57 protein-coding genes (2 of these 57 running past the window's edge) are annotated in these 53970 nt (G+C 62.7%); 24 read left to right on the top strand and 33 right to left on the bottom strand.

Translation table 11 applies throughout. The features are described from left to right. On the bottom strand, positions 1-590 hold the 5' portion of the coding sequence (locus ACZ9A3_RS24350) for a BON domain-containing protein (protein ID WP_045200645.1). 247 nt of this gene lie to the left of the window's left edge; only the first 590 of its 837 coding nucleotides appear in the window; its start codon is at positions 588-590; its stop codon lies beyond the left edge, outside the window. A 207-nt stretch (positions 591-797) separates the two neighbouring features. On the opposite strand from ACZ9A3_RS24350, the gene algB reads away from it, so the two are divergent. Then, complete coding sequence (gene algB / locus ACZ9A3_RS24345; RefSeq protein WP_045200647.1) at positions 798-2144, top strand: sigma-54-dependent response regulator transcription factor AlgB; 1347 nt, start codon at positions 798-800, stop codon at positions 2142-2144. Next, the gene (locus tag ACZ9A3_RS24340) at positions 2141-3928 is read left to right on the top strand and encodes a KinB sensor domain-containing domain (RefSeq protein ID WP_476253209.1); all 1788 of its coding nucleotides are present in this window, start codon (positions 2141-2143) and stop codon (positions 3926-3928) included. Before algB ends, ACZ9A3_RS24340 begins: the two co-directional genes overlap by 4 nt. Before the next feature lie 12 nt (positions 3929-3940). On the opposite strand, the gene ACZ9A3_RS24335 is transcribed toward ACZ9A3_RS24340, so the two are convergent. From ACZ9A3_RS24335 to ACZ9A3_RS24305, 7 genes are all read right to left on the bottom strand, one after another. Further along, positions 3941-5560: an EAL domain-containing protein gene (locus tag ACZ9A3_RS24335; RefSeq protein WP_045200651.1), complete on the bottom strand. Its 1620-nt coding sequence runs from the start codon at positions 5558-5560 to the stop codon at positions 3941-3943. Positions 5561-5636: 76 nt separating this feature from the next. After that, complete coding sequence (locus ACZ9A3_RS24330) at positions 5637-6413, bottom strand: N-acetylmuramoyl-L-alanine amidase (RefSeq protein ID WP_476253208.1); 777 nt, start codon at positions 6411-6413, stop codon at positions 5637-5639. 62 nt (positions 6414-6475) lie between these two features. Beyond that, positions 6476-8473, bottom strand: coding sequence for a GGDEF domain-containing protein (locus tag ACZ9A3_RS24325; protein WP_213602804.1), 1998 nt, complete (start codon positions 8471-8473; stop codon positions 6476-6478). 27 nt (positions 8474-8500) lie between these two features. Beyond that, a complete protein-coding gene (locus ACZ9A3_RS24320; RefSeq protein WP_045200657.1) occupies positions 8501-9355 on the bottom strand; it encodes an endonuclease/exonuclease/phosphatase family protein in 855 nt (284 codons plus the stop codon). A gap of 12 nt (positions 9356-9367) precedes the next feature. Continuing rightward, positions 9368-9997 carry a thiol:disulfide interchange protein DsbA gene (gene dsbA / locus ACZ9A3_RS24315; protein WP_093377597.1) on the bottom strand — a complete coding sequence of 210 codons (630 nt, stop codon included), beginning with the start codon at positions 9995-9997 and terminating at the stop codon, positions 9368-9370. A 167-nt stretch (positions 9998-10164) separates the two neighbouring features. Continuing rightward, the gene (locus ACZ9A3_RS24310) at positions 10165-10782 is read right to left on the bottom strand and encodes a c-type cytochrome (RefSeq protein WP_045200661.1); all 618 of its coding nucleotides are present in this window, start codon (positions 10780-10782) and stop codon (positions 10165-10167) included. A 33-nt stretch (positions 10783-10815) separates the two neighbouring features. Continuing rightward, positions 10816-11118, bottom strand: coding sequence for a c-type cytochrome (locus ACZ9A3_RS24305; protein ID WP_045200664.1), 303 nt, complete (start codon positions 11116-11118; stop codon positions 10816-10818). Between the two features lie 193 nt (positions 11119-11311). On the opposite strand from ACZ9A3_RS24305, the gene yihA reads away from it, so the two are divergent. Beyond that, positions 11312-11944 carry a ribosome biogenesis GTP-binding protein YihA/YsxC gene (yihA, locus tag ACZ9A3_RS24300; RefSeq protein WP_045200667.1) on the top strand — a complete coding sequence of 211 codons (633 nt, stop codon included), beginning with the start codon at positions 11312-11314 and terminating at the stop codon, positions 11942-11944. A gap of 302 nt (positions 11945-12246) precedes the next feature. On the opposite strand, the gene polA is transcribed toward yihA, so the two are convergent. Next, complete coding sequence (polA, locus tag ACZ9A3_RS24295) at positions 12247-15009, bottom strand: DNA polymerase I (protein WP_476253207.1); 2763 nt, start codon at positions 15007-15009, stop codon at positions 12247-12249. Positions 15010-15083: 74 nt separating this feature from the next. On the opposite strand from polA, the gene ACZ9A3_RS24290 reads away from it, so the two are divergent. Beyond that, positions 15084-15374, top strand: coding sequence for a DUF2782 domain-containing protein (locus ACZ9A3_RS24290; protein WP_045200671.1), 291 nt, complete (start codon positions 15084-15086; stop codon positions 15372-15374). A 64-nt stretch (positions 15375-15438) separates the two neighbouring features. Beyond that, positions 15439-16389 carry a homoserine kinase gene (locus tag ACZ9A3_RS24285; protein ID WP_045200673.1) on the top strand — a complete coding sequence of 317 codons (951 nt, stop codon included), beginning with the start codon at positions 15439-15441 and terminating at the stop codon, positions 16387-16389. Between the two features lie 64 nt (positions 16390-16453). Here the strand turns inward: ACZ9A3_RS24285 and ACZ9A3_RS24280 are convergent, their stop codons facing one another. Further along, complete coding sequence (locus ACZ9A3_RS24280) at positions 16454-17371, bottom strand: zinc ABC transporter substrate-binding protein (protein ID WP_045200771.1); 918 nt, start codon at positions 17369-17371, stop codon at positions 16454-16456. A gap of 66 nt (positions 17372-17437) precedes the next feature. On the opposite strand from ACZ9A3_RS24280, the gene zur reads away from it, so the two are divergent. The 4 genes from zur to ACZ9A3_RS24260 all read left to right on the top strand — a co-directional run bounded on the left by zur (position 17438) and on the right by ACZ9A3_RS24260 (position 20320). Then, positions 17438-17920, top strand: coding sequence for a zinc uptake transcriptional repressor Zur (zur, locus tag ACZ9A3_RS24275; protein WP_476253206.1), 483 nt, complete (start codon positions 17438-17440; stop codon positions 17918-17920). Next, positions 17920-18699: a zinc ABC transporter ATP-binding protein ZnuC gene (gene znuC / locus ACZ9A3_RS24270; RefSeq protein WP_045200677.1), complete on the top strand. Its 780-nt coding sequence runs from the start codon at positions 17920-17922 to the stop codon at positions 18697-18699. Before zur ends, znuC begins: the two co-directional genes overlap by 1 nt. Continuing rightward, positions 18692-19474, top strand: coding sequence for a zinc ABC transporter permease subunit ZnuB (znuB, locus tag ACZ9A3_RS24265; RefSeq protein ID WP_476253205.1), 783 nt, complete (start codon positions 18692-18694; stop codon positions 19472-19474). The genes znuC and znuB overlap by 8 nt, the downstream gene beginning before the upstream one ends. Before the next feature lie 132 nt (positions 19475-19606). Continuing rightward, positions 19607-20320, top strand: a complete 714-nt coding sequence (locus ACZ9A3_RS24260; RefSeq protein ID WP_045200680.1) for a PA5502 family lipoprotein — start codon at positions 19607-19609, stop codon at positions 20318-20320. Between the two features lie 37 nt (positions 20321-20357). Here ACZ9A3_RS24260 and katE read toward each other — a convergent pair whose 3' ends face one another. After that, positions 20358-22496 (bottom strand): catalase HPII, encoded by a 2139-nt coding sequence (gene katE / locus ACZ9A3_RS24255; RefSeq protein WP_476253204.1) that lies wholly within the window; start codon positions 22494-22496, stop codon positions 20358-20360. A gap of 231 nt (positions 22497-22727) precedes the next feature. Between katE and ACZ9A3_RS24250 the strand changes: the two genes are divergently transcribed. The 3 genes from ACZ9A3_RS24250 to ACZ9A3_RS24240 all read left to right on the top strand — a co-directional run bounded on the left by ACZ9A3_RS24250 (position 22728) and on the right by ACZ9A3_RS24240 (position 25239). Beyond that, on the top strand, positions 22728-23735 hold the full coding sequence (locus ACZ9A3_RS24250) for a methionine ABC transporter ATP-binding protein (RefSeq protein ID WP_045200684.1): 1008 nt from the start codon (positions 22728-22730) through the stop codon (positions 23733-23735). Next, the gene (locus ACZ9A3_RS24245) at positions 23735-24406 is read left to right on the top strand and encodes a methionine ABC transporter permease (protein WP_045200686.1); all 672 of its coding nucleotides are present in this window, start codon (positions 23735-23737) and stop codon (positions 24404-24406) included. The genes ACZ9A3_RS24250 and ACZ9A3_RS24245 overlap by 1 nt, the downstream gene beginning before the upstream one ends. A 62-nt stretch (positions 24407-24468) precedes the next feature. After that, entirely contained in the window at positions 24469-25239 is a 771-nt protein-coding gene (locus ACZ9A3_RS24240) for a MetQ/NlpA family ABC transporter substrate-binding protein (RefSeq protein WP_258595694.1), read from the top strand. A gap of 79 nt (positions 25240-25318) precedes the next feature. Here the strand turns inward: ACZ9A3_RS24240 and ACZ9A3_RS24235 are convergent, their stop codons facing one another. Genes ACZ9A3_RS24235 through ACZ9A3_RS24215 form a run of 5 tightly spaced genes read right to left on the bottom strand, consistent with a single transcriptional unit; the run spans position 25319 to position 29223 of the window. Next, on the bottom strand, positions 25319-25951 hold the full coding sequence (locus ACZ9A3_RS24235) for an SCO family protein (RefSeq protein WP_093377622.1): 633 nt from the start codon (positions 25949-25951) through the stop codon (positions 25319-25321). Beyond that, positions 25948-26847 (bottom strand): heme o synthase, encoded by a 900-nt coding sequence (cyoE, locus tag ACZ9A3_RS24230; protein ID WP_195885379.1) that lies wholly within the window; start codon positions 26845-26847, stop codon positions 25948-25950. The genes ACZ9A3_RS24235 and cyoE overlap by 4 nt, the downstream gene beginning before the upstream one ends. Further along, positions 26832-27914 (bottom strand): COX15/CtaA family protein, encoded by a 1083-nt coding sequence (locus ACZ9A3_RS24225; RefSeq protein ID WP_045200695.1) that lies wholly within the window; start codon positions 27912-27914, stop codon positions 26832-26834. The genes cyoE and ACZ9A3_RS24225 overlap by 16 nt, the downstream gene beginning before the upstream one ends. 9 nt (positions 27915-27923) lie before the next feature. Then, complete coding sequence (locus ACZ9A3_RS24220; RefSeq protein ID WP_093377627.1) at positions 27924-28517, bottom strand: hypothetical protein; 594 nt, start codon at positions 28515-28517, stop codon at positions 27924-27926. Beyond that, entirely contained in the window at positions 28483-29223 is a 741-nt protein-coding gene (locus tag ACZ9A3_RS24215) for an SURF1 family protein (RefSeq protein ID WP_093377631.1), read from the bottom strand. The genes ACZ9A3_RS24220 and ACZ9A3_RS24215 overlap by 35 nt, the downstream gene beginning before the upstream one ends. A 63-nt stretch (positions 29224-29286) precedes the next feature. Here ACZ9A3_RS24215 and ACZ9A3_RS24210 point away from each other — a divergent pair, with 63 nt between their 5' ends. Beyond that, on the top strand, positions 29287-29490 hold the full coding sequence (locus ACZ9A3_RS24210; RefSeq protein ID WP_045200700.1) for a twin transmembrane helix small protein: 204 nt from the start codon (positions 29287-29289) through the stop codon (positions 29488-29490). A gap of 6 nt (positions 29491-29496) precedes the next feature. Here the strand turns inward: ACZ9A3_RS24210 and ACZ9A3_RS24205 are convergent, their stop codons facing one another. From ACZ9A3_RS24205 to coxB, 4 genes are read right to left on the bottom strand one after another with little or no spacing between them, the layout of a single operon-like run. After that, a complete protein-coding gene (locus tag ACZ9A3_RS24205) occupies positions 29497-30384 on the bottom strand; it encodes a cytochrome c oxidase subunit 3 (RefSeq protein ID WP_045200702.1) in 888 nt (295 codons plus the stop codon). Between the two features lie 13 nt (positions 30385-30397). Beyond that, entirely contained in the window at positions 30398-30967 is a 570-nt protein-coding gene (locus ACZ9A3_RS24200; RefSeq protein WP_038997842.1) for a cytochrome c oxidase assembly protein, read from the bottom strand. A gap of 25 nt (positions 30968-30992) precedes the next feature. After that, positions 30993-32582, bottom strand: coding sequence for a cytochrome c oxidase subunit I (gene ctaD, locus ACZ9A3_RS24195; RefSeq protein ID WP_045200704.1), 1590 nt, complete (start codon positions 32580-32582; stop codon positions 30993-30995). Between the two features lie 52 nt (positions 32583-32634). Then, positions 32635-33762, bottom strand: coding sequence for a cytochrome c oxidase subunit II (gene coxB, locus ACZ9A3_RS24190; protein WP_045200706.1), 1128 nt, complete (start codon positions 33760-33762; stop codon positions 32635-32637). Between the two features lie 368 nt (positions 33763-34130). On the opposite strand from coxB, the gene ACZ9A3_RS24185 reads away from it, so the two are divergent. Next, entirely contained in the window at positions 34131-34778 is a 648-nt protein-coding gene (locus ACZ9A3_RS24185; RefSeq protein WP_093377637.1) for a hypothetical protein, read from the top strand. Between the two features lie 12 nt (positions 34779-34790). Here ACZ9A3_RS24185 and ACZ9A3_RS24180 read toward each other — a convergent pair whose 3' ends face one another. From ACZ9A3_RS24180 to prlC, 5 genes are all read right to left on the bottom strand, one after another. Further along, positions 34791-36350 carry a SulP family inorganic anion transporter gene (locus ACZ9A3_RS24180; protein WP_213602814.1) on the bottom strand — a complete coding sequence of 520 codons (1560 nt, stop codon included), beginning with the start codon at positions 36348-36350 and terminating at the stop codon, positions 34791-34793. 162 nt (positions 36351-36512) lie between these two features. Next, the gene (locus ACZ9A3_RS24175; protein WP_045200712.1) at positions 36513-37232 is read right to left on the bottom strand and encodes a carbonic anhydrase; all 720 of its coding nucleotides are present in this window, start codon (positions 37230-37232) and stop codon (positions 36513-36515) included. A gap of 245 nt (positions 37233-37477) precedes the next feature. Then, on the bottom strand, positions 37478-38539 hold the full coding sequence (locus ACZ9A3_RS24170) for a PA0069 family radical SAM protein (RefSeq protein WP_258608730.1): 1062 nt from the start codon (positions 38537-38539) through the stop codon (positions 37478-37480). A gap of 97 nt (positions 38540-38636) precedes the next feature. After that, positions 38637-38915 carry a YheV family putative zinc ribbon protein gene (locus ACZ9A3_RS24165; protein ID WP_476253203.1) on the bottom strand — a complete coding sequence of 93 codons (279 nt, stop codon included), beginning with the start codon at positions 38913-38915 and terminating at the stop codon, positions 38637-38639. After that, positions 38912-40963: an oligopeptidase A gene (gene prlC, locus ACZ9A3_RS24160; RefSeq protein WP_476253202.1), complete on the bottom strand. Its 2052-nt coding sequence runs from the start codon at positions 40961-40963 to the stop codon at positions 38912-38914. Before prlC ends, ACZ9A3_RS24165 begins: the two co-directional genes overlap by 4 nt. 91 nt (positions 40964-41054) lie before the next feature. Here prlC and ACZ9A3_RS24155 point away from each other — a divergent pair, with 91 nt between their 5' ends. Beyond that, positions 41055-41603 (top strand): gamma carbonic anhydrase family protein, encoded by a 549-nt coding sequence (locus tag ACZ9A3_RS24155; RefSeq protein WP_045200720.1) that lies wholly within the window; start codon positions 41055-41057, stop codon positions 41601-41603. A gap of 29 nt (positions 41604-41632) precedes the next feature. Beyond that, positions 41633-42283, top strand: a complete 651-nt coding sequence (locus ACZ9A3_RS24150) for an HAD family hydrolase (RefSeq protein ID WP_093387231.1) — start codon at positions 41633-41635, stop codon at positions 42281-42283. Between the two features lie 4 nt (positions 42284-42287). Here ACZ9A3_RS24150 and ACZ9A3_RS24145 read toward each other — a convergent pair whose 3' ends face one another. Then, positions 42288-43424, bottom strand: a complete 1137-nt coding sequence (locus ACZ9A3_RS24145) for an aminopeptidase (RefSeq protein ID WP_258597851.1) — start codon at positions 43422-43424, stop codon at positions 42288-42290. 84 nt (positions 43425-43508) lie between these two features. On the opposite strand from ACZ9A3_RS24145, the gene ACZ9A3_RS24140 reads away from it, so the two are divergent. After that, on the top strand, positions 43509-43922 hold the full coding sequence (locus tag ACZ9A3_RS24140; RefSeq protein ID WP_476253201.1) for a PA0061/PA0062 family lipoprotein: 414 nt from the start codon (positions 43509-43511) through the stop codon (positions 43920-43922). A gap of 53 nt (positions 43923-43975) precedes the next feature. Further along, entirely contained in the window at positions 43976-44389 is a 414-nt protein-coding gene (locus tag ACZ9A3_RS24135; protein WP_045200724.1) for a PA0061/PA0062 family lipoprotein, read from the top strand. Between the two features lie 3 nt (positions 44390-44392). On the opposite strand, the gene ACZ9A3_RS24130 is transcribed toward ACZ9A3_RS24135, so the two are convergent. Together ACZ9A3_RS24130 and ACZ9A3_RS24125 are read right to left on the bottom strand one after the other, a co-directional pair. After that, complete coding sequence (locus ACZ9A3_RS24130) at positions 44393-44626, bottom strand: DUF1161 domain-containing protein (protein WP_045200726.1); 234 nt, start codon at positions 44624-44626, stop codon at positions 44393-44395. A gap of 73 nt (positions 44627-44699) precedes the next feature. After that, a complete protein-coding gene (locus tag ACZ9A3_RS24125; protein ID WP_258595682.1) occupies positions 44700-45125 on the bottom strand; it encodes an OsmC family protein in 426 nt (141 codons plus the stop codon). Between the two features lie 186 nt (positions 45126-45311). Here ACZ9A3_RS24125 and ACZ9A3_RS24120 point away from each other — a divergent pair, with 186 nt between their 5' ends. Next, on the top strand, positions 45312-46316 hold the full coding sequence (locus ACZ9A3_RS24120) for an LLM class flavin-dependent oxidoreductase (RefSeq protein WP_093377667.1): 1005 nt from the start codon (positions 45312-45314) through the stop codon (positions 46314-46316). A 101-nt stretch (positions 46317-46417) separates the two neighbouring features. Here ACZ9A3_RS24120 and ACZ9A3_RS24115 read toward each other — a convergent pair whose 3' ends face one another. Together ACZ9A3_RS24115 and ACZ9A3_RS24110 are read right to left on the bottom strand one after the other, a co-directional pair. Continuing rightward, on the bottom strand, positions 46418-46642 hold the full coding sequence (locus ACZ9A3_RS24115; RefSeq protein WP_093377672.1) for a DUF1161 domain-containing protein: 225 nt from the start codon (positions 46640-46642) through the stop codon (positions 46418-46420). Between the two features lie 104 nt (positions 46643-46746). Further along, complete coding sequence (locus ACZ9A3_RS24110) at positions 46747-46962, bottom strand: dodecin (protein ID WP_010222667.1); 216 nt, start codon at positions 46960-46962, stop codon at positions 46747-46749. 153 nt (positions 46963-47115) lie between these two features. Here ACZ9A3_RS24110 and ACZ9A3_RS24105 point away from each other — a divergent pair, with 153 nt between their 5' ends. Continuing rightward, positions 47116-47442 (top strand): ElaB/YgaM/YqjD family protein, encoded by a 327-nt coding sequence (locus ACZ9A3_RS24105; protein ID WP_045200734.1) that lies wholly within the window; start codon positions 47116-47118, stop codon positions 47440-47442. On the opposite strand, the gene ACZ9A3_RS24100 is transcribed toward ACZ9A3_RS24105, so the two are convergent. After that, entirely contained in the window at positions 47439-48335 is an 897-nt protein-coding gene (locus ACZ9A3_RS24100) for a LysR family transcriptional regulator (protein WP_176794201.1), read from the bottom strand. The two genes, ACZ9A3_RS24105 and ACZ9A3_RS24100, sit on opposite strands and share 4 nt — an antisense overlap. Positions 48336-48444: 109 nt before the next feature. Here ACZ9A3_RS24100 and trpB point away from each other — a divergent pair, with 109 nt between their 5' ends. Next, positions 48445-49662: a tryptophan synthase subunit beta gene (trpB, locus tag ACZ9A3_RS24095; RefSeq protein WP_476253200.1), complete on the top strand. Its 1218-nt coding sequence runs from the start codon at positions 48445-48447 to the stop codon at positions 49660-49662. Continuing rightward, entirely contained in the window at positions 49659-50471 is an 813-nt protein-coding gene (trpA, locus tag ACZ9A3_RS24090) for a tryptophan synthase subunit alpha (RefSeq protein WP_258595678.1), read from the top strand. Before trpB ends, trpA begins: the two co-directional genes overlap by 4 nt. A gap of 105 nt (positions 50472-50576) precedes the next feature. On the opposite strand, the gene ACZ9A3_RS24085 is transcribed toward trpA, so the two are convergent. After that, the gene (locus tag ACZ9A3_RS24085) at positions 50577-50906 is read right to left on the bottom strand and encodes a DOPA 4,5-dioxygenase family protein (protein ID WP_093377686.1); all 330 of its coding nucleotides are present in this window, start codon (positions 50904-50906) and stop codon (positions 50577-50579) included. A gap of 77 nt (positions 50907-50983) precedes the next feature. Here ACZ9A3_RS24085 and ACZ9A3_RS24080 point away from each other — a divergent pair, with 77 nt between their 5' ends. Both ACZ9A3_RS24080 and ACZ9A3_RS24075 read left to right on the top strand, forming a co-directional pair. Next, complete coding sequence (locus tag ACZ9A3_RS24080; protein WP_258595676.1) at positions 50984-51601, top strand: NAD(P)H-binding protein; 618 nt, start codon at positions 50984-50986, stop codon at positions 51599-51601. A 66-nt stretch (positions 51602-51667) separates the two neighbouring features. Next, positions 51668-53239, top strand: coding sequence for a SulP family inorganic anion transporter (locus tag ACZ9A3_RS24075; RefSeq protein WP_258595674.1), 1572 nt, complete (start codon positions 51668-51670; stop codon positions 53237-53239). On the opposite strand, the gene aroE is transcribed toward ACZ9A3_RS24075, so the two are convergent. Next, on the bottom strand, positions 53236-53970 hold the 3' portion of the coding sequence (aroE, locus tag ACZ9A3_RS24070; RefSeq protein WP_258595672.1) for a shikimate dehydrogenase. Its footprint extends 90 nt past the window's final position; only the last 735 of its 825 coding nucleotides appear in the window; its start codon lies off the right edge, out of view — the gene reads right to left on this strand; it ends in the stop codon at positions 53236-53238. The genes ACZ9A3_RS24075 and aroE overlap by 4 nt on opposite strands.

The following is a 53970-nucleotide window of genomic DNA, read 5'->3' as shown; positions in this document are numbered from 1 at the left end:
TGCTGGCGCTCTTCACGCTGCCTGGCCAGATCGGCCGCACTCAGGCTGATGAGGTTGTTGACCAGGTAAACGCCCTCGGTGGAGCTGGCCAGTACCCCCGCCAGCTCTTTGGCTTCGGCGCTACTGACCTGGCCGCGCAGGGTCACCACGCCCTCACGGCTGTCGACTTCTATAGGTGCTGCCTGGGTGTGGGTGCTCCACAGCAGACGCGCGCGAATGATCGAGGCGAGGGTCGCGTCTTCCAGGCGCTGGGCATAGGCGCGCCGCTCCAAAGGTTGCTCGACCAGTTCGGCATTGACCTTGAGGTCGTTCTGCACCGCTTCGATGCCGCGGGTGGCCAGAGCAACGGCTTCGGCCAGCTGGCGCTCGACCTGGTTTTCGACCTCGCCGCGCAAATGCGCCGTACTGCCCTCGACCCTGACCTCGATCTTGTATGGGTTGAGCAAGCGGTTGAGCGCCAGGGCGGTTTGCAAGGCGCCTTCCTGGCGCGCCTGCTGCACGCTGGAAGCCGGTGATTCGGCGGCGCTGCTGGCCATCGGCAGCAGCAGGAACAGGGCAGTGGCGACTGCCAACGGATAGGGCGCGAACATGAGAAAACCTCCGAGGGCTCAGAGTCTTTTGTCTTCGCAGTACTCGTGCCAGTTCCTTTCGGATAAACAACCGCTGATTTTTCAGTGAGTTAGATAAGTTTTGGGCGAACGGCTACCATGCAGGCAACGGAATGAATCAGAATGAACCATGCAACTTGCCCGATTTTTCCGACACTAACCTAGATCATTCTCAAAGGAGCGTAGGAAATGGAGTCAGCCCAGGAACATCAAGGCCGTATTCTGCTGGTCGACGATGAGTCCGCCATCCTGCGAACCTTTCGTTACTGTCTTGAAGATGAAGGCTACAGCGTTGCCACCGCCAACAGCGCGGCGCAGGCCGAAACCCTGCTGCAACGGCAAGTCTTCGACTTGTGTTTCCTCGACCTGCGCCTGGGCGAAGACAACGGCCTGGATGTTCTGGCGCAGATGCGTATCCAGGCGCCATGGATGCGCGTGGTGATCGTCACCGCGCATTCGGCGGTCGACACGGCGGTGGATGCGATCCAGGCCGGCGCCGCCGATTACCTGGTCAAGCCCTGCAGCCCGGACCAGTTGCGCCTGGCCACGGCCAAGCAACTGGAAGTCCGTCAGCTGTCGGCGCGCCTCGAAGCGCTGGAAGGCGAAGTGCGTAAGCCCAAGGACGGCCTCGACTCACACAGCCCGGCCATGATGGTGGTGCTGGAAACCGCCCGCCAGGTCGCCACCACCGACGCCAACATCCTCATTCTCGGTGAGTCCGGCACCGGTAAGGGCGAACTGGCCCGCGCCATTCACGGCTGGAGCAAACGCGCGCGCAAAGCCTGCGTGACCATCAACTGCCCGTCGCTGACTGCCGAGCTGATGGAAAGCGAGCTGTTCGGCCACAGCCGCGGGGCCTTTACCGGTGCCAGCGAAAGCACCCTGGGGCGGGTCAACCAGGCTGACGGCGGGACCTTGTTCCTCGATGAAATCGGCGATTTCCCGCTGACCCTGCAGCCCAAGCTGCTGCGTTTTATCCAGGACAAGGAATACGAGCGCGTCGGCGACCCGGTGACCCGCCGCGCCGATGTGCGGATTCTGGCCGCGACCAACCTCAACCTCGAGGACATGGTCCGCGAAGGGCGCTTTCGCGAAGACCTGCTGTACCGCCTGAACGTCATCACCCTGCACCTGCCGCCCCTGCGCGAGCGCAGTGAAGATATCCTCACCCTGGCCGATCGCTTCCTTGCCCGCTTCGTCAAGGAATACTCGCGCCCGGCCCGCGCCTTCAGCGAGGAGGCCCGCGCCGCGCTGCTCAACTACCGCTGGCCGGGCAACATCCGCGAACTGCGCAACGTGGTCGAGCGGGCGAGCATCATCTGTGCCCAGGAGCGCGTCGAGATCAGCCACCTGGGCATGGCCGAACAACCGGCCAGCAATGCCCCGCGCATTGGCGCGGCGCTGAGCCTGGATGAGCTGGAACGCGCCCACATCGGTGCGGTGCTGGCCACCAGCGAAACCCTCGACCAGGCCGCCAAGACCCTCGGAATCGACGCCTCGACCCTGTACCGCAAGCGCAAGCAGTACAACTTATGAAACTGGCGATGAAGCTGCGCACGCGGCTTTTCCTCAGCATTTCGGCGCTGATCACCGTCGCCCTGTTCGGCTTGCTGCTGGGCCTGGTCAGCGTGCTGCAGATGGCCAGCGCGCAACAGGCGCTGGTGCGGGAAAACTCGGTAACCCTCGACCTGGGCCTGAAGCTGCGGCAGAACCTGGGCGAGCAGTTGACCCTGCTGCTGGATGACGCCCCGGACAGGCCAGCCCTCGAAACCTTGCAACGCCAGTTCCAGCAACTACTGGACGAAGGCATCAACCATGACGACGAAAGCCCGGGCGACCAGGGTTTTGCCAAGGCCAACCTCGACTACCAGGCCTTTTTGCAGGCTTACCGCAACAGCGCTGAAACCTCGAAAAGCCTGGGCGCCGACCAGCCCCTGGGCCATGCCTTCAACCTGTTGCGCAGCGACCTGGTCGAATCGCACAAGCGCGCCTTGCAGCACATTAATGAAAGCGAGCAGAAAGCCCATGACCGCGCCCTGCTGATTGGCGGTTTGCTCGGCCTGGTGGGCCTGACAGTATTGATTCTCGGTTTTGTCACCGCCCATGGTATCGCCCGCCGGGTCGGCCAGCCGATCGAAGCATTGGCCAAGGCGGCCGACCAGATAGGCCAAGGTAACTTCGAGGTCACCCTGCCGGTGTCCCACGCCCTGGAGCTGAACCAGCTGACCCGCCGCTTTGGCCTGATGGCCGAGGCTTTGCGCAAGCATCAGGCAACCAACATCGACGAAGTGCTGGCCGGCCAGCAGCGCTTGCAGGCGGTGCTCGACAGTATCGACGACGGCCTGCTGATCATCGATCGCCAGGGTCATCTGGAGCATCTCAACCCGGTCGCCCAGCGCCAACTGGGCTGGGAAGATGCGCGTCTGGGCACAGGCCTTGGCGATGCCCTGCAACGCCCGGAGCTGGACGAGCAACTGCGCCTGGTACTGCGCGGCGGCACCCTCGACCGCGTGCCTGACGACCTCAGCCTGGAAATAGATGAAGAAACCCGGCTGCTTTCCTACAGCCTGACGCCGGTATGCCACCCACAAGGGCAAATCCTCGGCGCGGTGATGGTGCTGCACGATGTCACCGAGCAACGTGCCTTCGAACGGGTACGCAGCGAGTTCGTCCTGCGCGCGTCTCATGAACTGCGCACGCCAGTGACCGGCATGCACATGGCCTTCGGCCTGCTGCGCGAACGTCTGAAGTTTGCCCCCGGCTCGCGGGAAGCCGATCTGTCCGACACCATCGGCGAAGAGATGCAGCGCCTGAACCAGCTGATCAACGACCTGCTGAACTTCTCTCGTTACCAGAGCGGCCTGCAAAAACTCGACCTGACCCCCTGCGCCATCGACGAACTGCTCGGCCGGGCCTGCGAACGCTTTGCCGCCGCGGCCAACGACAAACAGATCGAGCTGCAGGTCGAGCTGACTGCGCCGCTACCGCGTATCCAGGCCGATCCGGCGCAATTGGACCGGGTCATGGACAACCTGCTCGACAACGCCGTGCGCCATACGCCAACCGCCGGGCGCATCCGCTTGCATGCACGCCGCCACGCCGAGCGGGTGATTATCAGCATCGAAGACAACGGCGAGGGCATTGCCTACGGCCAGCAGGGCAGAATCTTCGAACCTTTCGTCCAGGTCGGACGCAAAAAGGGCGGTGCCGGCCTGGGCCTGGCGCTGTGCAAGGAGATTGTCCAGTTGCACGGCGGGCGCATGGGTGTGTACTCGCGGCCCGGGCAAGGCACTCAGTTCTATATGGCCTTGCCAGTCTGAATCGCCTGCGGCTCAGGCTTCGTCGTCGATGCGCCGGGGCCCGAGCCGCCGGCCGCGGGTGATCAGCTCGATGAACTGGCGTGCATTGAGCGGATGGGCGAACAACCAGCCCTGGCCATAATTGACCCCTTCGCTATTGAGCAGCAGGGCCTGGTCTTCGTACTCGATGCCTTCGGCAATCACCCTTAGCTGCAGGGCATGGGCCATGCGGATGATGTGCGGGGCCACGCCGCTGCTGGCTGCGTCATGGCCCAGGGCATCGATAAAGGCCTTGTCGATCTTCAGGCAGTCGACCGGCAAGGTTTGCAGGTAGGCCAGGCTGCAGTAGCCAGTACCAAAATCATCGATCAACACCTGGTGCCCGACCGCGCGCAAGGCTTGCAGGTTGTCCCGGGCCACCACCACATCGATCAACCCACGCTCGGTAACCTCGAAGGCAATCTGGCTGGCCGCCACGTGGTGCATGGCCAGCAGGCGTGCCGCCACCCGGCCGATTCTCGGCACCATCACATCGCAAGCGGCAAGGTTGACCGAGATGTACAGCTGGCGGTTGGCGCGCAGCAACTGGCCGAGTTGCTCGAGCACCCGCTGCAGGACGAAATCGGTGATCTGGCGGATCTGCCCGGTGTTCTCCGCCAACGGGATGAACAGGTCCGGGCTGGTTAGCGTGCCATCCGAGCGACGCCAGCGCACCAGTGCTTCGGCTCCGACACAGCGGCGGCTGTTGAGCTCGAAAATAGGCTGGTAAAGCACCTGCAATTCGCCCCGGCGCAGCGCGCCCTGCAGCTCCGAACTCATCGAGCGACGTTGGCGAATCAGCTGTAACACCAGCCAGCCAATGCACCAGGCCAGTACCAGGCTACCGGGGAACAGCAGCCAGAGAATGCCGTTCATCTTCAGCGGCATGCTGGCCCTGGGCGCGATCAGCACCAGTTGATAGTCCGGTGACTTGGTCGGCATGCGGTAGATCAGCCGATCCGGGAGCTCCAGCAGCGAACCACTTGAGGCCGGCGGCCAATCGGCGGACGGCGGCCAGACCTGCGGCGGGCCCAGCACCGGTACCGCCCGTGTGCCGTTGTCGAGCACCACCAGCAGGCTGCCTTCGGGCGGCAGGTCAACCACGTCGGTGATGTGCCCGCGTGAGGTGGCGACCAGGAACTTGCCCCGGCCCAGCATCAGCGCCGCCAGGTTGTCATCCGGCTCGGTGGTAGTGTTAAGCCAGTAGCTATAGGTCGGGCCCTGGATATCCGCAGGCCGCAGCGGGTTGATGGTGCGCTCGCCAACCCGGTTGGAACAGGCAACATTACCATCGACGTAAGCGGCTTCGTAGACGAAACGATAATTGAAGGCGACCTGCTGCAAAGCCGTCAGCATGCTGGCATCGCACCCGCGCACGGGTTGCGACTGCAGTTGATCGACGCCTTCGCGCAGCTGACCGAAGATCTGCTCCAGGCGCACCAGAAAGCGCTCGCCCTTGGCGTTCATCTGCTCGATTTCGCTTTGCTGCATCTGGTGCATGGCCACACCGACGCTGGCCATGAGCAGCAGGATCGCGCTGGCCGTAGCCGCGAGTGTGGCCAGTAACCAGGGACGATAGAGCAAATGGCGCAACACCGAGAGGGCAGCTGACATCAATAATTATCCAGTTGAATACCAAGAGGTATAGCAACTGCCAGTCAAGTCAGCCTGCCCGTTGGGCGGTGGGGGCTCAACGACGGCTGTTGAGCACCTGCAACATGGCCGCCGTCTGGGCATCCGGCACGCCATCGAAACGCTGCGGGCGAAAGCGCATCTGGAAGGCTGCCAGCACGTGCTTGGTGCTGACATCATTCTCGCCGGTTTGCTCGATGGCGTAGCCGAAGCGCTTCAACTGCTGCTGATACCAGCTGATGCTCGGTGGATTGACGCTGAAGTACGCCTGCTGCTGGGCCACGGCCTGGGCATTCGGCCAGACCCCAAGGCCTGCGTCCGCCAGGCGCTTCCAGGGGAACATCGGGCCCGGGTCGAGCTTGCGCAGCGGGGCGATGTCGCTGTGGCCGATGATGTAGCGCGGCTTGATGTTGTTGCGCTGGACGATGTCCTTGAGCAGGACGATCAGCGCCTGGACCTGCGCCTCGGTGTACGGGTGCCAGACCCGCCCGGTCGGCGTGTCGGTATAGCCGGGGTTGACGATCTCGATGCCGATCGAGGTGGAGTTGAGCCAGGTGCGGCCATCCCACTGGCTGTCACCGGCGTGCCAGGCACGACGGCTCTCGTCCACCAGTTGGTAAACAGTGGCCGGCGAGTCGCCGATCAGGTAGTGGCTGCTGACTTCGCCGTGGGTGAGCAAGTTCAGCGAACGCTCCAGCGAAGCATTGGTGTAATGCAGGACGACGAACTGGATGCGTTCGTCCTGGTTGACCGAAGTATGGCTGCGGTCGATCCGCAAACCGCTGGTGCAACCTGCCAGCGTCAGCAGCAGGAGGGCGGTGAAAAACGCTTTCATGAAGAGGGCACTGTGATGAGAGTCTGCAAAGCGTAAGCTTAACGTATCCTCGCCCTTGCCACTCAGCCCTGTTCGACGCGATTTCGACCAAGATGTTTCGCCCGGTACAGCGCTTCGTCTGCCCGCTTGAGCACCACCTCGCTGCGCTCACCGCTGCGAAACGCGCTGATGCCGATCGACAGGGTAATGGTCACCCGCTCGCCCTTGAAGTGGAACGGGCAGGCTTCGATGGCTGCCCGCAGAGCTTCCGCCAGCTGACAGCCAGCTGGCAGCGAGGTTTGCGGGATCAGCAAAACAAACTCCTCACCACCAAAGCGGGCGATGAAATCCTGGCTGCGCAGGCGCTTGCGCAGCACGCTGGCGACTATTTTCAAAACCTTGTCACCGGCCAGGTGGCCATAGCTGTCGTTGATACGCTTGAAATGGTCGAGGTCGAGGATCGCCATCAACAGATGGCCGCCGCTTTCCTGCCATTGCAGCACTTCCTGATCGACCCGCTCCGACCAGGCGGCGCGGTTGGGCAGCCCGGTGAGCGGATCAATCAGGGCTTTCTGGCGCTGCTCTTCAAGGTGCTCGCGGTAGCCCAGGGCTTCCTGCTCCATGCTCGCCACCCGCTCGGCCAAGCCTTGCAGACGGCTGGCCATGTCCTGCTCGCGCTGGTCACGCTGCTGCTGGTGCTCGTCCATGGTGCCGAGCAAACCTTCGAGGCGGTTTTCCAGGATGTGCTTGAGGCTGCCCAGGTCGGCCGCGCCCTGCACACTGCTTTGCAGCCCATCGACCTGCTCGCGCAGCTGGCTGTCGAGGTCGCGGGCGGCCGAGGTGTTGTCGGCATGGCCTGCGCTGGCTTCGTGCAGGTGGCTCTGGAATGACTCCAGGCGTTCGTTGAGTTGCTGCAGGTAGGCTTCGAACTCGTGCTGGCCGCTGTCGTTGATTGCCAGCATCAGCACCGCCAGGTCATCCAGCACCGGCAGCAGCTCGTACCAGTTCAGGCCGTGCTCCAGGCGCTCGCGCATCGACTGCGCCTGGGCCTTGTGGCGTTCGGGCAGGGTCAGGTCGTCGAGCAGGCCGAGCAGGGTGTCTTCGATATGCGCCGCGACCGAGCTATAGGTGGGCTCGGTGCCGTCGGGCAGGGCGAACTGGGCCTCTTCGTCATCTACCGGCTCTGCTTCTGCCAGGTCAGCCTGCGGCTCGTCCGGGCTGTGCTCGAGCAAGGCCAGTACATCCTGCTCGGAGTCCAGTGTGACCGGCTCGGCTAGCGCTGGCAGTTCAGCTTCAGCTGCTGGCTCGATTGGCAGCTCGGCAACCGGCTCAGGCTCGGATGTACCTTCAAACTGCGGCTGCGCGCTGGCTTGGGGCTCCACGGCTGCAGACTCATACGCCTCGGCAACGACCTCTGCAGCAACCGGCAAGGGCTGCAGCTCATCAACATCGACAGCGGCGGGTTCGGGCGCCACGGCCACGGGCTGTTCTCTGACCTCAGTTGCCGCCGGTACCGCAACGGCGAGAGCCGGTTGCAGGGCTTCTTCCGGCTCGCCGTCGCGATTACCGAACAGGCGCTGCAACAAACCCGGGCGTTGCGCTTCTTCAGGCCGCTCCAGCGCCGACAGCGCCTGGCCCTGCAAGCCGCTCAACTCTCCCAGCAGCAGGGGCATCTCGCGCGACTGGCTGGCGCGGGCCTCGACCTGCTTGGCGAACTTTTTCAGCGGCCGGCTGACGTCGCTGGGCAAGGGCAGGGTTTGCAGTTGGCTGACCAGTGAGGTGAGGGCGGTGGTGACCTGGGCGATTCGGGTTTCCCGGCGCTGCTCGGAATCGAGCACGGCCTTTTCCAGGCGCGGGATCAAGCCTGCGAGGGCGGCGTCCATGTTGTCGGTGCGGATCACCTCGCGCATTTCCTTCATGCACTGGTCCACCGCGCGGTCACTGCCTTCGGCGGCCAGCGTGCTGCGCACAAGGCCACGGCGCAACAGGTCGAGACGAGCCTCCCAACGGCGCTCCAGCTTCTCTTGCTGTTCGATACTCTTGAGGTATTTTTCTTTCCAGCGCTGGGCTTCGTCGGTCATGCCTGGGTCCGCAGAGGGTAATGGCAATTAGCTCAAAGCGGGCAGCGTATCCACAGCAAGGGCATCAGGCAAACGAATCTCAACCGCGACCGGTAGATGATCGGAAATAGGCTGGGCCAGAACCTCGACCCGCTCCAGGGTCAGGCTCGGGCTGAGCAGAATATGATCAAGGCAGCGTTGCGGCCGCCAACTGGGGAAGGTGGCTTGAACCTGGGGCGCGATCAGGCCCAGGTCGCGCAGCGGCGAGTGCTCTAGCAGGTCGGTGGCATGGGTGTTCATGTCGCCCATCAAAACCTGATGGCGGTAGCCGCCGATCAGTTCGCGAATGTAGGCAAGCTGCCGGGCCCGGGTCTTGGACCCCAGGGCCAGGTGCATCATTACCACCACCAGGGCGTCTTCACCCTCGCCGAAACGCACCAGGATCGCCCCGCGGCCAGCCGGGCCGGGTAGCGGGTGGTCTTCAAGCAGTTGCGGCTTCAGGCGGCTGAGCACACCGTTGCTGTGCTGGGCCAGGCGTCCGAGGTTGCGGTTGAGCTGCTGGTACCAGTAAGGGAAGGCGCCGAGCTGGGCCAGGTGCTCGACCTGATTGACGTAGCCTGAGCGCAGGCTGCCGCCATCGGCCTCTTGCAGGGCAACAAGGTCGAAGTCGGCGAGCAGGTCGCCGATTTTCTGCAGGTTGCCGGCCCGCCCGGTGTGCGGCAGCAGATGCTGCCAGCCACGGGTCAGGTAATGGCGGTAACGCTCGGTGCTGATGCCGACCTGGATGTTGAAACTGAGCAGCCGCAGCCGGCCGTCCTCTGGCAGGCCGTTAGCCTGCAGGTGATGTTCATTGACCTGCGGATCACACAGGCCAACGCCTCGCTCGGTTCTCCAGCGGCGCATGGCTGGCGCCGCTTACTTAGCGGCGCGCTCCTTGGCGATCAGGTAGTCAGCGACATTCAGCACGCCCTGCGGACCTTTGGCGGTGCCCAGGTCAAAGCGGTACTTGCCGTTGACGACCATGCTCGGTACGCCGGTGATCCCGTACTTCTTGGCCAGTTCTTTGGCCTTGGTGGCCTGGCCATTGATGGCGAAGGAGTTGAAGGTCGCGCGAAACTTGTCAGGATCCACGCCTTGAGTGGCGAGGAAATCAGCCATGTCGTCCAACTTGGTCAGTTGCTTGCGCTGCTTCTGAATCGCTTCGAACACGGCAGCGTGAACCTTGTGTTCAACGCCCATGGCTTCGAGAGTCAGGAACATCTTCCCGTGGGCATCCCAAGGGCCGCCGAACATGGCCGGAATGCGCTTGAAGTTGACGTCTTTCGGCAGCTTCTCGACCCACGGATTGATTACCGGCTCGAAGCTGTAGCAGTGCGGGCAGCCATACCAGAACAGCTCGACCACCTCGATTTTGCCAGGGACCGACACCGGAACCGGGTTGCTCAGCTCGGTATACTGGTCGAAGGCTACCGGTTCGGCGGCCTGGGCAGTCATGCCGAAGAGGCTGGCGGTGACCAGCGCGGCGCCGAGAATCAGATTACGCATGCTTTACTCCTGAGCAGTCTATTGAGTCGCCTTGGCGCGACCGGTCGTAGGACAGGCCGAGGCTGGCCCGAGTTCGTTAGTGTAACGGCAGCGGGCACAAAAAAGGGCGGCCGAAGCCACCCTTTTCATCTTTGCGCCGCAGTATTAACCCAGCGTTAAAGCACGGATCAATGCAGACCCTGGATGTAGCTGGACAGTGCTTCGATGTCCTTGTTGCTCAGCTTGGCGGCAATGGTGCGCATGGTCGTGGCATCGCCATCGTTGGTGCGGTTGCCTTCGCGGAAGTCGGTCAGCTGCTTGGCTACGTAGCTGGAGTGCTGGCCACCCAGGTGCGGGAAACCGGCCAGGGCGATGCCTGCGCCATTAGGCGAATGGCAGCCGGTGCAGGCCGGCAGGCCTTTTTCGACGTCGCCGCCATTGAACAGCGCGCGACCGCGCTCGACCAGCTTCGGATCAGCCGCGCCAACGCTGCCTTTCTGGCTGGAGAAGTAGGCGGCGATGTCGGCCAGGTCCTGGTCGCTGAAGGCGGCCAACATGCCGGTCATTTCCAGCACGGTGCGCTTGCCCGACTTGATGTCGTGCAATTGTTTTTCCAGGTACTTCTCACCCTGGCCTGCAAGTTTCGGGAAGTTCGGCGCCAGGCTATTGCCGTCCGGATTGTGACAAGCGCCACATACAGCAGTTTTGGCCTGACCAGCAGCGGCATCCCCTTTGATAGGCTCTGCGGCATTGGCTGCACCGGTGATGCCCAAGGTCAACAGCAGACTCACGAGTAGTTTGTTCATCAGCTAATCCAACTACGGCTAAGGGTGAAAGAGTTATGTATCGGGACTCCGGCTCATCCACTGGATGATCGCCTGGTAGTCCTCGGCACTGCAGTCCATGCACAATCCACGCATTGGCATAGCCTTGAAACCCTGGGTGACATGCACCACCAGTATCTCCATACCCTTCGCCAGTCTTGGCTCCCAAGCCGCACGATCACCCGCTTTCGGTGCCTGTGGCAGCTGCCCGGCGTGACAAGCCGCACACGTGCGGTTGTACAACGCCTCGGGATCCTGTGTAGCCTGAGCGCTGAATAACGGTATCAAGACACCGACAACAAGCAGCCATTTCGTCATGCGAACGACCTTTCAGGGTTGGGGGCTGCACTGCGTTCTAATGCGCAAGCTTGAATCCGATGCCCCCGTGCACATCCTCCTACGCTGGGATAATGCGCACACAAAATCTGGGGCATTATATACTCCCGTTACTGAAACGGAAACGACACCGCTTGCCGAGCCCGCCTCTGGCAACGCCCACACCGGATATCCCATGCAAGTCAAAAACCCCATCCTCGGCCTCTGCCAACAGGCCAAATTCGCCATCAGTGCTGCCAAGGTCGACCAGTGTCCGCCCGACCAGGGCTATGAAGTGGCCTTTGCCGGCCGCTCCAACGCTGGCAAGTCCAGTGCCCTGAACACCCTGACCCACGCCAGCCTGGCGCGCACCTCGAAAACCCCGGGGCGCACCCAGCTGTTGAACTTCTTCAGTCTGGACGATGAACGGCGTTTGGTCGACTTGCCGGGCTACGGTTATGCCAAGGTGCCGATCCCGCTCAAGCAGCACTGGCAGCGCCACCTGGAGGCCTACCTGGGCAGCCGCGAGGCCTTGAAGGGCTTGATCTTGATGATGGACGTGCGCCATCCGATGACCGACTTCGACATGATGATGCTCGACTGGTCGCGCGCTTCGGGCATGCCGATGCATATCCTGCTGACCAAAGCCGATAAACTGACCTTCGGCGCGGCCAAGAACACCCTGCTCAAGGTGCAGGCGGAAATTCGCAAAGGCTGGGGCGACAGCGTCTCGATCCAGCTGTTCTCGGCGCCCAAGCGCCAGGGCCTGGAAGAGGCTTACGGCGTTTTGGCACGCTGGATGGAACTGGCGGACAAGCCCGCAGAATAAGGGCTGCCCGGCAAACGCCGGGCAAAAAAAACCCCGGACTTCGTATGGGGAGGGGGAAGTTCGGGGTCCAAGTTCCGGACCGCTAGGGCGGGGTCCAGATATCTGCCAACACTTAACACAACATAGGAGCATCGAAGGGCTTCACCAGCCATTCAGTTACTCTGAGTCGCGGTTCACCGGTTTAGTTCCTGACGTTTAAAAACTATTTGCGATAGATGGGAAATTTCCGGCGCTAATGGCATCAGGCCAGCTAAAAAGCCGCGACGATATGCCGCAGCTTTTCCCCGAATTTCAGCGCATTTTTAGTGTGCTTCGTCCCAATTTGACCCCACACCGACCTCAACCAGCAGCGGAACGTCCAACTGCGCGGCACCGCTCATGTGTGGACGAATTTGCTCGCGCACTTGCTCAATCAGGTCTTCGCGCACCTCCAGCACCAATTCGTCGTGCACCTGGAGGATCACCCGGGCATCCAGCCCCGAATCGCTCAGCCAGTTATCCACAGCGACCATCGCGCGCTTGATGATGTCGGCTGCCGTGCCCTGCATCGGCGCGTTGATCGCCGTGCGCTCGGCACCTTTGCGCAGGGCCGGGTTCTTGGCGTTGATCTCCGGCAGGTACAGGCGCCGGCCAAACAGGGTTTCGACATAGCCTTGCTCGGCAGCCTGGGCGCGGGTGCGCTCCATGTAGGCCAACACGCCCGGGTAACGGGCGAAGTAACGATCGATGTAGGCTTGGGACTGTTTGCGGTCGACGCCGATCTGCTTGGCCAGGCCAAAGGCGCTCATGCCGTAGATCAGGCCAAAGTTGATGGCCTTGGCGCTGCGGCGCTGGTCGATGGTGACCTGCTCCAGCTCGACGCCGAAAACCTCGGCAGCGGTGGCGCGGTGCACGTCCAGGTCGTTGCGAAACGCGTGCAGCAGGCCTTCGTCCTGGGCCAGGTGGGCCATGATCCGCAGTTCGATCTGCGAATAGTCCGCCGCCAGCAGTTTGTAGCCCGGCGCAGCGACGAAGGCCTGGCGAATACGCCGGCCTTCGGCGGTACGGATCGGGATGTTCTGCAGGTTCGGGTCGCTGGACGACAGGCGCCCGGTGGCCGCCACCGCCTGGTGGTAGGAGGTGTGGATACGCCCGGTGCGCGGGTTGATCTGCTCCGGCAGGCGGTCGGTGTAGGTGCTCTTGAGCTTGCTCAGGGAGCGGTACTGCATCAGCACCTTGGGCAGCGGGAAGTCCATGTCGGCCAGTTCCGCCAGCACCGCTTCGGCAGTGGAAGCCTGGCCCTTGGCGGTCTTGTTGAGCACCGGCATGCCGAGCTTGTCGTAGAGGATCACACCAAGCTGCTTGGGCGAACCGAGGTTGAATTCTTCGCCAGCGATTTCGAAGGCCTGGCGCTCCAGCTCGGCCATTTTCTCGCCCAGCTCGATGCTCTGCACGCCCAGCAGCTTGGCATCGACCAGCGCACCCTGGCGCTCGATCTTGCCCAGCACCGGCACCAGCGGCATTTCGATGTCGGTCAGTACCGACTGCAGGCTCGGAATGCTCGCCAGCTTCTGCTGCAGGGTCTGGTGCAGGCGCAGGGTGACGTCGGCGTCTTCGGCGGCATAGGGGCCGGCCTGCTCCAGGCTGATCTGATCGAAGGTCAGTTGTTTGGCACCTTTGCCGGCGATGTCGGTAAAGCCGATGGTGGTGTGGTTCAGGTACTTGAGCGCCAGGCTGTCCATGTCGTGACGGGTGGCGGTGGAGTCAAGCACGTAGGACTCGAGCATGGTGTCGTAGGCCACGCCCTGCATCTGGATGCCATTGGCAATGTCGCCACCGATGGCGCAGTTGGCCAGGATGTTCATGTCGTACTTGGCGTTCTGCGCCACCTTGACCTTGGCCGGGTCTTCCAGCAGCGGCTTGAGCGCCAGCAGCACGCTGTCGCGGTCAAGCTGCTCGGGCACGCCCATGTAGGAGTGAGTCAGCGGCACATAAGCGCCTTCATGGGCCTGGACCGCGAACGACACACCGACCAGTTGCGCCTGCTGGGCATCGAGGCCGGTGGTTTCGGTGTCGAAGGCAAACAGCGGCGCCTGGCGCAGCTTCTCCAGCCAGGCATCGAAACGGGCCTGGTCGAGGATGGTTTCGTACTGGGCCTCGACCACTTCCTGCGGCGCTTCGACCACCACTTCCTGGCCGGCACGCTTGGCGTCGCGCTGAACTTCGTCGACCCAGCTCTTGAACTCCATCTCGGTGTACAGCGCCAGCAGCGCGTCACGATCAGGCTCGCCGCACACCAGCGCATCGACTTCGACGTCCAGTGGCACGTCGATCTTGATGGTGGCCAGCTCGTAGGACAGGAACGCCGCGTCGCGGTGTTCTTCCAGCTTGGCCGGCAGGGTCTTGGCGCCGCGAATGGCCAGGGTCGGCACCTTGTCGAGGTTCTGGTACAGGTCGCTCAGGCCGCCACCGATACCGGTCAGCAGGCCCACCGCGGTCTTTTCACCCACGCCCGGCACGCCTGGGATGTTGTCGACCTTGTCGCCCATCAGGGCGAGGAAGTCGATGATGTGTTCAGGACCGACGCCGAATTTCTCGTGCACGCCAGCGACGTCGAGCACGGTACCGGTCATGGTGTTGACCAGCGTAATGTGGCCGTCGACCAGCTGGGCCATGTCCTTGTCGCCGGTGGAGATGATCACCGGGCGCCCGGCCGCGGCGCTGCTGCGCGCCAGGGTGCCGATCACATCGTCGGCTTCTACGCCTTCGACGCACAGCAGCGGATAGCCCAGGGCGCGTACGCTGGCGTGCAGCGGCTCGATCTGCACGCGCAGGTCGTCGGGCATGCTCGGCCGGTTGGCTTTGTATTCGGCGAACATTTCGTCGCGGAAAGTGCCGCCCTTGGCGTCGAAGACCACCGCGAACAGGCTGTTCGGATACTGCTTGCGCAGGCTCTTGAGCATGTTCAGCACGCCCTTGACCGCGCCGGTCGGCAGGCCCTTGGAGGTAGTCAGTGGTGGCAGCGCGTGAAAGGCGCGGTACAGGTACGAGGAACCGTCCACCAGGACGAGGGGAGCTTGGCTCATGTGCAGAATCAACCTTTTCGACGGGCCCGGCGCTAGAATGTCCGGAACATTGACGACAAAGGGACAAGGTTATCATGCGTACACTAAATCGCCTGTTGCTGCTCAGCCTGTTGGCAGTCACTCCGGTCGTCGCCGTGGCAGCGGATGACGCGCCATCGGCTGATCCAGAGGTAACCATTCGCACGGAAGGCGACAAAACCATCCAGGAATACCGGCAAAATGGCTTCCTGTATGCAATCAAGGTGACGCCCAAAGGCGGCAAACCTTATTTCCTGGTACGTGCCGATGGCTCGGACGGCAATTTCGTCCGCTCCGACCAGCCGGACATGCTGATCCCGTCGTGGAAAATCTTCGAGTGGAAGTAGGCCGTACCCTTTACATCAACCTGGCACTTCCCTGCTGAAGTGCCCGTATGGGCAATTTTTGATCATGTCAGTCTTCACCCCCCTGACCCGGCCTGAGCTGGAAACCTTTCTGGCGCCGTACGGCCTGGGCCGCCTGCGGGACTTCCAGGGCATTGCCGCCGGTACCGAGAACAGCAACTTCTTTGTCAGTCTGGAACAGGGCGAGTACGTGCTGACGCTGGTCGAACGCGGGCCGATCCAGGACCTGCCGTTCTTCATCGAACTGCTCGACGTACTGCATGAGGCCGACCTGCCGGTGCCCTACGCCTTGCGTGGCAACGACGGCGTAGCCCTGCGCGAACTGGCCGGCAAACCTGCGCTGCTGCAACCACGGCTGCCGGGCAAGCACATCAAGAGCGCCAATAATCAGCACTGCGTACAGGTTGGCGAACTGCTCGGGCACCTGCACCTGGCCACCCGCGACAAGGTCCTGGAACGCAAGACCGACCGCGGCCTGGACTGGATGCTGGAAACCGGCGCCGAACTGATGCCGCGCCTGAACGCCGAACAACGCCAGTTGCTGCAGGCGTGCCTGGACGAAGTTGTCGAGCACAAGGCGCAGATCATGGCCCTGCCGCGGGCCAACCTGCATGCCGACCTGTTCCGCGACAACGTGCTGTTCGAAGGCACCCACCTGACCGGCCTGATCGACTTCTACAACGCCTGCTCGGGGCCGATGCTCTACGACCTGGCGATTACCCTGAACGACTGGTGCTGCGACGACGCCGGCATCATCGACGGCCCACGGGCGCGGGCGTTGCTCGGCGCTTATGCAGCGCTGCGACCGTTCACCTCGGCCGAGGCCAACCTGTGGCCGGTGATGCTGCGCATTGCCTGCGTGCGCTTCTGGCTGTCGCGCCTGATTGCCGCCGAATCGTTTGCCGGGATGGACGTGCTGATTCACGACCCGGCCGACTTCGAAGTACGCCTGGCGGCGCGCCAGCAGGTAGAGATAGCGTTGCCGTTCGCGCTGTGAAACATCGCGGGGCAAGCCCGCTCCTACAATAGGTTGGAGCGGGCTTGCCCCTGCGATCGGGGCGTCACAACTTCTCCAGGCACCCCGCCAGATCATTCCCCAGCGTCTCCAGCAACTGCTCGTAGCCCTGGGCACTGGCCGGCGCCGTACCACCCAGCGCGTCCAGCTCCGCCAGGGTCACCGGCAGCCCCGCCGTCAGCGTCTCAGCCAAACGTGGGCGCAGTGGCGGCTCGCTGAACACACAGGTCTTGCCCACTTCCTGCAGGCGTTTGCGCATCGCCGCCACGTGTTGGGCACCCGGCTGCACTTCGGCGGCCACGCTGAACACCCCGGTGTGTTTCAGACCATAGGCCGACTCGAAGTAGTCAAATGCCTCGTGAAAAACGAAGAACGGTTTGCCGCTGACACCGCTCAAGCGCTTTTTCAGGCGCCCGTCCAGCGCATCCAGACGCTCGCCGAAGGCCTTGAGGTTGCTCTGGTAGCGCGCGGCATTGGCCGGATCGGCAGTGCTGAGGTCTGCGGCGATCCTGGCGGCGATCACCCGGGCGTTGACCGATGACAGCCAGAGGTGGGCATCGAGACTGCCGGGGCGGTGATCATGGTCATGATCGTCGCCATCTTCGTCATGGGAGTGGCTATCTTCGCCAAAATGGCGCAGGTGCAGGCCGGGCAGTTCCTGCACGGCAACGCTTGGCTTGCTGCGGCCTTTGAGCACACGCGGCAGAAAGCCCTCCATGTCCGGGCCGATCCAGTACAGCAGGTCGACGTCGGCCACCCGCCGTACGTCGGAAGGACGCAGGGCGTAATGGTGCGGCGAGGCGCCTGGCGGCAGCAGCACTTCAGGCGTACCGACGCCGTCCTGAACCGCCGCAGCGATCTGTTGCAGGGGCTTGATGCTGGTCAGCACACGCACTTCGGCCTGTGCCTGGGCCATCACCAGAGTGGCGATAAAAGCGACAAAAAGGGCAAAAATTCGGGACACGATGACCACTCACAGGGGCTGAAACAGGTAACATAATAACGTCTCCAATCAGAACCGTCGCCGCTCATGCCTAAAACCCCGCTGGCCAACCGCCCCCACGACCACTCCCATTGCGTACACAGCGCCCTGGCCGAGGCCGATGCGCTGTGCGCACGCCAGGGTGTGCGCCTGACCGCTTTGCGCCGCCGCGTGCTGGAGCTGGTGTGGCAGAGCCACAAGCCGCTGGGCGCCTACGACATCCTCGCCGTGCTGAGCGAGCAGGACGGTCGCCGGGCCGCGCCGCCGACCGTGTACCGGGCGCTGGATTTCCTCCTGGAAAACAGCCTGGTGCACCGCATTGCCTCGCTCAACGCCTTTATCGGCTGCAGCCACCCCGAGCACGCGCACCAGGGCCAGTTCCTGATTTGCCGCGCATGCCACGTGGCCATCGAGCTTGAGCAGCGCAGCATCAGCGACGCCATCGTCGCCAGCGCTAAAGACGTCGGCTTCAGCGTCGAAGCACAAACGGTCGAAGTGGTCGGCCTGTGCAGCAACTGCCGGAGCGCCTGATGAGCAATGCGCTGATTCGCCTCGAGCAGGTGGGCGTGAGCTTCGCCGGCCAAGCGGTGCTCGACAGCATCGACCTGGCCGTGGAACCGGGGCAGATCGTCACCCTGATCGGCCCCAACGGCGCCGGCAAGACTACCTTGGTACGCGCCGTGCTCGGCCTGCTCAAGCCGCATACCGGTACGGTCTGGCGCAAGCCGCGGCTGCGCATCGGCTACATGCCGCAAAAGCTTCAGGTCGATGCCACCTTGCCGCTTTCGGTACTGCGCTTCTTGCGCCTGGTGCCCGGCGTTGATCGCGCCGCAGCGTTGTCGGCACTCATGGAAGTCGGCGCCGAAAAGGTCATCGACAGCCCGATCCAGGGGATTTCCGGCGGCGAGATGCAGCGTGTGCTGCTGGCCCGCGCACTGCTGCGCGAGCCCGAGCTGCTGGTGCTCGATGAGCCGGTGCAGGGCGTCGACGTCGCCGGCCAGTCCGAGCTGTACAGCCTGATCACCCGTCTGCGCGACCGCCATGGCTGCGGCGTGCTGATGGTTTCCCATGACCTGCATCTGGTCATGAGCACCACCGACCAGGTGGTCTGCCTCAACCGTCATGTCTGCTGCTCCGGCCACCCCGAGCAGGTCAGCGGCGACCCGGCGTTCGTCGAGCTGTTCGGCAGCAACGCGCCGAGCCTGGCGATTTATCACCACCATCACGACCACGCCCACGACCTGCACGGCTCGGTGGTTGCCCCGGCCAAAGGCGGCCACGTTCATGGAGATCACTGCAAGCATGGCTGATTTTCTGCTTTACGCCCTGCTCGCAGGTTTGGCCCTGGCGCTGGTCGCCGGCCCTCTGGGATCCTTCGTGGTCTGGCGGCGCATGGCCTATTTTGGCGACACCCTGTCCCACGCTGCGTTGCTCGGCGTCGCCCTGGGTTTCGTGCTGGATGTCAGCCCGGCGCTGGCGGTGACTGTCGGCTGCCTGTTGCTGGCGATCTTGCTGGTGACCTTGCAACAACGCCAGCCGCTGGCCTCCGACACTCTGCTGGGGATTCTGGCACCGAGCACGCTTTCCCTTGGCCTGGTGGTGCTGAGCTTCATGCACGATGTGCGCATCGACCTGATGGCCTACCTGTTCGGCGACCTGCTGGCGATCAGCCCGGGGGATCTGGCCTGGATTCTCGGCGGCAGCGCTGCGGTGCTGCTGTTGCTGGTGGTGCTGTGGCGCCCGCTATTGGCAGTCACCGTGCACGAAGAGCTGGCCATGATCGAAGGCTTGCCGGTTGCCGCGCTGCGCCTGGCGCTGATGCTGCTGATCGCGGTGGTGATTGCCGTGGCGATGAAGATCGTCGGCGTCCTGCTGATTACCTCGCTATTGATTATTCCCGCCGCTGCGGCGCAACGTCACGCCCGCTCGCCGGAACAAATGGCCCTGGGCGCCAGCCTGCTTGGGGTTACCGCGGTGTGCGGCGGCCTGGCGTTGTCGTGGTTCAAGGACACGCCGGCCGGGCCGTCCATCGTGGTCTGCGCCGCAGTGCTATTCTTGCTGAGCCTGGCACTGCCCCGGCGCTGAAGACGTGGGGTGCAGCCAAAGCGGTTGCACCCTGCGACATTTAAAAACGCGCGGGGTCCTGAAGAGTTATTTTCGAGTCTGCGGACTGGGTGTAGACTTGCTCGCTTTTTGCGCAAATAGAGAGTCGCAGGAATGAAGCCGTTCGCCTCCCGTTATCTGCTCCTTGCCGCGTTTTCACTGATCCTCGCCGCGTGCTCCAGCACCCCGGCCGACAACGCTGCCGTGCCTGCCCAGCCTGATGCCTGGCAGCAGTTGGAGCAAAGCATCGCCAGCAGCGAGCTGGCCACTGCCGAAGATCAACTCGCCACCCTGCAAAGCCAGGCGCCGAATGACAGCCGGATCGAGCAGTACCAGCGTCAATTGGCCGAAGCCTATCTGCAACGCAGCCAGATCGTCCTGCAAAAGGGCGATGTGAACGCGGCGGCCACTGCCCTGGCCCGCGCCCGTGCGCTGATGCCCAAGGCGCCGGCGCTGACGGGCGGCGTCAACGGTGCTATCGCCCAGGCGCGCAAGGCCGAGCTCGACAAAGCCGAGGCCGCCCTGAAAGCCGCCGAAGCCCGCCCTGCCGCCAAGCTGATCGACCCGACCGCGCCAAGCACCGTGGTTGCGTTGAAAACCACCAATATTCGCGAAATGCGCAAGCAACTCGATGACATCGCCAGTGATGTGATCAATTACCAGTGCGATGTGGTGTTCCAGGTGCCGCGCAAGCAGGATGCACCCTGGCTGCAAACCTTGCTGGGCAAACGCGTTAAAAAACTCGACGGTGATTTTGCCTTGCAGCAAAGCCACGAGATTCACCGCAACCAACCTGCCCAGGCGGTGCTGATCCCACGCCGCCCATGACGAAACAGGGTGCCCTGATCGGCACCCTGTTTGTGCATCACGCCGGAATGGCTTTCGCCGCGGCCTCACGCTCCCACACCCGATGCTTGCTGATTGCCGTGATAAAGGCCTTGTAGGCTTTGTCATCATTGCCCAGCAGCAAGCCGCTGTCGGCCTTGAGCCCCAGCTTGTCGAGCACGGCTTGCGCCTCGCTGGCCAGGCCAATCGGCTTGAGGTGCTTGTAGGCTTCAAGCAGAAAGTGCAGCGCCACGCCGTCACCGGCCAGGGCCTGTAGCGAAGACTTGCCGCCCGGCACCCAGGCCGCATCGAAGATCACCGATGGCATGCCTTCCATCGAGGCATCCACGGCCAGCGCCTTGCCCTGGGCGGTTTTTACCGGCGCCGAGCTCGGGCCAAGGATCTTGATCTGCGCGCTCTCGGCTTCCAGCGCCTTGACCAGGCTATCGACACTGTCGCCATCCACGCCATCAGCCACCAGCACTGCAACCTTGCGGCCCTTGATGCCTTCGCCGAGCAGGTTCATCTGGCTCAGCGCCGGTGACTCCTTGAGGCTGGTTTGGGGCACATCCACCGTACCTTTCTTCGGCGCCGGCAGGCCAAGATTGGCAGCCACTCGCGCCGCCAGCTTGAGGTCGATGTTGGCAAGAATTTCATTGACCTCACGGGCGCGGATGTACTCCCGCTCAACTTTGCCCAGTTCGAAGCTGTAGGCGCTGATGATGTGCTCCTGCTCGGTCGGGCTCATGCTCTGGAAGAACAATCGCGCCTGGGAGAAATGGTCGGCGAACGACGGGCTGCGCTGGCGCACTTTGTGCGCCTCGATGCGCTCCGGATACGACTCGAAACCACCATCGCTGGCTGCCGGCGCAGTCTCCTTGGGCCAGCCACCGTCGATCGAGTTGGGCTCGTAAGAGGCACGGCCCTTGTCCAGCGTGGTGCGGTGCTGCGCATCGCGCTGGCCGTTGTGGTTAGGGGCTAGCGGACGGTTAATCGGGATCTCGTGAAAGTTCGGCCCGCCTAGCCGGCTGATTTGGGTATCGGTGTAGGAAAACAACCGGCCCTGCAGCAGCGGGTCGTTGGAGAAGTCGATGCCGGGGACGATATGCCCAGGGCAGAAGGCAACCTGTTCGGTTTCAGCAAAGAAATTGTCCGGGTTGCGGTTAAGCACCATCTTGCCCAGCGGCGTCACCGGTACCAGCTCTTCGGGGATGATCTTGGTTGGGTCGAGCAAGTCGAAGTCGAACTTGTGCTCGTCTTCTTCGGCGACGATCTGCACGCCGAACTCCCATTCCGGGTAATTACCGGTTTCAATCGCTTCCCACAGATCGCGGCGGTGGTAATCGGTGTCTTTGCCCGCCAGCTTCTGCGCTTCGTCCCACAACAGCGAACACACGCCGGCCTTGGGCTTCCAGTGGAATTTGACGAAGCTGGATTTGCCCTCGGCATTGATCAGGCGAAAGGTATGCACGCCGAAGCCCTGCATGGTCCGCAGGCTTTTAGGAATGGCGCGGTCGGACATCGCCCAGATCACCATGTGCGCCGACTCCGGCACCAGCGAGACGAAGTCCCAGAAGGTGTCGTGGGCCGAGCCGCCGGTGGGCATTTCGTTGTGCGGCTCAGGTTTTACTGCATGGACGAAGTCGGGGAACTTGATCGCATCCTGGATGAAAAACACTGGCATGTTATTGCCGACCAGGTCGAAGTTGCCTTCGTCGGTGAAGAACTTCACGGCAAAACCGCGCACATCGCGCACGGTATCACCCGAGCCACGCGGGCCCTGAACGGTGGAAAAGCGCACGAACACCGGGGTGATTTTCTCCGGGTCCTGGAGAAAACCGGCCTTGGTCAGCGCGGCATGCGATTCATAGGCCTGGAAGTAGCCATGGGCCCCGGTACCGCGGGCATGGACGATGCGTTCGGGGATGCGCTCATGGTCAAAATGCGTGATCTTTTCACGCATGATGAAGTCTTCCAGCAGCGACGGGCCACGGTCACCGGCTTTCAGGGTGTTCTGGTTGTCGGCAACCTTGACCCCCTGGTTGGTGCGCAGCGCCTGGCCGGTGGCGTCACTGCGAAATGTTTCCAGGCTTTGCAGCTTGGCGTTGGTATTGGCGCGGTCCGGGGTCTGGGTACCGGCGAGTTGGCTTTCCTTGGGTGGGTTCTTCTTGCTGGGCATCAGTGTGCTCTCCTCACTCAATCAGTCCTACGGTTCGACCCCACGGCGGGCCCTATTCAGTAGTGACTGATGGCCCCTGCAGGCGTTCCTTCGGATTGACCACTGATCGCGTTATTCCAGTAGCATTGGTCAATTGCGAAATAAATGCTAAGAACCTCTATACGAACAGGCTAAAATGCGCGCCCGGCTAACCGCTGACCCCATTCCCATGCGCCCCACAAGGTTCGCTACGTGATCGAGTTTCAAAATGTTCATAAAACCTACCGCGTAGCCGGTAGGGATATCCCCGCACTGCACCCGACCAACCTGAGCGTCGAAGACGGCCAGGTGTTCGGGCTGATCGGCCATTCCGGCGCCGGTAAAAGTACCCTGCTGCGCCTGATCAACCGCCTTGAAGCGCCAAGCGGCGGCAAGATCATCGTCGACGGCGAAGACGTCACTGGGTTCAACGCCAACGATCTTCGTCGATTCCGCCAGCAAGTCGGGATGATCTTCCAGCACTTCAACCTGCTGGCCTCCAAGACCGTTGCCGATAACGTGGCCTTGCCGCTGACCCTGGCCGGCGAGCTGTCACGCAAGGAAATCGACACCCGCGTCAACGAGTTGCTGGCCCGCGTCGGCCTGGCCGATCACGCGAAAAAATACCCGGCACAGCTTTCCGGCGGCCAGAAGCAGCGCGTCGGCATCGCCCGCGCCCTGGCCACCAAGCCGAAGATCCTGCTGTGTGACGAAGCCACCAGCGCCCTCGACCCGCAGACCACCGCCTCGGTGTTGCAACTGCTGGCCGAGATCAACCGCGAACTGAAGCTGACCATCGTGCTGATCACCCACGAAATGGACGTGATCCGCCGGGTCTGCGACCGCGTGGCGGTGATGGATGCCGGGCAGATTGTCGAGCACGGCCCGGTAGCCGATGTATTCCTGCACCCGCAGCACCCGACCACCAAGCGCTTCGTCCAGGAAGACGAGCAGATCGACGAAAACGAACAGCGCGACGACTTCGCCCATGTGCCAGGACGCATCGTGCGCCTGACCTTCCAGGGCGATTCGACCTACGCGCCGCTGCTGGGCACCGTCGCCCGAGAAACCGGTGTGGACTACAGCATCCTCGCTGGCCGCATCGATCGCATCAAGGACACCCCGTATGGGCAGCTGACCCTGGCCGTCACTGGCGGCGACATGGAAGCGGCGTTCGCCCGCTTCACTGCGGCTGATGTTCATATGGAGGTACTGCGTTGATGGACGCCTTGAGTTTCTTTGCCAACGTCGACTGGGCCGAAATCTGGCTGGCTACCATCGACACCATGATCATGCTGTTCGGCTCGCTGTTCTTCACCGTGCTGCTCGGCCTGCCGCTGGGCGTGTTGCTGTTTCTTTGCGGCCCGCGCCAGCTGTTCGAGCAGAAGGGCGTGTACGCGCTGCTGTCGCTGGTGGTAAACGTCCTGCGCTCGCTGCCGTTCATCATCCTGCTGATCGTGATGATTCCGTTCACCGTGCTGATCACCGGCACCTCGCTGGGCGTCGCCGGGGCCATTCCGCCCCTGGTGGTCGGAGCCACGCCGTTCTTCGCGCGCCTGGTGGAAACCGCGCTGCGTGAAGTCGACCGCGGCATCATCGAAGCCACCCAGTCGATGGGCGCCACCACCCGCCAGATCATCACCAATGCCTTGCTGCCCGAGGCCCGTCCGGGCATCTTCGCGGCCATTACCGTCACGGCCATTACCCTGGTGTCGTACACCGCGATGGCCGGTGTGGTGGGCGCTGGCGGCCTCGGTGACCTGGCGATCCGCTTCGGTTACCAACGTTTCCAGACCGACGTGATGGTGGTCACCGTGGTCCTGCTGCTGGTACTGGTTCAAGTCCTGCAGAGCGTGGGCGACAAACTGGTTGTGCATTTTTCCCGTAAGTAACCCCATGGGTCGGCACTGCCGACGCACCGGGGGCCGGACTGGCCCTCACAAGGAGTGATTTGATGAAAAAGCTGCTTGCTGTTGTCGCCGCCGTCGCGGCCTTCTCGGCCCAGGCCGAGACCCTGACCGTCGCCGCCACCCCGGTGCCGCACGCCGAGATCCTCGAGTTCGTCAAACCGGCCCTGGCCAAAGAAGGCGTGGACTTGAAGGTGAAGGTGTTCACCGACTACATCCAGCCGAACGTGCAAGTGGCCGAGAAGCGCCTGGACGCCAACTTCTTCCAGCACCAGCCGTACCTGGATGAGTTCAACAAGGCCAAGGGCACCCATCTGGTCAGCGTTGCCGGCGTGCACCTGGAGCCGCTGGGCGCCTACTCGAGCAAGTACAAGAAGCTCGACGAGCTGCCATCGACCGCTACCGTGGTCATCCCCAACGACGCCACCAACGGCGGTCGCGCCTTGCTGCTGCTGGACAAGGCCGGTGTGATCAAGCTCAAAGACAACAGCAACATCCTCTCGAGCGTCAAAGACATCGTTGAGAACCCGAAGAACCTGAAGTTCCGTGAACTGGAAGCGGCAACCATCCCGCGCGTGCTGACCCAGGTCGACCTGGCGCTGATCAACACCAACTACGCGCTGGAAGCCAAGCTCAACCCTGAGACGGACGCACTGGTCATCGAAGGCAGCGATTCGCCTTACGTGAACATCCTTGTTGCCCGCCCGGACAACAAGGACTCGGAAGACATGAAGAAGCTGGCGGCTGCGCTGCACTCGCCTGAGGTGAAGAAGTTCATCGAAGAGAAGTACAAGGGCGCGGTCAAGCCGGCGTTCTGATTCAAAGACCTATCGCGGGTCAAGCCAACTCTCACAGGTCAGGTGATCTCTGTGGGAGCGGGCTTGACCCGCGATGCTTTTAGTCGCGCTTAACCAGCCCAGGCAACTGCGCAACCAGCTTCTGGTTGTTGAACGGCGCGCGGATAAACCCGCGCTGCTTGCCGTCCGGCCCCAGCAACGCCAGGTTGCCGCTGTGATCGACCGTGTAGTTCGGCTTGCTGGTATCGGCCGGAATGAACGGAATGCTCACCGCATTGGCCAGCTTCTGGATGTTTTCCAGCGAGCCGGTCACCCCGCGAAAATCCTTGTCGAAATAACCCAGGTACTGCTTCAGCTGTGCCGGGGTGTCGCGGTTCGGGTCGACGCTGACCAACACCACCTGCAAACGCTCAACAGCCTCTTTGGGCAGCTCGCTTTTAACCTGGCGCAGCTGGGCGAGGGTGGTCGGGCAGATGTCCGGGCAGAAGGTGTAGCCGAAGAACAGCAGCGACCACTTGCCCTTGAGCTCGTCCATCACCACAGGCTGGCCCTGTTCGTCGGTCATTTGCACGGCAGGCACGGTGCGGCTCTGCGGCAGCAGGATGATGCCGGCATCGATCAGCTCGGTCGGGTTGCCTTCGCTGCGGCCATTGAGCACCTTGTTGACGGTAAGCCCGAGGATCACGGCGACCAGGGCAACGAGAATAAAGACGGTTTTCTGGGTTCGAGTCATAGGTTCAACAGTAGGTAGTGGTCAACAAGCAGCGCGATGAACAGCAGCAACAGGTACCAGATAGAGTACTTGAAGGTCTTGATCGCCGCGTGCGGCCGACTGCCACGGTACAACACCCAGGCCCACTGCAGGAAGCGCCCGCCCAGGGCCAGGGCACAGGCCAGGTACAACGGCCCGCTCATGTGGATGGCGTAGGGCAACAGGCTGACCGCCAGCAACACCAGGGTGTACAGGAGGATATGCACCTTGGTGTAGTGCTCGCCGTGGGTCACCGGCAGCATCGGAATATCAGCCTTGGCGTACTCTTGCTTGCGGTGAATGGCCAGGGCCCAGAAGTGCGGCGGGGTCCAGGCGAAGATGATCAGCACCAGCAGCAATGGCTCGGCGCTAATGTGCCCGCTGATCGCCACCCAGCCCAGCAACGGCGGCGCAGCGCCGGCCAGGCCGCCGATAACGATGTTCTGCGGCGTGGCGCGCTTGAGAAAGCCGGTGTAGATCACCGCGTAGCCGAGCAGCGAGGCCAGGGTCAGCCAGGCGGTCAGGGCGTTGGTGAACACCAGCAGCAATGCCATGCCCAGGGTCGCCAGCAGCAGGGCAAAGGTCAGCGCCGCCGCCGGTGCCACGCGGCCCTCGGCAATCGGGCGTTTATGGGTACGCGCCATCAAGGCATCGATGCGCCGGTCGACCACATGGTTGACCACTGCCGCACCACCGGCGCAACAGGCAATGCCCAGGTTGCCGAACAGCAGGATGGTCCACGGCACCCCGGCACGGGTGGCGAGGAACATGCCGACCAGCGAGGTGATCAGCATCAGCACCACCACCTTGGGTTTGGTCAGCTCGAGGTAATCGCGCCAGCCTGCCTGCAGCCTGCGCTCGCTCAGAAGCGTCGCCATGAATTATCTCCCAGATAATGAACGACTCCGCCGCTCGCCAGCGGGGTCAGGCGCCAGCCCTGGCTGACCCGGCGGACCTTTGCCTGGGCAACCAGTCGAATGCGGTAATTGACCAGCACCATACTCAGCAACAGCAGCGCGCCACCGGCGTTATGGGCCACGGCCACGGCCAGCGGCAGATGGAACAGCACGTTGCTGATGCCCAGGCTCACCTGCAGCGCCAGCGCCGCCAATACCAACCCGGCCAGCCGGCTCAAACCATGACGGTGCAGCTTCCAGCTCAAGACCAGCATGACCGCCGTCACCAGCAAAGCGCCCAGGCGGTGACTCATATGGATCGCCGTGCGCGCGTCACTGTCGAGCTGGCCACCGAGGTAATTGGGGCCGATATGCTGGGTCAGGTGAAAGCCGTTGGCGAAGTCTGCCTGCGGCCACCACTGGCCATGGCAGGTCGGCAGGTCGATGCAGGCCACTGCCGCGTAGTTGGCGCTGACCCAACCGCCCAGGGCGATCTGGCCGATCACCACCAGCAAGCCCAGCGCCGCCACCCGGCGCACGCTCAAAGGCAGCTTGGGCAACGGCGCAAAGGCCCGTGACAGGCGCAGGCTGAGCAAAAACAACAGGCTCAAGGTGGCAAAACCGCCCAATAGATGTGCCGTGACCACCTGCGGCCACAGCTTGAGAGTCACCGTCCACATGCCGAAAGCCGCCTGGGCGAACACCACGCCAAGCAACAACAGCGGCAGGCGATAGGGCTGGCCGTCGCGGCCATGGCGGCGCCAGGCCTGCAGGGCGAGCAGGGTGATCACCAGGGCCAGGGTGCCGGCAAAGTAGCGATGGACCATTTCGTTGCGGCCTTTGTGCGCTTCCACCGGAGTGTCGGGAAAGTGCAACTCGGCGTGGGCCAGCTGTGCTTCAGTCTTGGGCACGCTGATAAAGCCATAGCAGCCGGGCCAGTCAGGGCAGCCCAGGCCGGCATGGGTCAGACGGGTGTAGGCACCGAGCAACACGACAACCAGTGCCAGCAGGGTGGCGAAGACAGCGAGGCGAAATCCAGGTCTGGCCATGGCAATGTCCTACCCGATATTGGACAGCTTCAGCAGGTGGCGCAGGTCATTGAGCAAGTCCTTGCCCTTGACCCTGGCGTCGTAGCGCAGCACCAGGTTGCCGTGCGGGTCGACGATCCACAGCTGGGCATCCTGTTTGCCCTGGCTGAGCGCGCCATAGCGCGACAGGTCCAGGGGGTAGCGTTGCAGTTGCGGGTACTCGCGCTCGAGCTTGGCCTGGTAGTCCGCCGTCAGTGGCTGGGCGGTGGCCAGGGCATGGCTGGCACGGCTGGCATCGCGGCCCAGGCCGATCTGGATCTGCCGGGCCAGGTACACCAACTGTTGGCAGTCCAGCCCGCACTCTTTGGGCGTGCTCACCAGCAGTTGCCAGCGTCCTTCCTCAGCGCTGACGCCGAGGTCGGCGAGGGTCTGGCCGTTGCCAATCATTTCGCCGTGGTAGCTGCGGCTGTCGGGCACCCAGAATTTGAGTTTGTACATGCTGGTGGCGAGGATCATCGGGCCGAGGACCACCAGCAGGATCAGCAGCAGTTGCAGGCGCCCACGCGCACGATTGCGCGGTTGCCTGCCCTCAGACATGTTGAGTGGACTTGTGGCGGCTCCCATGCTGTTTCTCCTTGTTGTTATGCCAGCCGAAGTAGAGGTAGAGCAGCACCAGGGCCAACGCCAGGGCAAACCACTGCACGGCGTAACCCAGGTGTTTTTCCGGGCCCAAGGCGACCACCGGCCAGTCCAGCCGGTAGCTGGCCGGGCCTGGTTCCAGGCGCAATTCATGGGCAAAACCTTCGCGGCCCAGTTGCGGCCACAGCGCGCCGGCGTCAATCGCCGTGATCAGCCGCGGCCAGCTGCCGCCTTGCGGGTCGGCATGCAGCTGGAAGGTGGTGCCCGGGGCGACATACACCGAGGCGTCCAGGCTCAAGGCTTGCCCAGGGGTGCTGAACTGCACCGGGATGCGCCGGTCCGGCCACGGCAGCCAGCCGCGATTGATCAACAGCCACAGGCCGCTGGCCTGGTCGAGAAAGGGTTGCAGCAGCTCGACGCCAACCTGGCCATCGCGCATGCGGTTATCCAGCAACAAGCTGTGCTGGCTATCGAACTGGCCGTACAGGTGCACCCGGCGATAGGCCGGATCGGCGATCTGCAGCAACTGCGTGCTGCCCACCGCGTCGCCGGCACTGCGTTCGGCATACACCTGCAGCAGCTGGCGCTTCTGCTCGGCGCGCGCCAGCTGCCAGCAGCCCAGCGCGATCAACCCCGGCAGCAGCAACAGCACCACCAGGGTCGGCACGATGCCGGGGCGAAAGCGCTTCACCGGGCCCTCGAAAGGTCAGTCGCTATACTTGTACTCATCACTGCATCCCCCCGGAGTTTCGCCATGCTCAAAGCCGCGATTGTCCTGATGCTGTTGGCGACCATCGCCAGCCTGTTCAGCGGCCTGTTCTTTCTGGTCAAGGACGACGGACAGTCGACTCGCCTGCTCAAAGCCCTGACTATTCGTGTCACCCTGGCCGCCTTGACCCTGGCCCTGGTGACCTGGGGTTTCTACAGCGGCCAGTTGGTTTCCCACGCGCCGTTCTGAACCCGGCTACAGCACGTAAACGAAGATAAACAGCCCCACCCAGACCACATCGACGAAGTGCCAGTACCAGCTGGCCGCCTCGAAACCGAAGTGTTTGTCGGCGTTGAAATGCCCGCGCAGGATGCGCACCAGCATCACGATCAGAATCAGGGTGCCCATGGTCACGTGGGCGCCGTGGAACCCGGTGAGCATGAAGAAGGTTGCGCCATAGATACCCGAACCCAGGGTCAGCCCCAGTTCGGTATAGGCTTCGTGATACTCGTAGGCCTGCAGCACCAGGAACGACAAGCCAAGAAGGATGGTCAGCGCCAGCCAGGCCTTGAGTGGCCCGCGATGGTTCTTGCGCAGGGCATGGTGGGCGATGGTGATGGTGACGCTGGAGCTGACCAGCAAAATGGTGTTGATCAGCGGCAAGTGCCAGGGGTCGATGATGTCTTTGGGCGGCGGAAACAGTTTCGGGTCTGGCGTGTTCAGTAGCGGCCAGGAGAACTCGAAGTTCGGCCACAGCATGTGCGCCACGCCCTTGGCGCCGTCACCACCAAGCCAGGGTCCGGCCAGGTTGCGCACGTAGAACAGCGCGCCAAAGAAGGCGATGAAAAACATCACCTCGGAAAAGATGAACCACGACATGCCCCAGCGGAACGAGCGGTCCAGCTGCGGACTGTAGAGCCCGGCGCGGCTTTCCTTGACCACCGCGCCGAACCAGCCGAACAACATGTAGGCCAGGCACAAGGCACCGAAGAAAAAGATCCACGGCCCGTGGGACTCCGGCCGCCCGGCCTTGAGGTCGTTGAACCAGGTGCCGAGGCCGAACACAGTGATGAACATGCCGACCGTGGCAATGATCGGCCACTTGCTTTGCGCCGGTACGTAATAGTGCTCATGGGAAGCCATCGTGGTGTTCTCCTTATCGGGCGCCCTGTGCAACCGGGTCCGCCAGGTGTGCGACCGGCGGGTGGCGAGCGGTGATATCGAACAGCGTGTAAGCCAGCGTCAGGTGTTTCACATCCTTGGGCAGGTCACGGTCGACGATGAAACGCACCGGCATTTCGATGCGCTCCCCCGGCTGCAGCACCTGCTGGGTAAAGCAGAAGCATTCGGTCTTGTGGAAATACGCCGCCGCCTCGGCTGGGGTAATGCTGGGGATGGCCTGGGCGCTCATGGGTTTGTCGGTCGGGTTGCGAGCGATGAACACCATCTGGTTGACCGCCCCCGGGTTGACGTCGATCTGGTCGGCGGTGGAATAAAAATCCCAGACCATGTCGCTGGCGTTGGTCGACATGAACTGCACCTTCACCGTGCGGTTCAGGTCGCTGACCTGGGTGCCTTCGTACTGGCCGCCGGTCTTGCCGTTGATGCCGAACGCCTTGCACATCACGTCGTAGATCGGCACCAGGGCAAAACCGAAGGCGAACATCACCACGGTCAGCAGCATCAGCCGCCACACCAGGCGCTTGAGCGAGGTCCCTTCACTCATGGCTGCATCCTCAGGCCGAAGCGGTTCATTTCACTTCCGGTGGAGTCTGGAAGGTGTGGTAAGGCGCCGGTGACGGCACCGACCATTCCAGCCCTTCGGCGCCATCCCAGGGTTTGGCCGGCGCCGGAGCGCCGCCGCGAATGCACTTGATGACGATGAACAGGAAGAAGATCTGCGTGGCGCCGAAGGTGAAGGCGCCAATCGAGGAGATCATGTTGAAGTCGGCGAACTGCAGGTTGTAGTCGGGGATCCTGCGCGGCATGCCGGCCAGGCCGACGAAGTGCATGGGGAAGAAGGCCATGTTCATGCCGATGAACGACAACCAGAAGTGCAGCTTGCCCAGGGTTTCGTCGTACATGTGCCCGGTCCACTTCGGCAGCCAGTAGTAGGCCGAGGCGAAGATGCCGAAGATCGCCCCGGGCACCAGCACGTAGTGGAAGTGAGCCACCACGAAGTAGGTGTCGTGGTACTGGAAGTCCGCCGGAGCAATCGCCAGCATCAATCCGGAGAAGCCGCCGATGGTGAAGAGAATGACGAAGGCGATGGCGAACAGCATCGGGGTCTCGAAGGTCAGCGAGCCTTCCCACATGGTGCTCACCCAGTTGAACACCTTCACCCCGGTGGGCACCGCGATCAGCATGGTCGCGTACATGAAGAACAGCTCGCCGACCACCGGAATGCCGACCACGAACATGTGGTGGGCCCAGACGATAAACGACAGGAAGGCAATCGCGCCGGTGGCATAGACCATCGAGGTGTAGCCGAACAGCGGCTTGCGCGAGAACGCCGGGATGATCGAGCTGACCGCGCCGAAGGCCGGCAGGATCATGATGTACACCTCGGGGTGGCCGAAGAACCAGAACACATGCTGGAACAATACCGGGTCACCACCGCCGGCAGCGCTGAAGAAGCTGGTGCCAAAGTGGATGTCCATCAGCATCATGGTCACCACGCCCGCCAGTACCGGCATCACCGCGATCAGCAGGAAGGCGGTGATCAGCCAGGTCCAGACGAACAGCGGCATTTTCATCAGAGTCATGCCCGGGGCACGCAGGTTGAGGATGGTGGCGATGACGTTGATCGCGCCCATGATCGAGCTGATGCCCATCAGGTGGATGGCGAAGATGAAGAAGGTCACGCTTTCCGGCGCGTAGGTGGTTGAGAGCGGGGCGTAGAAGGTCCAGCCGAAGTTCGGTCCGCCACCGGGCATGAACAGGGTCGAGACCAGCAGCAGGAACGCGGCCGGCAACAGCCAGAAGCTGAAGTTGTTCATGCGTGGCAGGGCCATGTCCGGCGCGCCGATCATCAGCGGGATCATCCAGTTGGCGAGGCCAACGAAGGCCGGCATCACCGCGCCGAAGACCATCACCAGGCCGTGCATGGTGGTCATCTGGTTGAAGAACTCCGGCTGGACGATCTGCAGCCCGGGCTGGAACAGCTCGGCGCGAATGACCATGGCGAACGAGCCGCCAAGCAGGAACATCATGAAACTGAACCACAGGTACATGGTGCCGATGTCTTTGTGGTTGGTGGTCAGCACCCAGCGCATCAGGCCCTTGGCCGGCCCGTGGGCGTGCTCATGACCGTGGCTGTGGTCGTCGATCACTGCGCTCATGTCCTGTCTCCTGCAGTCCGGTGGCGGGGGCGCGGATAGGCATCAACCCGGCTCATTTGCTTTCTGCCTGTTTGATCGCCAGCACGTCTTTTGGCGTGACCATATCGCCCTTGTTGTTGCCCCAGGCGTTGCGTTCGTAGGTCACTACGGCGGCGATATCGACTTCCGAGAGCTGCTTGCCGAAGGCGGCCATGGCCGTGCCCGGCTTGCCGTGGAAGACCAGGCTCAGGTGATCTTCCTTGGGCCCGGTGGCAATTTTCGAGCCCTTGAGCGCCGGGAACATCGGCGGCAGGCCCTGACCTTCGGCCTGGTGACAGGCCACGCAGGTGGTGTGGTAAACCTTGTCGCCGCGCTCGACCAGCTCTTGCAGGGTCCATTCCTTGCTGGTCAGCTCCTTGAGCTTGGCCGCCTCGGCCTTGCGCTCGCCGAGCCAGGTGTCGTAGTCGGCCTTGGACTTGACTTCGACCACCACCGGCATGAAGCCGTGGTCCTTGCCGCACAGCTCGGTGCACTGGCCGCGGTAGATGCCGGGCTTCTCGACCCGGGTCCAGGCTTCGTTGACGAAGCCTGGAATGGCATCGCGCTTGACCGCAAAGGCCGGCACCCACCAGGAATGGATAACGTCGGCGGCGGTGACCAGGAAGCGCACCTTGGCACCCACCGGCAGCACCAGCGGCTGGTCGACTTCGAGCAGGTAGTGCTCGTCCTTGGGCGCTTTGTTGTGGATTTGATCGGCGGGGGTAGCCAGGTTGCTGAAGAACTCGACATCCTGGCCCAGGTATTTGTAATGCCATTTCCACTGGTAGCCGGTGACCTGGATATCGACGTCCGACTCGCTGGCATCGTAGATATCGATCAGGGTCTTGGTCGCCGGAATGGCCATGGCCACCAGGATCAGGAACGGCACCACCGTCCACATGATCTCGACCCAGGTGTGCTCGTGAAAATGCGCGGGCTGCTGGCCGGTGGAACGACGGTGGATGATCATCGACCAGAACATTGCGCCAAAGACCACCAGGCCGATGATCACGCAAATCCAGAAAATGGTCATGTGCAGGTCGAACACTGCGTTGCTGACTTCAGTCGCCCCTGGCGCCATGTTCACGGTCCAGGCGGCGTGCGCCTGACCGAATACCGACCACAACAGGAGGCCCATCCAGACATGTGGATGTCGCATCATTGCGGGTTCCCCTTATCGTTCTTGTTATCCCGGAGGCGTGGACCTACGGCTAAGGGTACGGCGGCCAAGACTGCGAACTTCGACGACCGAGCCCCTGCGAACTGCAGTCGGGCCTCATCAGCGAATCACTTTCAAACCGGAGTATAGACAGCGACCCCGGCGCCGCAATGCGCACAGGGAAAACATCGGCAGAAGTTGAACGTTTGCGCGCAAAGCCGCTAATTACCTGGCTTGAGGCACAATGATGGCATTTAGATATAATTGGCGAATATTAAGTTGTTAATGGTTATGCCAAATGCGTCTTAGGCATTTTCAGAACCGAGCTACCTTATGTCTTCCGTTTGTCACGCCTTTACCCTGGAGTTGTCATGAACATCGCCGCTTTGCGCGAGCAGATTACCCGTGCCCGTCAACATGAGACCGAAACCGGCCAACTGAAAACTCAACTGGAAAACCAGCTGCCCCGCCTGCACCCTTCGATCCATCTGCCAGAGGCCGATGCCCAAGGCGCCCTGGTGCGCTTCGTCGACGCCTATATCGATCAGGTACCGGAACTGCTGGAGGCGGCCAACGAGGTTGCCCGCGAAGCCGGCATCGAGTCGCAGATCAAACCGGTGCTGAAAATCGCCGAGCAGTACTTCCTGCAACCGCCCGCCATCACCGATACCCACCTCGGCCTGGGCTGCCTGCTGGATGAGGCCTACCTGGCCCATCGCCTGGTGGAAGAAGTTAACGACTTGTACATCAAGCACTTCAACCAGCCGCTGATCCCGCTCGACACCACGGTGGCCAACCTGATCGCCCACCAGCTGATCGGCGAGCAGTTTGCCAATCAGCTGGATGAAGTGGTGCACCACTCGGTGGACGAGATGCTCAACGAAGAAAGCTTTGCCCTGGAGTCGGTCGAGCAGTACCGCGACAAGCTCAGCAGCCCGAACACCGGCGAAGCCTGGAAGCGCTGGCCGTGCCTGTCGCGTCAGCTGGGTGTGGGCCTGGAGCTGGATCAGTCGGCTTGAGGCTGATTCGGTTCAAGCCCCCAACCCGGCGGTTGTCCGCACCCGCCCTTCGACCCGGCGCTTGAGCCGCCGCTGCTCGATCAGCAGCCGCGAGCCCTTGCCGGAATTGGCCCGGCCCCAGTCCTCGAGCAGCTCCAGGCAGGAGTGGTCGATGTAGCTGAGGTTGGCCAACGGCACGTGCAGGGTGGTCCCGGGCGGAATGCCTTCCAGCACCTGGGCCAGTGCCGGCACCTTGAGAAAGGTCGCCGCACCGCTCAGGCGCAGTTGCATATGGCCCGGTTGATCAAGGCTGGCCACGCTGATTTTCAGGCGTGCGGCCTTGAGCGCAAGCTTCAGCAGGGTCAGGGCAAAACCGAGCAGTACGCCGGTCAGCAGGTCGGTGAAGATGATCGCCAACGCTGTCGCCGCATAGGTGAACATCGGCATCCGGCCATACCGCCCCAGCCCGCGAAAGGCCTTGAAGTCGACCAGCTTGATCCCGGTGTAGACCAGCACACCCGCCAGGCTAGCCACCGGAATCTGCTGCAGCACGCTGCTGAGCACCACCACGAAAGCCAATAACCAGACCCCATGCAGGATCGCCGACAGGCGCGTTTGCGCCCCGGCCTGGACGTTGGCCGAGCTGCGCACGATAACCCCGGTCATTGGCAGTGCCCCCAGAACGCCACAGAGCATATTGCCCAGGCCCTGGGCCGACAGTTCGCGGTCAAAGTCCGAGCGCTGGCCGTTGTGCATGCGATCGACAGCGGCTGCAGATAGCAAGGTTTCGGCGCTGGCGATAAAGGCCAGGGCAAAGGCGGCGACCAGCAGGTTGGGGTCGGCCAGGTGGAGCAGGTCGGCCGGGCTCAGCCAGTCGATGGCTTCGCTGAGGTTAGCCGGCACTTCGACGCGGTTCACCGGCAATGCCAGCCAGATGCTGATCGCGGTCATCAAGGCCACGCCTAGCAAAGCCCCAGGCACGAAGCGCAGCGACTGCGGGCGCAAGCGCTCCCACCCCCACATGATGGCGATGGTGCCGAGCCCGAGCGCACCGGCCTGCCAGCCGTTGCCCGGGCTTTCCAGCGGCAACGCCTGGGCCAGGGTCGCCGGAAAGCCCAGCAGGTTGGCCAGGCCCGAAGGTTGCGGGGCGCTGTCGAACATCACATGCACCTGGGACAAGACAATCAGCACGCCGATACCCGCGAGCATGCCGTACACCACCGCCGGCGCCGTGACCCGGAACCAGCAGCCCAGGCGCAAACGGCCGGCGAGCAGTTGCAGCAGGCCGGCCAACAGCAGGATCGGGCCGAGCATCGCCACGCCATGCTGGCGCACCAGTTCGAACACCAGCACCGCCAGGCCGGCGGCCGGACCGCTGACCTGCAACGGCGAGCCGGCCAGCCAACCAACGACGATACCGCCGATGATCCCGGTGATCAGGCCCTTGGCCGGTGGCATGCCCGAGGCGATAGCGATGCCCATGCACAAGGGCAGGGCGACCAGAAACACGACTACTGACGCCAGTAATTCACGCGGCAAGGCCGCTTTCACTTGTGTCTTGTTCACCCTGTTACTCCTTCTCTCACGTTTCATGGCCATTCCAATGGCCGCTGGCACAACCCCTGACTTACGCGCAGCCGCATACCGCCAGCGGGCGCCGGCACGGCAATCAGGGAGATTCAAGGCAGCCGATGACCAGGCCGCACCAGGCAGGTGCAGCCGTCAATCAGCGATTCGCGGGGGTGTCAGGGACGCTTAGTAGCGGCCTTTGGGGGTGGCGCAGGGGATCGGCTGGCCTTGGGCTAGCGGCAGGAAGCTGTCGCTGGCGGCGTCATAAGCCTCGATCTGGCTGGTTTCGATGTCGTAGATCCAGCCATGGATATACAGCTGGCCGGCTGCCAGGCGCGAAGCCACCGACGGGTGAGTGCGCAAGTGGTGCAGCTGGGCGATGACGTTTTCTTTGGTCAGCACCTGCATGCTTTCATGCTCGCTACCACAGGAGCAGTTGTCTTCGACCACCGTGCGGGCGACCTCGGCATGGCGCAGCCAGGCTTTGACCGTCGGCATTTTCTCCAGGCTCTGGGGGTTGAGCACCGCGCGCATGGCGCCGCAATCGGAGTGACCGCAGACGATGATGTGGTGAACACCCAGGGCCAGCACCGCATATTCGATGGCGGTGGACACACCGCCGTTCATCTGCCCGTAAGGAGGCACGACGTTACCGACGTTGCGGGTCACGAACAGGTCGCCAGGGGAGCTCTGGGTAATCAGCTCGGGCACAATGCGTGAATCGGCACAGGTGATGAACATCGCACGGGGCTTTTGCGCGGTGGCGAGTTTCTTGAACAGCTCTTGCTGCTCGGGAAAAACGTCATGATGGAAGCGCAGGAAGCCGTCGACGATATGCTTCAGAGCGGCATCGGCGCTCTCGGCTGGGGCTTGCGGGACAACCTTGGATGGGTCCTTGACGGGCATGATTCATCCTCTTTGACGGTTTTGGGTTAAGTCCATTTTACCGGGTTGATGATTCAAACGGCGTATGACAGTTGGATGAAATACGCGCGCCAACCATCACATCAGTTGTTGACTGAATTCCTACGCTACTCGGCGAAACTTAACTCAAACTGAATTGCGAGGCTCTAGAACGGGCGTTCCAGAGATTCAAAGAGGTGTCTGGATAATAGCAAAAAAACATTAATGGCCAATACCCATTAATGAAATCAGAGCAGCGACATCTGCCCGCCTGGAGGACAAAACGCTGTGCAATCAAGCGCGTAGCCTTCGCGCCGATTCAGCCCCAGGCGGCGGATCGCCTTGCTGAAGCGTTGCGCCAGCAACTCGGCAAATACCCCCTCGCCGCGCATGCGCGCACCGAAGCGGCTGTCGTACAACTCACCACCGCGGCTCTGGCGAATCAGGCTAAGGACATGATTGGCCCGTTGGGGGTAATGGTCCAGCAGCCATTGCTCGAACAGCGGTGCCACCTCCAGCGGCAGGCGCAGCATCATGTAGGCCGCGTTCAGGGCGCCGCTGGCCTTGGCCGCCTCGAGCAAGTGCTCAAGCTCGCTGTCGTTGATCATCGGGATCATCGGCGAACACAGCACACCCACCGGCACACCGGCCTCGGTCAGCACCCGGATCGCCCGCAGACGTGCCTTGGGCGCCGCTGCCCGTGGCTCCAGCGTACGCTTGAGCTCGTCGTCCAGGGTGGTCAGGCTGATCATCACCTGTACCAGATTCTGCCGGGCAAGCTCGGCGAGCAGGTCCAGGTCGCGCAGAATCAGTGAGCCCTTGGTGACGATGGTGACCGGGTGCCGGTAGCGCAGCAGCACTTCGAGCAGGCGCCGGGTCAGTTGTTGCTCGCGTTCGATGGGCTGGTAGGGGTCGGTGTTGGAGCCCAGGTTGATCGGTGCGCACACATAGCCAGGCTTGCTCAGTTGCTGTTCGAGCACGGCGGCAGCGTTGGTCTTGGCAATCAGCTTGGTTTCGAAGTCGAGCCCCGGCGACAGATCCCAATAAGCGTGGCTGGGCCGGGCATAGCAGTAGATACAGCCGTGCTCGCAGCCGCGATAAGGATTGATCGAGCGATCGAAGGGCAGGTCGGGCGAGTTGTTGCGGGTGATGATGGTCTTGGCGGTTTCGATGCGTACTTCGGTACCCTGGGTCAGGGGCACTTCCTGGTACCAACCGTCATCCTCGGCCACCGAGCGATTCGGGGCGAAGCGGTTATGGGGATTGCTCGCGGTGCCACGACCCCGCACCGGCCCTTGAGGATTGAACATGAAAAACCCCGGATACTGTTTTTATATACAGTACACGGGGCTAGTGTTCGATTCCAGTACCGCTGGGCGCCAGCCGAAAATGCTGGCGCTGGCGCGTTTACTCGGTTGTCTTCTTCAACTTCGGATTGGGGAAGAACTGCACCGTCTGCACCGTGGTCGCGGCAGGTTTCACCTCGACCTTGTTGACCCGCGTACCCAGTTCCTTGGGCACCGACAGCCCTTGCTCGTTAAGGGTGTCAGAAAAACCGCAGGCCACACATCCCCGGTGCGGAACGCTGTCTTCGCTCCACATCATCAGTTTGTCCGGCTCGCTGCACGCCGGGCAGACCGCCCCGGCGATAAAGCGCTTTTTCGTTACCACAGGCCCATCACTCATGCCGCCACTTCCTCACTCAGGCCACTGTGGCGCAAGAGTGCATCGATTGACGGCTCGCGGCCACGGAAGTCGACGAACAGCAGCATCGGCTCCTGGGAACCGCCACGGGCCAGGATCGCTTCGCGAAAGGCGCGGCCGGTGTCGGCATTGAGCACGCCTTCTTCTTCGAAGCGCGAGAAGGCGTCGGCCGACAGCACTTCCGCCCACTTGTAGCTGTAGTAACCGGCTGCGTAGCCACCGGCAAAGATATGCGCAAAGCTGTTAGGGAAGCGGTTGTACGCCGGTGGGCGCATGACCGAAACCTCGTCGCGCACGCCTTCGAGCACTTGCAGCACGCTGCGGCCGTCGCCGTGGCTGGCATGCAGTTCGAAGTCGAACAGCGAGAATTCCAGCTGGCGAACCATCATCAGCCCGGACTGGAAGTTCTTCGCCGCCAGCATCTTCTCCAGCAAATCCTGGGGCAGGGCTGCGCCAGTTTCGTAGTGGCCAGAAATCAGCGCCAGGCCTTCAGGCTCCCAGCACCAGTTTTCCATGAACTGGCTCGGCAGCTCGACCGCGTCCCAGGCCACGCCGTTGATACCGGAGACACCGGCATGCTCGATGCGGGTCAGCAGGTGATGCAGGCCATGGCCGAATTCATGGAACAGGGTGGTGACTTCGTCGTGGGTCAGCAACGCCGGCTTGCCGGGGGCGGCCGGGGTGAAGTTGCACACCAGGTTGGCCACCGGGCTCTGCAGCTGGCCGTCAGCGGTCAGGCGACGGTCGCGGGCGCCGTCCATCCAGGCACCGCCACGTTTGTTGGCGCGGGCATAGAGGTCGAAGAAGAAGCGCCCGACGTGCTGGCCGTGCTCCTTGATTTCGAACAGGCGCACGTCCGGGTGCCAGCTGTCGAAGCCCTTGAGTTCGGCAATCTCGATGCCGTACAGGCGCTGGACGATGGTGAACAGGCCGCTCAGCACCTTGTCGATCGGGAAGTAGGCGCGCAGGATTTCCTGGGAAACGCTGTAGCGCTGTTCACGGAGTTTTTCCCCGTAGAAGCCGCTGTCCCAGCTCTGCAGGTCCGGGCAACCCTGCTCGGCGGCATAGGCCTTGAGCTGGGCCAGGTCCTGGGTGGCAAACGGCTTGCTGCGCTTGGCCAGGTCACGCAGAAAGCTCAGCACCTGGTCGCTGGACTCGGCCATCTTGGTCGCCAGGCTCAGCTCGGCGAAGTTGGCGTAACCGAGCAGCTCGGCCAGCTCCTGACGCAGGTCGAGAATCTCGGCCATCACCGGGCCGTTGTCGAACTGGCCGGCATTCGGGCCCTGGTCGGAGGCGCGAGTGCAGTAGGCGGCGTAGATTTCTTCGCGCAGGGCGCGGTCTTCGGCGTAGGTCATTACCGCGTAGTAGCTGGGGAACTCCAGGCTGATCAGCCAGCCGTCGAGGCCCTTGGCCTGCGCCGCGGCGGCCATTTGTGCTTTGGCCGAATCAGTCAGGCCGGCAAGCGCCGCTTCGTCGCTGACATGCTTGGTCCAGGCCTGGGTGGCGTCTAGCAGCTGGTTGGAGAAACGGCTGCCCAGCTCGCTGAGCTTGCTCTGCACTTGCGCGTAACGCTGCTGCTTTTCGGCCGGCAGGTCGATACCCGACAGGCGGAAGTCTCGCAGGGCGTGTTCAAGAATAGTTTTTTGTGCCACATCGAAGCCGGCAGCTTCGGGGCTGGCGATCAATGCCTCATAGGCCTGAAACAGCTCGCGGTTCTGGCCCATTTCGGTGGCATACGCGCTCAACGCCGGCAAGCAAGCCTCGTAGGCTTCGCGCAGTTCGGCGCTGTTGCACACGGCATTGAGGTGGCTGACCGGGCTCCAGGCGGCGCCCAGGCGGTCGTTGAGTTCGTCCATGGCCAGGATCAGGCCGGCCCAGCTCGGGCTCTTGCCCTGGGCCTTGAGGATGTCGGCAATGGCTGTACGGTTGTCGGCCAGGATCTGTTCAATCGCCGGCTGCACATGCTCGGCACGGATCGCCGAGAAGGGCGGCAAGTCATAAGACTGCAGAAGCGGGTTGTTCGCACTCACGGTTAAACACCTTGGCAGAAGAAACACTTCCCCATCTTAATTACAATCGACGCCGACCGCAGCCCTATCCATACCAAAGAGAATTACTATCATGGCCATCCGTAGCTTCCAGCATCACACTCCCAGGCTTGGCGAACGCGCCTTTGTCGACCGCAGTGCCGTGGTACTGGGTGATGTCGAGATCGGTGCCGACAGCTCGGTGTGGCCATTGACGGTGATCCGCGGCGATATGCACCGCATCCGCATCGGTGCGCGCACCAGCGTGCAGGATGGCAGCGTGCTGCACATCACCCATGCCGGGCCGTTCAACCCGGACGGCTTCCCGCTGCTGATTGGCGATGAGGTAACCATTGGTCACAAAGTCATGCTCCACGGCTGCACCCTGGGCAACCGCATCCTGGTCGGCATGGGCAGTACCATCATGGATGGCGCCGTGGTCGAAGACGAAGTGATCATCGGCGCTGGCAGCCTGGTACCGCCGGGCAAGCGCCTGGAAAGCGGGTTTCTGTACGTCGGCAGCCCGGTCAAGCAGGCCCGCGCCCTGAGCGAGAAGGAGCGCGCGTTCTTCCCCTACAGCGCCGGCAACTACGTCAAACTCAAGGACCAGCACCTGGCCGAAGGCTATCACCTGCCCGAGTGAACCTGTCCACCGCCTTATTCGAGACCGCCATGCACCAGCAAAACATCCTCTTTGACCTCGACGGTACCCTGACCGACCCGCGCCTGGGTATCACCCGCTCGATCCAGTACGCACTGGCCAAGCTGGGCATCGACGAGCCGGACCTGACGCGCCTGGAACACTTCATCGGCCCGCCGCTGCTGCAGGCCTTCATGCAGTTCTATGATTTTGATGAGGCCAAGGCCTGGGACGCGGTGAATTTCTATCGCGAACGCTTCAAGGTCACCGGCCTATACGAAAACCAGGTGTTCGACGGCGTCAGCGAAATGCTCGAAACCCTGCAAGGGCAGGGCCGCACCCTGTATATCGCCACCTCCAAACCTTGGGAGTTTGCCCGCGAGATCGCCCGCCATTTCGACTTCGCCAAACACTTCAAGGTGATCTACGGCAGCGAGCTGGATGGCACCCGCACCAACAAGGTCGAGCTGATCCGCCACCTGCTGGCCGAAGAAGCCCTGGACCCTGCGCACACCCTGATGATCGGCGACCGCAAGCACGACCTGATCGGCGCCCGCAGCAACGGCCTGGAAGCGGTAGCGGTGGGGTATGGCTTTGGTAGCCATGAAGAGTTGACGGCGGAGCAGCCGGCCTACCACTTTGCGACCTTGGCGCAACTGCACCAGGCGTTCCAGCGCGGCTGAGACCCTATCGCGGGGCAAGTCGGGTCGCCGCACCGCCGCTCCCACTGTAGGAGCGGCGGTGCGACGACTCGACTTGCCCCGCAATGCTTTTCAGCGCCTGCTGACGCTGCTCAAGGGGTAGCCGCCCGAATGCTTCTACTCGCTGATAAAACACCTGCCAATCGCCGCCCACCTCGGCAAACAGCTGGGAAAACGCCGGCACCCACTGGTCGTACAGACCAAACGGCAACAACTTGGCATTGTTCATCGGCGCATTGATCCAGGCGTCATAGCGTCCGACACCGCCCCACTGGTTATCGCGCAAGGCCCGGTATTCTCGGCGCAAGCGTTCGAATTCGGCCTGCTTGCCCGCACGCTTGGCGGGTTCGGTGAGCGGCGCCGCATACAACGCCTTGAGCCGTTCGCGACTGGCCAGCACCAGGGCGACGAACTGCTCGCGCTGTTGGCTGCCATCTTCGACCAGCGTTGGCAGGCCCCGCGCCGCCCGCCATTGGCGAGTGCCTTCCTGCTCGACAAAAGTGGCGAAGGACTCGTTGAACGCAGTGTCGTCCTGGACATAGACGCGTTGATGGGCCAACTCATGAAAGATCACTGTGGCCAGGCGTTCATCACCCCAGCCAAGCATGGAGCTGAGGATCGGATCGTCGAACCAGCCCAGGGTCGAATAGGCTTCGACACCGCCGACATAGACATCCAGCCCTTGTTGTTTCTGCAGCGCAGCCGCCCCGCGCGCGGCGCCCTGGTTGTAATAACCACGGTAGGCAACACAGCCGGCAATGGGGAAGCAATGGGTCTGCGGCTCCAGCGACAACTCGGGTGTGGCGAATACGTTCCAGACCACGAAGGGCCGACCGATATCGGCATAAACCCGATAGCTGCGGTTGTCCGGTAGCTTCAGCTGCGCGCTGGCGAAGGCGCGAGCTTGCTCGGCGTGCAGCAACTGCTGGCGCAATTTACTGTCGGTGGCCGGGTCTGCTACCAGCTCGGCAACCGGCTGGCGCGCCCGCAACAGCTGCCACTGACCGCTGGCCAGTTGCCCGTAGTAACTGACACTGGCACAACCGCTCAGCAGCCCGATGGCCAACAAGGGAACCAAGTAGCGAAAAAGACGGTCGAGTGCCCCATGACTTGAGCGCAACAAAAGAAATAGTCGAAGCATTGGTGTCCTGTATCCGCTCAAGTACTCATCCGCTTCAAGACTATCCTGCCCGGCTGGAGTTTTGCCATGCGTACACTGCTCGTCGTCAGCACTGTTGTGCTTCTGTCCGGCTGCGCCGGCCTTCCTGCGCCTGACCCCAACCAGGCCTGGATCGACCTTGCCCCTGGTGAGGACGACACCTTGCACGCCGTCGAAGTAGACGAGCGCGCCTGGGCCGACAAACGCTATTTCGAAGTACCGCCAGGCAGCCATGAGCTGACCGTGCGCTATCTGTTTGCGGTTACGCCAAGCAATATCGGCCCGGTCGAAGAGCCACTGTGGCGCGATTGCCAGCTCAATGTGAAATTCAAGGATTTCAGTGCCGGCCAGCGCTACCAGCTTGAAGCCGGTAGCATCGGCTTCCGCCCCTGGGCCAAGCTCTATGACGAACAGCGCAAAGTGGTCGGCAAAGGCCAGCCGGCGGGCTGCCAGCGTACCTAAAGGCGTGAATGGCGCTATGCTTATGCTTTGTAACCCGCACGTCGGAGTTCGCCATGCGCCAGCCTGTGATGCTGCTCGCAATCAGTACCCTTGGAGCTTGCGTTAGCCCCCTGCCACCTGTGGATAACAAACAGGCCTGGGTCGACCTCTACACCATCACGCCGGGCAAGACACTGATGGCCGAACGGCTCGATGGCAAACGCCTGACCGACGGCCGGTTCTTTCAGGTGACGCCCGGTGCCCACGAGCTGGTGGTGCGGTTCGACTACGAGATCTACTCCGGTGGATTCAGTACCGACCCGACCGAGCGCACCTGCTACCTGACCATCAAGTTCGCGCATTTCAAGGCCGGCCAGCGCTATCGCCTGGAAGCCCGGGCCCCGGCCATGCAGCCCAGCGCCTACCTCTATGATGCCCAGCGCAAGATGGTCGCCGAAGAGTCCAACGACGTCTTCTGCACCCCCTGAGGCCTAGCGATCGTTCTTTTGGTAAATGATCTTCTTGGTGCCGCCTTCACAGCTGCCGACCACCATGTTCTGGTCGTGGACCTCGTCATTCTTGACGATTTCCAAGGTGTAGGAACTCACGTTGTTGGCCTGGATCTTGGCTTCGATCTCGGCCTTGAGCTCTTCACAGGGTTTCGGCGCGGCCAGCGCAGCGGTTGCCAGCAGCGAAGCCAGCACAGCGATTGCAACACGGATCATGGGACAGCTCCTTGTGGCGGCAGTCGTTCTACCGACCCTCATTTGACCACAAGAAGCGCGCCCCGGTTCTGCCTTAACTCAGCAGCGTCGCATCCAGGCTGATTTTCGCGGTGAGCACTTTCGACACCGGGCAACCGGCCTTGGCCTTGTTGGCAATATCAAGAAACTGCGCTTCGCTAGCCCCGGGGACCTTGGCCTTGAGGATCAGGTTCACGGCAGTAATGGCAAAGCCATCCGGCAGTTTGTCGAGGGTCACTTCGGCGATGGTATCGATGCGCTCGGCGGTCAGGCCCGCTTCACCGAGCATCATTGACAGGGCCATGGAGAAGCAGCCTGCATGCGCCGCGCCAATCAGTTCCTCCGGATTGGTACCCGGCTGGCCTTCGAAGCGGGTATTGAAGCCATAAGGGTTCTGCTTGAGAGCGCCGCTTTCAGTGGAAAGCAGGCCCTTGCCATCCTTCAAGCCACCTTGCCAGATAGCTGATGCTGTCTTTTTCATAAAGCCTCCTGAGCTCCCTGGGGCGCGGGATATCGCGCCTTGCCTTAATTTCAGAGAGCCCTGAAGCAGGCAAGTTCAGAAGGATTACAAGCCCCGGCATTGATTCCTGCAGATGTGCCCATACAGAGCTAGAAAGGCCGTTGGATTGTTTGCGGCCACTCGACTGCCCAGGAGGCGCCAACGCCCATGAAGCAACTTGCCGATATCAAGATTTCCACCCTCGACCTGGTGCCAGTACGCGCCGACAGCGGCCCGGCGCAGTCCCTGCGCAACTCACTGGACCTGGCGCAACACGTCGAGAAGTTTGGCTACAACCGCTTCTGGGTGGCCGAGCACCACAACATGGATGGTATCGCCAGCTCCGCAACCTCGGTGCTGCTCAGCTACCTGGCCGGTGGTACCTCAACCATTCGTGTTGGCGCCGGCGGGGTGATGCTGCCCAACCATGCCCCACTGGTGATCGCCGAACAGTTCGGCACACTCGCCAGCCTGTATCCCGGGCGAATCGACCTGGGCCTGGGCCGCGCGCCGGGCTCCGACCAGATGACCGCCCGCGCCCTGCGCCGCGAACGCTCGGGCAGTGCCGACGACTTTCCCGATGACGTCGAAGAACTGATGCGCTACCTGGGCCCGCGCACGCCGGAGCAGAAGGTCATTGCCGTGCCGGGTTACGGTACCGAAGTGCCGATCTGGCTACTGGGTTCGAGCCTGTTCAGTGCACAACTGGCCGGCATGCGCGGTTTGCCCTATGCCTTCGCCTCGCATTTCGCTCCACGTTACATGCACGAGGCGATTCGCGTGTACCGCAACCACTTCCAGCCCTCGGCGGTGCTCGACAAGCCTTATGTGATGCTTGGCGTACCACTGGTGGCGGCCGAGACCGATGAACAGGCCGACTACCTGGCCACCTCGGTGTATCAGCGCATCCTCGCCCTGATGCGCGGGCAAAGCCTGGTACAACGCCCGCCAGTGGAGACCATGGACGGCCTGTGGTTGCCGCATGAGCGGGAAGCGGTGGGCAGCTTCCTGGGCCTGGCGATGGTCGGCAGCCCGCAGAAAATCCGCGCCAAACTGGAGGTGTTGCTGGAGCAGACCGAGGCGGATGAGCTGATCTTCACCTGCGACCTGTATGAGCATGCCGACCGCATACGCTCTTATGAGCTGCTGGCGCAGACGGTTTTGCGCAGCTGAGGGCCCCATCGCAGGTCAAGTCGAGTCGTCGCACCGCCGCTCCCACATGTAGGAGCGGCGGTGCGACGACTCGACTTGCCCCGCGATGGATTCAATATCGATCAGCCGCGCTTGTAGACGATTTCCTTGGTGCCGCCTTCGCAGCTACCCACGACCTTGCCGTCTGCGGCAGCGCCTTTATCGACAATCTCCAGCGAATAGCCGCTGACACCCTTGGCGTCCAGCTTGGCTGCTATTTCGCCCTTGAGCTCTTCACATGGCTTGCCGGCTGCCAGCGCGGTACCGGCCAGCGTCATCAAACCTATCGCTACTACCAACTTCTTCATCGATCGCTTTCCTTGTTCAGATCAAAATAGAGAAGGGCGCCAGGAAGGCCGGGCGCCTCAGGACTGTGTAACGCAATTGACCCGCACAAGCCAGTGTCGCCGCATCAGCTGTTGACGATGCGAAAGCCCACTTTGAGCGTGACCTGAAAATGCGCGGCCTTGTTGTCCTTGATATGGCCTCGGGTGTCGACCACTTCGAACCACTCAAGGTGCTTGATGCTCTTGCCTGCTTCGGCCAGGGCATTGTTGATCGCCTCTTCGATAGAGGTGGGCGACGAGCCGACCAGTTCGATTTTCTTGTAGGTGTGATGATCAGACATAAGCAATCTCCTTTTTTAATGTGAGATAGAGCCTAGCAGCGCCGGGCTGTTTTACCTGCGAGGGGTAAATGCCGTTAAAAGTTCGACTGCACTTTCCCAGCAGCCTGTAGTCGGAACCTACACAGCTCAACTCAACCTCGAAGGAGAGTCACCATGGCCAACACCTCGCTGCGTAAAGCTTCGCTGCAAAGCATGGAAGCGGAAATCGAAAGCCTGCTCAAGTCACTGGAAAGCCTCAAGGACGATGCCTCGGATGAGTCGCGCAAAACCCTCAAGACGCTCAAGGGCAACGCCGAGAATGCCCTGCGCCATTCGCGCAGCCTGCTCAGCGATGCCTACGAAGAAGTAAAAACCAAGACCCGCGAGACTGGCCTGGCCACCCGCGATTACGCCCAGGAACACCCGTGGACCACCGCCGGTGTCGCCGTTGGCGCCCTCGGCCTGCTAGCCGCCTACCTGATGTGCAAACGCGGTAACTAAGCGGCCTGGCGCGCAAGCTCCGCGCGCAACCAGCCGGCCAATTGCTCGGCGCGCCCGTCTGCGGCGCGTCGCGGCACCCACAGGGCCAGCGCGGCCTGGGTTTCGCAAAAACCCCATGGCGCCGCCAGGCGCCCGGCGCGCAAGTCGTCGGCTACCAGCGGTTGCGGCGCAATCGCCACGCCCAACCCTGCCACTGCAGCCTCCAGCAAGTAATACAAATGCTCGAAATCCTGCCCGTAACGCAGCGCCTGCGGGTCGATACCTTGCTGCGCCGCCCAACTTGGCCAGGCTTGCGGGCGCGAAGTGGTCTGCAACAGGGTTTGCGTCAGCAACGCCTCGGCTGGCGCCTGCTGCAAGCGGCTGAACCCGGCAAAGTGCGGGCTGAGCACCGGGCCAATACACTCCTGCGCCAGCACATGCACTTGCATATCCGCAGGCCAGGGCGGCTCGGCAAACACCAGCAAGGCATCCAGCCCTGGGCGACGCGGGTCGAGATCACCTTCACCGGCCGACAGGTGCAGGCGCAGTTCCGGCAAATCCGCTTTTAATCGCCCCAGCCGTGGGATGAACCAGCGCGCCAGCAGGCTGCCGGAGCAACCGAGGACGAACGGCGCATCGGCGCCGCTCTGGCTGATGTCCGCACACGCGCCGCGCAAGCGCTCGAAGGCATCACTACTGGCATCGCGCAAACGCACCCCGGCATCTGTGAGTTTAAGGCCACGTCCTTCCTTAACGAACAAGGCCACCCCAAGGTGTTCTTCGAGCACCTTCAATTGCCGGCTGACCGCGCCGTGGGTAACGTGTAGCTGTTCGGCCGCCTGGCTGACGCTATTGAGCCGGGCAGTGGCTTCAAAGGCCCGCAGGGCATTGAGTGGGGGCAGGTCCTGGCGCATGACGTGTGAGTTTTCCTGACAGGTTGTCGCAATCTTATCGGTTTTCAGTTGCGCGTGTCGTGGTTAGAGTAAAGCCATTCCCGACTTCACTACCGCCCTGGAGCGACCCATGACCCAGACCAACTTCCGCGCCGGCCCCGATGCCAATGGCCTGTTTGGCGCATTCGGCGGCCGCTACGTGGCAGAAACCCTGATGCCGCTGGTGCTCGACCTTGCCCGCGAATATGAAGCAGCCAAAGCCGACCCGGAATTTCTCGAGCAACTGGCGTACTTTCAGCGCGACTACATCGGCCGCCCGAACCCGCTCTACTTCGCCGAACGCCTGAGCGAACACTGCGGCGGCGCGAAGATCTTCTTCAAGCGTGAAGAGCTCAACCACACCGGCGCGCACAAGGTGAACAACTGCATCGGCCAGGTGCTGATGGCCAAGCGCATGGGCAAAAAACGCCTGATCGCCGAAACCGGCGCCGGCATGCACGGCGTGGCCACTGCCACCGTCGCCGCGCGCTTCGGCCTGCCTTGCGTGATCTACATGGGCGCCACCGACATCGAGCGCCAGCAAGCCAACGTGTTCCGCATGAAGCTGCTGGGCGCAGAAATCGTTCCGGTCACCGCCGGCACCGGCACCCTCAAGGACGCGATGAACGAAGCCCTGCGCGACTGGGTCACCAACGTCGACGACACCTTCTACCTGATCGGTACTGTAGCGGGCCCGCACCCGTACCCGGCAATGGTCCGCGACTTCCAGTCGATCATCGGCAAAGAGACCCGTGAACAGCTGCAAGCCAAGGAAGGGCGCCTGCCCGACAGCCTGATCGCCTGCGTCGGCGGTGGCTCCAACGCCATGGGCCTGTTCCACGACTTCCTCGATGACGCCAGTGTGCAAATCATCGGCGTCGAAGCCGGTGGCCACGGGGTCGACACCGACAAGCATGCCGCCAGCCTCAACGGTGGCGTACCGGGCGTGCTGCACGGCAACCGCACCTACCTGCTGCAGGATGCCGACGGCCAGATCACCGACGCCCACTCGATTTCCGCCGGCCTCGACTACCCCGGCATCGGCCCGGAACACGCCTGGTTGCACGAAGTGAAACGCGTCGAGTACGTCAGCATCACCGACGACGAAGCCCTGGCCGCGTTCCACACTACCTGCCGCCTGGAAGGCATCATTCCGGCCCTGGAAACCTCCCACGCCCTGGCCGAAGCGATCAAACGCGCACCGACCCTGCCCAAGGATCACCTGATGGTGGTGTGCCTGTCCGGGCGCGGCGACAAAGACATGCAAACCGTGATGAGCCATATGGCCGCCCAGGAGAAACAGGCATGAGCCGTCTTGAACAACGCTTCGCCGAACTGAAGGCCGAAGGCCGCTCGGCACTGGTCACCTTCATCACCGCAGGCGACCCTGGCTACGACGCTTCGCTGCAGATCCTCAAAGGCCTGCCGGCTGCTGGCGCCGACGTCATCGAACTGGGCATGCCGTTCACCGACCCGATGGCCGACGGCGTGGCAATCCAGCTCGCCACCCTGCGCGCCCTGGACGCCGGTCAGACCCTGGCGAAAACCCTGCAAATGGTTCGCGAGTTCCGCGTCGACAACCAGACCACGCCGATCGTGCTGATGGGCTACTACAACCCGATTCACCGCTTTGGCGTCGAGGCCTTCGTGGCTGAAGCCAAGAAAGTGGGCGTGGATGGCCTGATCATCGTCGACCTGCCGCCGGAGCACGACGCCGAGCTGGCCACCCCGGCCCAGGCCGCGGGCATCGACTTCATTCGCCTGACCACCCCGACCACCGACGACGTGCGCCTGCCGCGCGTGCTGGAACGCAGCTCGGGCTTCGTCTACTACGTGTCGGTTGCCGGTGTTACCGGTGCCGGTTCTGCGTCCACTGAACACGTCAGCAGCGCCATCAAGCGCCTGCGCCGGCACACCGACCTGCCGATCAGCGTCGGCTTCGGTATCCGCACGCCAGAGCAGGCTGCGGCGATTGCCAGGCTGTCGGATGGCGTCGTGGTCGGTTCGGCGCTGGTCGACAAGATAGCCAATGCGGCCACTGCCGAGCAGGCTGTGGGTGATGTGCTCGAGCTGTGCTCGGCGCTGGCCCAGGGTGTGCGGGGTGCACGCAAGGCCTGATCCCTGTGGGAGCGGCGGTGCGACGCCTCGACTTGCCCCGCGATTGCGGTCCATCAGACAGATCGCAATCGCGGGGCAAGCCCGCTCCTACCCCGGAACCAAAAATTACTTGAAAATCGAAAGATCCAGCGGCCGCACCGCCCCCATCCAGATCGCATGATCACGATGATCGGCCAGCTCGTCACCAGTCAACGGATGCAGAAACACCACCAGCCCTTGGCGATATAACGCCAGCCAGGGCAGCACCACCCCCACCACTTCAGGCCCGAAGGCCAACTGGCAGCTCCAGTCCGGGTGCGGCCCGACCGGCTTCTGATGCATGCGCCCCATGGTCACCGGAAACAGCCGAGCGGCTTCTTCGCACAACTGGCGAGCCTGCTCCAGGGTGCTGGCGTCATAGTAGATATGCGCGTGATAGCCCTTGATCCTTTGCACGAAAACTCCTTAATCGCAACGAACCTGCGCCTGGCTACGCGGGTCAAACGATCACCCGTTGCCAATGGAGTGATCTGGTGAAAAATGCCGAAACCCCAGTGTTCAAACTGGTCCTGCTTGGAGGTTTGAGCAGCCTGGGCAGCGCCCTGATGGCCGAATTGCTCAAGCGCCAGCATGAGGTGATCGCCGTGCTCGATGATCTCAATACCCTGGCACCGCGCCCCGGCCTGCACTTCAAGACCGGCGGCCTCGATACTGCCGATCAGGCCGAACAAAGCGTGGCCGGCGGCTCGGCGGTGGTCTGCCTGTTGCCAGCACTGGCGCCCGATGACTTTGCCGCGCAACTGCGCATGAGCCAGGCGCTGATCGCCGGCATGTCCCGCACCACTATACGCCGGCTATTGCTGGTGGGCGATTTCACCGTACTGGAGCAAAGCGAGGGGCACAATCGGCAGCAACGGGCCTGCGCCGAACGGATCGTCGACCTGTTGCAGCGCAGCCCGCTGCACTGGACCCTGATCAACACCCCGCAGCAAGTTGCCGGCCTGGGCATCGAGCATTTTCACCAGACCCATGGCACCCTCGAGCCGGGCCTGGCCGAACCACTGCAACGCCTGGCCCGAGTGGCAGCGGCCATGGTCGATGCCCTGGAGCTCAAGCTGCACCATGGCGAGCATGTGAACTTTGTTTTCTGACGCGGCTTGCACCCGAGCGCCCGACATCGCACCCTGAACAGCTTCCGCCTGCAATAGAGAGTGCTCATGGCCTGGCCTGACCGCCATCGACTGCTGCCGTTTCTCACCTGGTTGGCGCGCCAGACCGGGGCCAGCGTGCGTCGCGATCTGCTGGTGGGCCTGAGCGGGGCGATCCTGGCCCTGCCGCAATCAATCGCCTATGCCCTGATTGCCGGGCTGCCGGCCGAGTACGGGCTGTACGCAGCGATCGTACCGGTGATCATCGCCTGCCTGTGGGGCTCGTCCTGGCACCTGATCTGCGGGCCGACGGCGGCAATCTCGATTGTCCTCTATGCCAGCATCAGCCCCCTGGCAGTTGCGGGCAGCAGTGACTACATCACCCTGATCCTGCTGCTGACCTTCCTCGCCGGGGTGTTTCAGTGGTTGCTGGGGCTGCTGCGCTTCGGCGCGCTGGTCAATTTCGTCTCGCAGTCGGTAGTGCTGGGTTTCACCCTCGGTGCTGCGCTGGTCATTGCCCTCGGGCAATTGCCCAACCTGATGGGTATCGACTTGCCCAGCCAGGCCACCGCGCTGAAGACCGTGCAAAACCTGCTGGCGCATGCCCCGGAGGTGGATTGGCCCTCGTTGTTGCTGGGGCTGGGTACGCTGCTGCTGGGTATTGCGTTGAAGCTGTTGCAGCCGCGCTGGCCGGGCCTGTTGATAACTCTGGCGGTGGCCAGCGTGCTGGTCTGGCTGCTCCCAGGTGTTTTCGGCCATGTGCAGTTGGTGCCCGGCTTCATCGGTCAGCTTCCACCGATAAGCCCCTTGCCGCTGCTGGACCTGGAGCTGATTTTGCGTCTGCTACCCAGCGCCGTGGCGGTCGGCATGCTTGGCCTGGTTACCAGCCTGTCGATTGCCCGCTCGCTGTCAGCACGCTCCGAGCAACTGATCGATGCCAACCAGGAAATCCGCGCCCAGGGCCTTTCAAACATGGTCGGGGGGTTTTTCTCCGGCTACCTGTCATCCGGTTCCTTCACCCGCTCCGGGCTCAGCTATGAGGCCGGCGCCCGCTCGCCCCTGGCCGGGGTGTTTTCCGCCCTGTGGGTAACGTTGTTTGCAGTAGCAGGGGCGGGGCTGATCGCGCATATTCCGATCCCGGCCATGGCCGGCAGCATCCTGCTGATCTGCTGGGGCCTGGTCGATCATCGGGCGATCCGCGCGCTGTTTCGCGTCAGCCGTTCGGAATTCCTGGTGATGGCCCTAACGGCAGCAGCAACACTGTTGCTCGAGCTGCAAACGGCGATCTACGCCGGGGTGCTGGCGTCGCTGTTCTTTTACCTCAAACGCACCTCACGGCCACGGGTGCAGCAGTCCCGCGAAGGGGATGCCGACGTGTTGCGGGTGGGTGGGTCAATCTTCTTCGGCGCCAGCCACTACCTGCAGGTGCGCTTGCAGCGTTGCCCAGGGCCGCAGGTAGTGATCGATGCCCGGCAGATCAACTTCATCGATTATTCCGGGGTCGACATGCTTCATCGCGAAGCGCGCCGCCTGGGTCGTGCTGGCGGCAGCCTGACGCTGCGCCGGGCGCGGGCGCAAGTGATCGAGGAGTTGCACAAGCTGGAGGGGGCAGCGCACTGCCCGATCCGCTTCGAAGATTAGCCGCGCGCCAGTTGACGGCGCAGTTCGTCGAGCACCGGCGCGGTGTCGGGGCGCACGCCGCGCCAGATGTAGAACGCCTCGGCGGCCTGCTCGGCAAGCATACCCAAGCCATCGAGGACCTTGGCCGCCTTGTGCTCGCTGGCCCAACGGCAGAAAGGCGTAGGCTCCTTGCCATACATCATGTCGTAGCACACGGTCTTGCCGGGCTCGATCAGGCTAGGGGAGATCGGCGGCAGCTCACCGGCAAGGCTCGCCGAGGTGGCGTTGATGATCAGGTCGACCGGCTCTTCAAGCCAGTCGAAGCCGCTGGCAGCCACCGGCCCCAGGTCGGCGAATTCACGGGCCAGTTGCTCGGCTTTTTCCACCGTGCGGTTGGCGATTACCAGCGAAGCCGGTTTGTGCGCCAGCAATGGCTCCAGCACCCCGCGCACGGCACCGCCGGCGCCGAGCAACAGGATGCGCTTGCCACTCAGTGGCACCCCGGCATTGACGGTAAGGTCGCGGACCAGGCCGGCGCCATCGGTGTTGTCGCCCTGCAAGGTGCCATCGGCGAGCTTGCTCAGAGTATTTACCGCCCCCGCGCGCTGGGCCCGTGGGGTCAGGCTATCGACCAGGCGATAGGCTTCTTCCTTGAACGGCACGGTGACGTTGGCACCCAGGCCCTGCTTGAAAAAGCCCTGGGCGCACATGCTGAAGTCATCCAGCGGCGCCAGCAGGGTGCTGTACTCCAG

Source organism: Pseudomonas sp. TE4620 (assembly GCF_056279045.1).
This window is presented reverse-complemented; position numbering and strand designations above follow the sequence as displayed.

What these genes read in the sequence shown, in the direction of transcription:
- algB (WP_045200647.1), top strand. Translation starts at nt 798, where the DNA reads ATGGAGTCAGCCCAGGAACATCAAGGCCGTATTCTGCTGGTCGACGAT.
- ACZ9A3_RS24340 (WP_476253209.1), top strand. Translation starts at nt 2,141, where the DNA reads ATGAAACTGGCGATGAAGCTGCGCACGCGGCTTTTCCTCAGCATTTCG.
- ACZ9A3_RS24335 (WP_045200651.1), bottom strand. Translation starts at nt 5,560, where the DNA reads ATGTCAGCTGCCCTCTCGGTGTTGCGCCATTTGCTCTATCGTCCCTGG.
- ACZ9A3_RS24330 (WP_476253208.1), bottom strand. Translation starts at nt 6,413, where the DNA reads ATGAAAGCGTTTTTCACCGCCCTCCTGCTGCTGACGCTGGCAGGTTGC.
- ACZ9A3_RS24325 (WP_213602804.1), bottom strand. Translation starts at nt 8,473, where the DNA reads ATGACCGACGAAGCCCAGCGCTGGAAAGAAAAATACCTCAAGAGTATC.
- ACZ9A3_RS24320 (WP_045200657.1), bottom strand. Translation starts at nt 9,355, where the DNA reads ATGCGCCGCTGGAGAACCGAGCGAGGCGTTGGCCTGTGTGATCCGCAG.
- dsbA (WP_093377597.1), bottom strand. Translation starts at nt 9,997, where the DNA reads ATGCGTAATCTGATTCTCGGCGCCGCGCTGGTCACCGCCAGCCTCTTC.
- ACZ9A3_RS24310 (WP_045200661.1), bottom strand. Translation starts at nt 10,782, where the DNA reads ATGAACAAACTACTCGTGAGTCTGCTGTTGACCTTGGGCATCACCGGT.
- ACZ9A3_RS24305 (WP_045200664.1), bottom strand. Translation starts at nt 11,118, where the DNA reads ATGACGAAATGGCTGCTTGTTGTCGGTGTCTTGATACCGTTATTCAGC.
- yihA (WP_045200667.1), top strand. Translation starts at nt 11,312, where the DNA reads ATGCAAGTCAAAAACCCCATCCTCGGCCTCTGCCAACAGGCCAAATTC.
- polA (WP_476253207.1), bottom strand. Translation starts at nt 15,009, where the DNA reads ATGAGCCAAGCTCCCCTCGTCCTGGTGGACGGTTCCTCGTACCTGTAC.
- ACZ9A3_RS24290 (WP_045200671.1), top strand. Translation starts at nt 15,084, where the DNA reads ATGCGTACACTAAATCGCCTGTTGCTGCTCAGCCTGTTGGCAGTCACT.
- ACZ9A3_RS24285 (WP_045200673.1), top strand. Translation starts at nt 15,439, where the DNA reads ATGTCAGTCTTCACCCCCCTGACCCGGCCTGAGCTGGAAACCTTTCTG.
- zur (WP_476253206.1), top strand. Translation starts at nt 17,438, where the DNA reads ATGCCTAAAACCCCGCTGGCCAACCGCCCCCACGACCACTCCCATTGC.
- znuC (WP_045200677.1), top strand. Translation starts at nt 17,920, where the DNA reads ATGAGCAATGCGCTGATTCGCCTCGAGCAGGTGGGCGTGAGCTTCGCC.
- znuB (WP_476253205.1), top strand. Translation starts at nt 18,692, where the DNA reads ATGGCTGATTTTCTGCTTTACGCCCTGCTCGCAGGTTTGGCCCTGGCG.
- ACZ9A3_RS24260 (WP_045200680.1), top strand. Translation starts at nt 19,607, where the DNA reads ATGAAGCCGTTCGCCTCCCGTTATCTGCTCCTTGCCGCGTTTTCACTG.
- katE (WP_476253204.1), bottom strand. Translation starts at nt 22,496, where the DNA reads ATGCCCAGCAAGAAGAACCCACCCAAGGAAAGCCAACTCGCCGGTACC.
- ACZ9A3_RS24245 (WP_045200686.1), top strand. Translation starts at nt 23,735, where the DNA reads ATGGACGCCTTGAGTTTCTTTGCCAACGTCGACTGGGCCGAAATCTGG.
- ACZ9A3_RS24240 (WP_258595694.1), top strand. Translation starts at nt 24,469, where the DNA reads ATGAAAAAGCTGCTTGCTGTTGTCGCCGCCGTCGCGGCCTTCTCGGCC.
- ACZ9A3_RS24235 (WP_093377622.1), bottom strand. Translation starts at nt 25,951, where the DNA reads ATGACTCGAACCCAGAAAACCGTCTTTATTCTCGTTGCCCTGGTCGCC.
- cyoE (WP_195885379.1), bottom strand. Translation starts at nt 26,847, where the DNA reads ATGGCGACGCTTCTGAGCGAGCGCAGGCTGCAGGCAGGCTGGCGCGAT.
- ACZ9A3_RS24225 (WP_045200695.1), bottom strand. Translation starts at nt 27,914, where the DNA reads ATGGCCAGACCTGGATTTCGCCTCGCTGTCTTCGCCACCCTGCTGGCA.
- ACZ9A3_RS24220 (WP_093377627.1), bottom strand. Translation starts at nt 28,517, where the DNA reads ATGGGAGCCGCCACAAGTCCACTCAACATGTCTGAGGGCAGGCAACCG.
- ACZ9A3_RS24210 (WP_045200700.1), top strand. Translation starts at nt 29,287, where the DNA reads ATGCTCAAAGCCGCGATTGTCCTGATGCTGTTGGCGACCATCGCCAGC.
- ACZ9A3_RS24205 (WP_045200702.1), bottom strand. Translation starts at nt 30,384, where the DNA reads ATGGCTTCCCATGAGCACTATTACGTACCGGCGCAAAGCAAGTGGCCG.
- ACZ9A3_RS24200 (WP_038997842.1), bottom strand. Translation starts at nt 30,967, where the DNA reads ATGAGTGAAGGGACCTCGCTCAAGCGCCTGGTGTGGCGGCTGATGCTG.
- ctaD (WP_045200704.1), bottom strand. Translation starts at nt 32,582, where the DNA reads ATGAGCGCAGTGATCGACGACCACAGCCACGGTCATGAGCACGCCCAC.
- coxB (WP_045200706.1), bottom strand. Translation starts at nt 33,762, where the DNA reads ATGATGCGACATCCACATGTCTGGATGGGCCTCCTGTTGTGGTCGGTA.
- ACZ9A3_RS24185 (WP_093377637.1), top strand. Translation starts at nt 34,131, where the DNA reads ATGAACATCGCCGCTTTGCGCGAGCAGATTACCCGTGCCCGTCAACAT.
- ACZ9A3_RS24180 (WP_213602814.1), bottom strand. Translation starts at nt 36,350, where the DNA reads ATGAAACGTGAGAGAAGGAGTAACAGGGTGAACAAGACACAAGTGAAA.
- ACZ9A3_RS24175 (WP_045200712.1), bottom strand. Translation starts at nt 37,232, where the DNA reads ATGCCCGTCAAGGACCCATCCAAGGTTGTCCCGCAAGCCCCAGCCGAG.
- ACZ9A3_RS24170 (WP_258608730.1), bottom strand. Translation starts at nt 38,539, where the DNA reads ATGTTCAATCCTCAAGGGCCGGTGCGGGGTCGTGGCACCGCGAGCAAT.
- ACZ9A3_RS24165 (WP_476253203.1), bottom strand. Translation starts at nt 38,915, where the DNA reads ATGAGTGATGGGCCTGTGGTAACGAAAAAGCGCTTTATCGCCGGGGCG.
- ACZ9A3_RS24155 (WP_045200720.1), top strand. Translation starts at nt 41,055, where the DNA reads ATGGCCATCCGTAGCTTCCAGCATCACACTCCCAGGCTTGGCGAACGC.
- ACZ9A3_RS24150 (WP_093387231.1), top strand. Translation starts at nt 41,633, where the DNA reads ATGCACCAGCAAAACATCCTCTTTGACCTCGACGGTACCCTGACCGAC.
- ACZ9A3_RS24140 (WP_476253201.1), top strand. Translation starts at nt 43,509, where the DNA reads ATGCGTACACTGCTCGTCGTCAGCACTGTTGTGCTTCTGTCCGGCTGC.
- ACZ9A3_RS24135 (WP_045200724.1), top strand. Translation starts at nt 43,976, where the DNA reads ATGCGCCAGCCTGTGATGCTGCTCGCAATCAGTACCCTTGGAGCTTGC.
- ACZ9A3_RS24130 (WP_045200726.1), bottom strand. Translation starts at nt 44,626, where the DNA reads ATGATCCGTGTTGCAATCGCTGTGCTGGCTTCGCTGCTGGCAACCGCT.
- ACZ9A3_RS24125 (WP_258595682.1), bottom strand. Translation starts at nt 45,125, where the DNA reads ATGAAAAAGACAGCATCAGCTATCTGGCAAGGTGGCTTGAAGGATGGC.
- ACZ9A3_RS24120 (WP_093377667.1), top strand. Translation starts at nt 45,312, where the DNA reads ATGAAGCAACTTGCCGATATCAAGATTTCCACCCTCGACCTGGTGCCA.
- ACZ9A3_RS24115 (WP_093377672.1), bottom strand. Translation starts at nt 46,642, where the DNA reads ATGAAGAAGTTGGTAGTAGCGATAGGTTTGATGACGCTGGCCGGTACC.
- ACZ9A3_RS24110 (WP_010222667.1), bottom strand. Translation starts at nt 46,962, where the DNA reads ATGTCTGATCATCACACCTACAAGAAAATCGAACTGGTCGGCTCGTCG.
- ACZ9A3_RS24105 (WP_045200734.1), top strand. Translation starts at nt 47,116, where the DNA reads ATGGCCAACACCTCGCTGCGTAAAGCTTCGCTGCAAAGCATGGAAGCG.
- ACZ9A3_RS24100 (WP_176794201.1), bottom strand. Translation starts at nt 48,335, where the DNA reads ATGCGCCAGGACCTGCCCCCACTCAATGCCCTGCGGGCCTTTGAAGCC.
- trpB (WP_476253200.1), top strand. Translation starts at nt 48,445, where the DNA reads ATGACCCAGACCAACTTCCGCGCCGGCCCCGATGCCAATGGCCTGTTT.
- trpA (WP_258595678.1), top strand. Translation starts at nt 49,659, where the DNA reads ATGAGCCGTCTTGAACAACGCTTCGCCGAACTGAAGGCCGAAGGCCGC.
- ACZ9A3_RS24075 (WP_258595674.1), top strand. Translation starts at nt 51,668, where the DNA reads ATGGCCTGGCCTGACCGCCATCGACTGCTGCCGTTTCTCACCTGGTTG.